Source organism: Pseudoalteromonas sp. SCSIO 43101 (assembly GCF_023650775.1).
In the GTDB taxonomy this organism is placed as follows: domain Bacteria; phylum Pseudomonadota; class Gammaproteobacteria; order Enterobacterales; family Alteromonadaceae; genus Pseudoalteromonas; species Pseudoalteromonas apostichopi.
Window position 1 is genome coordinate 1 of record NZ_CP072673.1, and the last position, 57,671, is coordinate 57,671.

Annotated in this window: 56 protein-coding genes, 2 tRNA genes and 3 rRNA genes (1 of these 61 running past the window's edge); 40 read left to right on the forward strand and 21 right to left on the reverse strand. The window is 42.3% G+C overall.

Annotated features, from left to right (window positions below):
- The first annotated feature begins 151 nt into the window (after positions 1–151).
- From dnaA to J8Z25_RS00035, 7 genes are all read left to right on the forward strand, one after another.
- Positions 152–1,549 carry a chromosomal replication initiator protein DnaA gene (gene dnaA, locus J8Z25_RS00005; RefSeq protein WP_130050125.1) on the forward strand — a complete coding sequence of 466 codons (1,398 nt, stop codon included), beginning with the start codon at positions 152–154 and terminating at the stop codon, positions 1,547–1,549.
- A gap of 13 nt (positions 1,550–1,562) precedes the next feature.
- Positions 1,563–2,666 (forward strand): DNA polymerase III subunit beta, encoded by a 1,104-nt coding sequence (gene dnaN, locus J8Z25_RS00010; protein ID WP_054563760.1) that lies wholly within the window; start codon positions 1,563–1,565, stop codon positions 2,664–2,666.
- 6 nt (positions 2,667–2,672) lie between these two features.
- On the forward strand, positions 2,673–3,767 hold the full coding sequence (recF, locus tag J8Z25_RS00015) for a DNA replication/repair protein RecF (RefSeq protein ID WP_054563761.1): 1,095 nt from the start codon (positions 2,673–2,675) through the stop codon (positions 3,765–3,767).
- Positions 3,768–3,779: 12 nt separating this feature from the next.
- On the forward strand, positions 3,780–6,206 hold the full coding sequence (gene gyrB / locus J8Z25_RS00020) for a DNA topoisomerase (ATP-hydrolyzing) subunit B (protein ID WP_130050124.1): 2,427 nt from the start codon (positions 3,780–3,782) through the stop codon (positions 6,204–6,206).
- A 142-nt stretch (positions 6,207–6,348) separates the two neighbouring features.
- Positions 6,349–7,248, forward strand: coding sequence for a glycine--tRNA ligase subunit alpha (gene glyQ, locus J8Z25_RS00025; RefSeq protein WP_054554789.1), 900 nt, complete (start codon positions 6,349–6,351; stop codon positions 7,246–7,248).
- 8 nt (positions 7,249–7,256) lie between these two features.
- On the forward strand, positions 7,257–9,326 hold the full coding sequence (gene glyS, locus J8Z25_RS00030) for a glycine--tRNA ligase subunit beta (RefSeq protein WP_167659033.1): 2,070 nt from the start codon (positions 7,257–7,259) through the stop codon (positions 9,324–9,326).
- Positions 9,327–9,387: 61 nt separating this feature from the next.
- Complete coding sequence (locus J8Z25_RS00035; RefSeq protein ID WP_167659034.1) at positions 9,388–9,837, forward strand: early set domain-containing protein; 450 nt, start codon at positions 9,388–9,390, stop codon at positions 9,835–9,837.
- 97 nt (positions 9,838–9,934) lie between these two features.
- Here J8Z25_RS00035 and tusA read toward each other — a convergent pair whose 3' ends face one another.
- From tusA to fadB, 3 genes are all read right to left on the reverse strand, one after another.
- A complete protein-coding gene (tusA, locus tag J8Z25_RS00040; protein ID WP_054554785.1) occupies positions 9,935–10,174 on the reverse strand; it encodes a sulfurtransferase TusA in 240 nt (79 codons plus the stop codon).
- A gap of 153 nt (positions 10,175–10,327) precedes the next feature.
- Complete coding sequence (gene fadA, locus J8Z25_RS00045; RefSeq protein ID WP_130050121.1) at positions 10,328–11,494, reverse strand: acetyl-CoA C-acyltransferase FadA; 1,167 nt, start codon at positions 11,492–11,494, stop codon at positions 10,328–10,330.
- Between the two features lie 5 nt (positions 11,495–11,499).
- On the reverse strand, positions 11,500–13,659 hold the full coding sequence (fadB, locus tag J8Z25_RS00050) for a fatty acid oxidation complex subunit alpha FadB (RefSeq protein WP_130050120.1): 2,160 nt from the start codon (positions 13,657–13,659) through the stop codon (positions 11,500–11,502).
- A gap of 195 nt (positions 13,660–13,854) precedes the next feature.
- Between fadB and J8Z25_RS00055 the strand changes: the two genes are divergently transcribed.
- The 9 genes from J8Z25_RS00055 to J8Z25_RS00095 all read left to right on the forward strand — a co-directional run bounded on the left by J8Z25_RS00055 (position 13,855) and on the right by J8Z25_RS00095 (position 21,701).
- Positions 13,855–15,741, forward strand: coding sequence for a transglycosylase SLT domain-containing protein (locus tag J8Z25_RS00055; protein ID WP_130050119.1), 1,887 nt, complete (start codon positions 13,855–13,857; stop codon positions 15,739–15,741).
- A gap of 93 nt (positions 15,742–15,834) precedes the next feature.
- On the forward strand, positions 15,835–17,157 hold the full coding sequence (pepQ, locus tag J8Z25_RS00060) for a Xaa-Pro dipeptidase (protein ID WP_130050118.1): 1,323 nt from the start codon (positions 15,835–15,837) through the stop codon (positions 17,155–17,157).
- 57 nt (positions 17,158–17,214) lie between these two features.
- On the forward strand, positions 17,215–17,832 hold the full coding sequence (locus J8Z25_RS00065) for a YigZ family protein (RefSeq protein ID WP_130050117.1): 618 nt from the start codon (positions 17,215–17,217) through the stop codon (positions 17,830–17,832).
- Between the two features lie 95 nt (positions 17,833–17,927).
- The gene (locus J8Z25_RS00070; RefSeq protein WP_130050116.1) at positions 17,928–19,379 is read left to right on the forward strand and encodes a TrkH family potassium uptake protein; all 1,452 of its coding nucleotides are present in this window, start codon (positions 17,928–17,930) and stop codon (positions 19,377–19,379) included.
- Positions 19,380–19,417: 38 nt separating this feature from the next.
- Positions 19,418–20,074 carry a flagellar brake domain-containing protein gene (locus J8Z25_RS00075; protein WP_130050115.1) on the forward strand — a complete coding sequence of 219 codons (657 nt, stop codon included), beginning with the start codon at positions 19,418–19,420 and terminating at the stop codon, positions 20,072–20,074.
- Between the two features lie 475 nt (positions 20,075–20,549).
- Positions 20,550–20,759 (forward strand): EF-hand domain-containing protein, encoded by a 210-nt coding sequence (locus tag J8Z25_RS00080; protein ID WP_054563772.1) that lies wholly within the window; start codon positions 20,550–20,552, stop codon positions 20,757–20,759.
- 68 nt (positions 20,760–20,827) lie between these two features.
- Positions 20,828–21,040 carry an EF-hand domain-containing protein gene (locus J8Z25_RS00085; protein ID WP_054554776.1) on the forward strand — a complete coding sequence of 71 codons (213 nt, stop codon included), beginning with the start codon at positions 20,828–20,830 and terminating at the stop codon, positions 21,038–21,040.
- A 140-nt stretch (positions 21,041–21,180) separates the two neighbouring features.
- Positions 21,181–21,396, forward strand: coding sequence for an EF-hand domain-containing protein (locus J8Z25_RS00090; RefSeq protein ID WP_130050114.1), 216 nt, complete (start codon positions 21,181–21,183; stop codon positions 21,394–21,396).
- 86 nt (positions 21,397–21,482) lie between these two features.
- Positions 21,483–21,701 (forward strand): EF-hand domain-containing protein, encoded by a 219-nt coding sequence (locus J8Z25_RS00095; RefSeq protein ID WP_167659037.1) that lies wholly within the window; start codon positions 21,483–21,485, stop codon positions 21,699–21,701.
- 84 nt (positions 21,702–21,785) lie between these two features.
- Here J8Z25_RS00095 and trkA read toward each other — a convergent pair whose 3' ends face one another.
- The 4 genes from trkA to def are packed head-to-tail and all read right to left on the reverse strand — an operon-like array spanning position 21,786 to position 25,937.
- Positions 21,786–23,162 (reverse strand): Trk system potassium transporter TrkA, encoded by a 1,377-nt coding sequence (gene trkA / locus J8Z25_RS00100; RefSeq protein WP_054563775.1) that lies wholly within the window; start codon positions 23,160–23,162, stop codon positions 21,786–21,788.
- 12 nt (positions 23,163–23,174) lie between these two features.
- Positions 23,175–24,461 carry a 16S rRNA (cytosine(967)-C(5))-methyltransferase RsmB gene (gene rsmB, locus J8Z25_RS00105; protein ID WP_250661491.1) on the reverse strand — a complete coding sequence of 429 codons (1,287 nt, stop codon included), beginning with the start codon at positions 24,459–24,461 and terminating at the stop codon, positions 23,175–23,177.
- The gene (gene fmt / locus J8Z25_RS00110; protein WP_130050111.1) at positions 24,454–25,407 is read right to left on the reverse strand and encodes a methionyl-tRNA formyltransferase; all 954 of its coding nucleotides are present in this window, start codon (positions 25,405–25,407) and stop codon (positions 24,454–24,456) included. The genes rsmB and fmt overlap by 8 nt, the downstream gene beginning before the upstream one ends.
- A gap of 20 nt (positions 25,408–25,427) precedes the next feature.
- Positions 25,428–25,937: a peptide deformylase gene (gene def, locus J8Z25_RS00115; RefSeq protein ID WP_054554770.1), complete on the reverse strand. Its 510-nt coding sequence runs from the start codon at positions 25,935–25,937 to the stop codon at positions 25,428–25,430.
- A 118-nt stretch (positions 25,938–26,055) separates the two neighbouring features.
- Here def and J8Z25_RS00120 point away from each other — a divergent pair, with 118 nt between their 5' ends.
- The 6 genes from J8Z25_RS00120 (at position 26,056) to hemF (ending at position 30,962) form a co-directional block, all read left to right on the forward strand.
- Positions 26,056–27,174 (forward strand): LysM peptidoglycan-binding domain-containing protein, encoded by a 1,119-nt coding sequence (locus J8Z25_RS00120; RefSeq protein ID WP_167659039.1) that lies wholly within the window; start codon positions 26,056–26,058, stop codon positions 27,172–27,174.
- Between the two features lie 30 nt (positions 27,175–27,204).
- Positions 27,205–28,302 (forward strand): DNA-processing protein DprA, encoded by a 1,098-nt coding sequence (gene dprA, locus J8Z25_RS00125; protein WP_239977895.1) that lies wholly within the window; start codon positions 27,205–27,207, stop codon positions 28,300–28,302.
- The gene (locus J8Z25_RS00130; RefSeq protein ID WP_130050108.1) at positions 28,295–28,768 is read left to right on the forward strand and encodes a DUF494 family protein; all 474 of its coding nucleotides are present in this window, start codon (positions 28,295–28,297) and stop codon (positions 28,766–28,768) included. The genes dprA and J8Z25_RS00130 overlap by 8 nt, the downstream gene beginning before the upstream one ends.
- A 71-nt stretch (positions 28,769–28,839) precedes the next feature.
- Positions 28,840–29,409: a DNA topoisomerase family protein gene (locus J8Z25_RS00135; RefSeq protein ID WP_130050107.1), complete on the forward strand. Its 570-nt coding sequence runs from the start codon at positions 28,840–28,842 to the stop codon at positions 29,407–29,409.
- Between the two features lie 33 nt (positions 29,410–29,442).
- Positions 29,443–30,009 (forward strand): L-threonylcarbamoyladenylate synthase type 1 TsaC, encoded by a 567-nt coding sequence (gene tsaC, locus J8Z25_RS00140; protein WP_130050106.1) that lies wholly within the window; start codon positions 29,443–29,445, stop codon positions 30,007–30,009.
- A gap of 2 nt (positions 30,010–30,011) precedes the next feature.
- Positions 30,012–30,962 (forward strand): oxygen-dependent coproporphyrinogen oxidase, encoded by a 951-nt coding sequence (gene hemF, locus J8Z25_RS00145; RefSeq protein WP_250661492.1) that lies wholly within the window; start codon positions 30,012–30,014, stop codon positions 30,960–30,962.
- Here the strand turns inward: hemF and J8Z25_RS00150 are convergent.
- The 3 genes from J8Z25_RS00150 to J8Z25_RS00160 form a co-directional block, all read right to left on the reverse strand.
- Positions 30,959–31,411 carry a hypothetical protein gene (locus J8Z25_RS00150; protein ID WP_130050104.1) on the reverse strand — a complete coding sequence of 151 codons (453 nt, stop codon included), beginning with the start codon at positions 31,409–31,411 and terminating at the stop codon, positions 30,959–30,961. The two genes, hemF and J8Z25_RS00150, sit on opposite strands and share 4 nt — an antisense overlap.
- A gap of 66 nt (positions 31,412–31,477) precedes the next feature.
- Positions 31,478–33,073, reverse strand: a complete 1,596-nt coding sequence (locus tag J8Z25_RS00155) for a methyl-accepting chemotaxis protein (protein WP_130050103.1) — start codon at positions 33,071–33,073, stop codon at positions 31,478–31,480.
- Positions 33,074–33,154: 81 nt separating this feature from the next.
- Positions 33,155–33,586: a group II truncated hemoglobin gene (locus tag J8Z25_RS00160; RefSeq protein WP_130050102.1), complete on the reverse strand. Its 432-nt coding sequence runs from the start codon at positions 33,584–33,586 to the stop codon at positions 33,155–33,157.
- A 41-nt stretch (positions 33,587–33,627) separates the two neighbouring features.
- On the opposite strand from J8Z25_RS00160, the gene aroE reads away from it, so the two are divergent.
- Complete coding sequence (gene aroE, locus J8Z25_RS00165) at positions 33,628–34,452, forward strand: shikimate dehydrogenase (protein WP_167659045.1); 825 nt, start codon at positions 33,628–33,630, stop codon at positions 34,450–34,452.
- Entirely contained in the window at positions 34,449–34,703 is a 255-nt protein-coding gene (locus J8Z25_RS00170) for a DUF1488 family protein (RefSeq protein WP_167659046.1), read from the forward strand. The genes aroE and J8Z25_RS00170 overlap by 4 nt, the downstream gene beginning before the upstream one ends.
- Here J8Z25_RS00170 and J8Z25_RS00175 read toward each other — a convergent pair.
- A complete protein-coding gene (locus J8Z25_RS00175; RefSeq protein WP_130050099.1) occupies positions 34,700–35,233 on the reverse strand; it encodes a gamma carbonic anhydrase family protein in 534 nt (177 codons plus the stop codon). The two genes, J8Z25_RS00170 and J8Z25_RS00175, sit on opposite strands and share 4 nt — an antisense overlap.
- A gap of 575 nt (positions 35,234–35,808) precedes the next feature.
- Between J8Z25_RS00175 and J8Z25_RS00180 the strand changes: the two genes are divergently transcribed.
- The 13 genes from J8Z25_RS00180 to J8Z25_RS00240 all read left to right on the forward strand — a co-directional run bounded on the left by J8Z25_RS00180 (position 35,809) and on the right by J8Z25_RS00240 (position 47,515).
- A 16S ribosomal RNA gene (locus tag J8Z25_RS00180) occupies positions 35,809–37,349 on the forward strand.
- 76 nt (positions 37,350–37,425) lie between these two features.
- Positions 37,426–37,502: transfer RNA gene (locus J8Z25_RS00185), tRNA-Ile, on the forward strand.
- A 42-nt stretch (positions 37,503–37,544) separates the two neighbouring features.
- Positions 37,545–37,620 (forward strand) — tRNA-Ala (locus J8Z25_RS00190).
- 284 nt (positions 37,621–37,904) lie between these two features.
- Positions 37,905–40,787 (forward strand): 23S ribosomal RNA (locus tag J8Z25_RS00195).
- 124 nt (positions 40,788–40,911) lie between these two features.
- Positions 40,912–41,026 (forward strand): 5S ribosomal RNA (gene rrf / locus J8Z25_RS00200).
- The 16S, 23S and 5S rRNA genes sit together here with 2 tRNA genes alongside, the layout of an rRNA operon.
- 415 nt (positions 41,027–41,441) lie before the next feature.
- Entirely contained in the window at positions 41,442–42,374 is a 933-nt protein-coding gene (locus tag J8Z25_RS00205; protein WP_130050098.1) for a CHAD domain-containing protein, read from the forward strand.
- Between the two features lie 30 nt (positions 42,375–42,404).
- Positions 42,405–43,304, forward strand: coding sequence for a DUF350 domain-containing protein (locus J8Z25_RS00210; protein ID WP_130050097.1), 900 nt, complete (start codon positions 42,405–42,407; stop codon positions 43,302–43,304).
- Positions 43,305–43,377: 73 nt separating this feature from the next.
- Complete coding sequence (locus tag J8Z25_RS00215) at positions 43,378–45,030, forward strand: polyamine aminopropyltransferase (protein WP_502934597.1); 1,653 nt, start codon at positions 43,378–43,380, stop codon at positions 45,028–45,030.
- A 79-nt stretch (positions 45,031–45,109) separates the two neighbouring features.
- Positions 45,110–45,523: a YjfI family protein gene (locus J8Z25_RS00220; RefSeq protein ID WP_054563728.1), complete on the forward strand. Its 414-nt coding sequence runs from the start codon at positions 45,110–45,112 to the stop codon at positions 45,521–45,523.
- A 24-nt stretch (positions 45,524–45,547) separates the two neighbouring features.
- Positions 45,548–46,240: a PspA/IM30 family protein gene (locus J8Z25_RS00225; protein ID WP_130050095.1), complete on the forward strand. Its 693-nt coding sequence runs from the start codon at positions 45,548–45,550 to the stop codon at positions 46,238–46,240.
- Between the two features lie 71 nt (positions 46,241–46,311).
- On the forward strand, positions 46,312–46,950 hold the full coding sequence (locus J8Z25_RS00230; RefSeq protein WP_130050094.1) for a hypothetical protein: 639 nt from the start codon (positions 46,312–46,314) through the stop codon (positions 46,948–46,950).
- Complete coding sequence (locus tag J8Z25_RS00235; protein WP_054554605.1) at positions 46,947–47,264, forward strand: hypothetical protein; 318 nt, start codon at positions 46,947–46,949, stop codon at positions 47,262–47,264. The genes J8Z25_RS00230 and J8Z25_RS00235 overlap by 4 nt, the downstream gene beginning before the upstream one ends.
- A 65-nt stretch (positions 47,265–47,329) precedes the next feature.
- Positions 47,330–47,515 carry a hypothetical protein gene (locus J8Z25_RS00240; protein WP_130052220.1) on the forward strand — a complete coding sequence of 62 codons (186 nt, stop codon included), beginning with the start codon at positions 47,330–47,332 and terminating at the stop codon, positions 47,513–47,515.
- On the opposite strand, the gene J8Z25_RS00245 is transcribed toward J8Z25_RS00240, so the two are convergent.
- The 5 genes from J8Z25_RS00245 to J8Z25_RS00265 all read right to left on the reverse strand — a co-directional run bounded on the left by J8Z25_RS00245 (position 47,508) and on the right by J8Z25_RS00265 (position 50,583).
- Positions 47,508–47,909 carry a hypothetical protein gene (locus J8Z25_RS00245; protein ID WP_130050093.1) on the reverse strand — a complete coding sequence of 134 codons (402 nt, stop codon included), beginning with the start codon at positions 47,907–47,909 and terminating at the stop codon, positions 47,508–47,510. The genes J8Z25_RS00240 and J8Z25_RS00245 overlap by 8 nt on opposite strands.
- A gap of 13 nt (positions 47,910–47,922) precedes the next feature.
- Positions 47,923–48,408: a hypothetical protein gene (locus J8Z25_RS00250; protein WP_167658782.1), complete on the reverse strand. Its 486-nt coding sequence runs from the start codon at positions 48,406–48,408 to the stop codon at positions 47,923–47,925.
- A 123-nt stretch (positions 48,409–48,531) separates the two neighbouring features.
- Entirely contained in the window at positions 48,532–49,908 is a 1,377-nt protein-coding gene (locus J8Z25_RS00255) for a class II fumarate hydratase (protein WP_130050091.1), read from the reverse strand.
- An 8-nt stretch (positions 49,909–49,916) separates the two neighbouring features.
- On the reverse strand, positions 49,917–50,282 hold the full coding sequence (locus tag J8Z25_RS00260; protein WP_167658784.1) for a hypothetical protein: 366 nt from the start codon (positions 50,280–50,282) through the stop codon (positions 49,917–49,919).
- A 106-nt stretch (positions 50,283–50,388) separates the two neighbouring features.
- Complete coding sequence (locus tag J8Z25_RS00265; RefSeq protein ID WP_130050090.1) at positions 50,389–50,583, reverse strand: hypothetical protein; 195 nt, start codon at positions 50,581–50,583, stop codon at positions 50,389–50,391.
- 183 nt (positions 50,584–50,766) lie between these two features.
- Between J8Z25_RS00265 and J8Z25_RS00270 the strand changes: the two genes are divergently transcribed.
- Complete coding sequence (locus tag J8Z25_RS00270) at positions 50,767–51,357, forward strand: DUF938 domain-containing protein (protein ID WP_130050089.1); 591 nt, start codon at positions 50,767–50,769, stop codon at positions 51,355–51,357.
- On the opposite strand, the gene J8Z25_RS00275 is transcribed toward J8Z25_RS00270, so the two are convergent.
- The 3 genes from J8Z25_RS00275 to J8Z25_RS00285 all read right to left on the reverse strand — a co-directional run bounded on the left by J8Z25_RS00275 (position 51,334) and on the right by J8Z25_RS00285 (position 54,367).
- Positions 51,334–52,473 carry a GNAT family N-acetyltransferase gene (locus J8Z25_RS00275; protein ID WP_250661494.1) on the reverse strand — a complete coding sequence of 380 codons (1,140 nt, stop codon included), beginning with the start codon at positions 52,471–52,473 and terminating at the stop codon, positions 51,334–51,336. The genes J8Z25_RS00270 and J8Z25_RS00275 overlap by 24 nt on opposite strands.
- Positions 52,470–53,837 carry an alpha/beta hydrolase gene (locus J8Z25_RS00280; protein ID WP_239976722.1) on the reverse strand — a complete coding sequence of 456 codons (1,368 nt, stop codon included), beginning with the start codon at positions 53,835–53,837 and terminating at the stop codon, positions 52,470–52,472. Before J8Z25_RS00280 ends, J8Z25_RS00275 begins: the two co-directional genes overlap by 4 nt.
- Positions 53,838–53,905: 68 nt before the next feature.
- On the reverse strand, positions 53,906–54,367 hold the full coding sequence (locus J8Z25_RS00285; protein WP_130050086.1) for an Lrp/AsnC family transcriptional regulator: 462 nt from the start codon (positions 54,365–54,367) through the stop codon (positions 53,906–53,908).
- A 113-nt stretch (positions 54,368–54,480) separates the two neighbouring features.
- Here J8Z25_RS00285 and J8Z25_RS00290 point away from each other — a divergent pair, with 113 nt between their 5' ends.
- Positions 54,481–55,650 (forward strand): PrnB family protein, encoded by a 1,170-nt coding sequence (locus J8Z25_RS00290; protein ID WP_239976721.1) that lies wholly within the window; start codon positions 54,481–54,483, stop codon positions 55,648–55,650.
- Entirely contained in the window at positions 55,650–56,768 is a 1,119-nt protein-coding gene (locus tag J8Z25_RS00295) for an aminotransferase class V-fold PLP-dependent enzyme (protein ID WP_250661495.1), read from the forward strand. Before J8Z25_RS00290 ends, J8Z25_RS00295 begins: the two co-directional genes overlap by 1 nt.
- Here J8Z25_RS00295 and J8Z25_RS00300 read toward each other — a convergent pair.
- Positions 56,740–57,504 (reverse strand): MBL fold metallo-hydrolase, encoded by a 765-nt coding sequence (locus J8Z25_RS00300; protein ID WP_250661496.1) that lies wholly within the window; start codon positions 57,502–57,504, stop codon positions 56,740–56,742. The two genes, J8Z25_RS00295 and J8Z25_RS00300, sit on opposite strands and share 29 nt — an antisense overlap.
- Positions 57,505–57,572: 68 nt before the next feature.
- Positions 57,573–57,671 carry the final stretch of a DUF4124 domain-containing protein gene (locus J8Z25_RS00305; RefSeq protein WP_167658791.1) on the reverse strand. It continues 402 nt past the right edge of the window, so the window shows 99 of its 501 coding nt (coding positions 403–501); its start codon lies off the right edge, out of view — the gene reads right to left on this strand; it ends in the stop codon at positions 57,573–57,575.

Genomic DNA, 57,671 nt, shown 5'->3' on the forward strand with positions numbered 1-57,671 from the left:
TTCATAAAAATCAATCTTGTACTTGTGGATAAAGTACCTTCATAATAGTCGGTCTGGGCCAAGAAAGTTGGTCAAAGATTAGCAATAAATGTTTGATTTTCCATCATTAAAGATGAACGGGAATAAAAATTAAATCTCTGGGAGTTTAACTGTGTATCTGTCGGTTTGGCAAAGTTGTTTATATGTATTGCAAGATGAATTGCCTTCACAGCAATTCAGTATGTGGGTAAGACCACTTCAAGCAGAAAGTACCGAAGATACGTTGACTATATATGCACCTAACCGTTTCGTTTTGGATTGGGTGAGAGAAAAGTATTTAAACCGTATTAATGAACTACTCGTTGAAATTTGTGGTGATGAAGCACCTGAGCTACGTTTTGATGTTGGTAGTAAACCAATTTTAAATGCCCAAGTGGCATCAGCACCGGCTGCTTCAGAAGCTAGCGCATCTGTTCCACAACAAGCTGCCGAAAAGCAACAGCCAAAGCCTGAAAAAGCAGCGGTAGAACCTGCACCAAAATCAGGTTATAAATCAAACATTAAAGAAAATTATACTTTTGATAGCTTTGTTGAAGGTAAATCAAACCAATTAGCAAAAGCTGCAGCGACTCAAGTTGCAGATAACCCAGGTTCAGCATTTAACCCTGTATTTATATATGGTGGTACGGGCTTAGGTAAAACTCACTTATTACATGCTGTTGGTAACGGTATTATGGCAAATAAGCCAGACGCTAAAATTGTCTATATGCACTCAGAGCGATTTGTGCAAGATATGGTTAAAGCGCTGCAAAATAATGCCATTGAAGAATTTAAACGTTATTACCGAAGTGTTGATGCATTGATGATCGATGATATTCAATTTTTCGCTAATAAAGAGCGCTCACAAGAAGAGTTTTTCCATACCTTCAACGCTTTACTTGAAGGAAATCAACAGATTATATTAACTTCAGACCGCTATCCCAAAGAGATAGAAGGGGTTGAAGATCGCCTTAAATCACGTTTTGGTTGGGGTTTAACAATTGCTATTGAGCCGCCAGAACTTGAAACGCGCGTTGCCATTTTGATGAAAAAAGCACAGCAAAGTAAAATTAATTTACCCCATGAAGTGGCCTTTTTTATCGCTAAAAAATTGCGTTCAAATGTGCGTGAATTAGAAGGGGCGTTAAACCGCGTTATTGCTAATGCAAACTTTACTGGTCGTCCGATTTCGATCGACTTTGTAAAAGAAGCCCTGCGAGACTTACTTGCTCTGCAAGATAAACTGGTAACGATAGATAATATCCAACGTACAGTTGCTGAGTATTACCGCATTCGTGTGTCAGACTTATTATCTAAACGTCGAAGCCGTTCAGTAGCAAGACCACGTCAAGTGGCCATGGCATTATCAAAAGAACTTACAAATCACAGTTTACCTGAGATTGGCGACGCTTTTGGTGGTCGCGATCACACAACTGTATTACACGCTTGTCGTAAAGTTAAATCACTACGTGATGAAAGCCACGAAGTGAAAGAAGATTATCAAAACTTAATAAGAACCTTGTCATCTTAAGGCCGACTTTATTATGCAAATAACAATATCAAGAGAGCAATTTTTAAAACCTTTAGTTCAAGTGTCTGGTGCGATTGAGCGTAAGCACACCTTACCTATTTTATCGAACGTACTTTTAGTTGTTGAAAACGGACAACTTTCGATGACGGGTACCGATCTTGAAATTGAGTTAGTGGCGAGTGTGTTTGTAGGTGAAGATACCACTGATACGCAACTCACTTTACCAGCTAAAAAGTTACTCGATATTTGTAAAAGTTTACCTGATGGCTCAGACCTTACGTTAAGTAGCCAAGATCATCAGTTACTACTAACCAGTGGTAAAAGCCGTTTTTCTTTAACAACGCTTGCCGCTGAAGATTTTCCGAATCTTGAGCAGTGGGATGGTGAAGTTGAATTTCAACTAACGCGTTTAGAGTTACGCAAGCTTTTAGAAAGCACGCATTTTTCTATGGCGAATCAAGACGTACGTTATTATTTAAACGGTATGTCTTTTGAAGTTGATAACGCAGATATTAAAACAGTGGCTACAGATGGTCACCGTTTGGCGATTGCACAAAAGCAATTACCGCAATCATTAAATACGCAACGTCAGTTAATTATTCCACGTAAAGGTGTACAAGAAATTATGCGCCTAATGGTGGCTGATGATGAGCTAGTTACCATTCAATTCGGTGCTAATCATATTCGTATTATTGATACTGAATTTACGTTTACCAGTAAACTAGTTGATGGTCGTTTCCCTGATTATCGTCGAGTATTGCCGCGTGGTGGTGACAAGGTGATTACTGCTAACCGTGAATGGCTACGTAGTGCTTTTCAGCGAGTGTCTATTTTATCGAATGAAAAGTTCCGTGGCGTACGTTTAAACCTGTCTGAAGGTTTATTAAAAATTACAGCAAACAACCCTGAGCAAGAACAAGCTGAAGAGGTCGTTGAAGTAATGTACCAAGGCGGCGAACTTGAAATTGGCTTTAACGTTTCTTATGTCCTTGATGTACTTAATACATTAAAAACAGAAGATGTTACGTTTACGCTTGCAGATTCTAATAGCAGTGCGCTAATTGAAGGTGCGGGTGACGAAGAAGCTATGTACGTTGTTATGCCGATGCGCCTATAAGCTTATATGAGTTTAAGTCATTTAAGCCTCAATAATTTTCGGAATATTGAGGCGCTGACACTTGAGCCGGTTAATGGCATAAACATTATCTACGGCGAAAATGGCAGCGGAAAAACTAGTCTCCTTGAGGCGATTTATTTCCTTTCTCACGGTAAATCATTTCGTACCGCCAAACATAAAAATATCATTCAGCATCAACAAGACAAGTTTGTGATACATGGTCGAAAAGCACTACACGACTTGTCTATCCCAATTGGTATTAGTAAAAACCAAGCGGGTGAAACATCTTTAAAGATTCAGGGAAAAACGAGCCGTAAAATTTCTGAATTAGCGCAGCTAGTACCGGTGCAAGTTATTACACCTGAAAGCTATTCATTGTTTTTTGGTGGCCCAAAAGAGCGTAGAAAATTTCTCGATTTAGGATTGTTCCACGTGGAACATGACTTTTTTTATTTATGGCAGTCCTTTAATAAAGTACTGAAACAACGTAATGCTTTATTAAAAAGTAAACCTCGAGATTATTTCGAACAGATCAAGTTTTGGGATAAAGAATTTGTTAGACTAGCTGAACAAATAAATAATTTAAGAATCGCGTATATAAGTAGGTTTAAGCAGCAGTTTTTTGATAAAATGTGTGCAGAATTAACGCTTGTAAGCGATTTAGAAATTAACTTTCATGCGGGCTGGAAAGAGAGTGAAACGCTCTCAGAGGCGCTTGAGCAAAGCTTTGAACGTGATGCCAAACAAGGTTTCACAAGTAAGGGACCGCATAAAGCTGATTTTAGTTTTAGTGTTTCTGGCAACAGTGTAGAAAATACATTTTCTCGTGGTCAATTGAAGCTCTTGCTTTATGCGTTAAAAGTAACGCAAAATAGCTTAATTGAGTCAGAAACAGATAAGCAATCTATATTGCTAATAGATGACTTACCTTCAGAACTGGGTGAAGATACAAAAGAAAAAGTGGGTCAGCTTTTGACTCATTGCGATTCGCAACTTTTTATCTCATCAATTTTATCTGAAAGTATTTCTGCTGTGGTGGAACCCATGCAACGAGAACTAAAAATGTTCCACGTGAAACATGGCAACCTAATAACAAGATAAGTGGGATTAACCATGTCTGAGAATTACGATTCGTCGAGTATTAAAGTACTTAAAGGATTAGACGCAGTAAGAAAGCGTCCAGGAATGTATATAGGGGACACCGATGACGGTACAGGCCTACACCACATGGTGTTTGAGGTTGTTGATAACTCTATCGATGAAGCCTTAGCTGGTCATTGTGATGATATTTTTGTAACGATTCACTTAGACGGTTCAGTCTCTGTAAGAGATAACGGTCGTGGTATTCCTACATCTATTCACGAAGAAGAAGGTGTTTCTGCGGCTGAAGTTATCATGACGGTACTTCACGCTGGTGGTAAGTTCGATGATAACTCATATAAAGTATCGGGTGGCTTACACGGTGTAGGTGTTTCGGTTGTAAATGCGCTATCTGAAAAACTACAACTGACAATTCGTCGTGAAGGCAAAATTCACCAACAAACTTATACTATGGGTGTACCAGATGCACCATTAGCTGTAATTGGTGATGCAACTGACACCGGAACTGAATTACGTTTTTGGCCAAGCGGTGAAACATTCACTGACTTAAACTTCCACTACGATATTTTAGCAAAGCGTTTACGTGAGCTTTCGTTCTTAAACTCTGGTGTAAGTATCATTCTTACCGATGAGCGTGAAGAAGCTAAAAATGACCACTTTAAATATGAAGGTGGTATTCAGGCATTCGTAGAATATCTAAACCGTAACAAAACACCTGTACATAAAAGTGTTTTCCACTTTACTCATGAGCGTGAAGAAGACGGTATTAGTGTAGAAGTATCAATGCAGTGGAACGATGGTTTCCAAGAAAGCATTTATTGTTTTACAAACAACATTCCACAACGTGATGGTGGTACGCACTTAGCTGGCTTTAGAGCCGCATTAACGCGTACGCTAAATAACTACATGGAAAAAGAAGGCTTTAACAAAAAAGCGAAAACAACAAGCAATGCAACGGGTGATGACGCTCGTGAAGGCTTAACTGCAGTTGTAAGTGTTAAAGTACCTGATCCTAAGTTCTCATCACAAACTAAAGATAAACTAGTATCAAGTGAAGTGAAATCTGCTGTAGAGCAAGCAATGGCAGAAAAACTAACAGAGTTCTTATTAGAAAATCCTGTTGATGCTAAAACTGTTGTTGGCAAAATCATTGATGCAGCACGTGCACGTGAAGCAGCTCGTAAAGCGCGTGAAATGACACGTCGTAAAGGCGCAATGGATTTAGCCGGTTTACCAGGTAAATTGGCTGATTGCCAAGAAAAAGATCCAGCACTTTCAGAACTATACATAGTGGAGGGTGACTCTGCAGGTGGTTCAGCTAAGCAGGGTCGTAACCGCAAAAATCAAGCTATCTTGCCACTTAAAGGTAAGATTCTTAACGTTGAAAAAGCACGCTTTGATAAGATGCTTTCTTCGCAAGAAGTAGCGACATTAATCACAGCATTAGGTTGTGGTATTGGTCGTGATGAATATGACCCAGAAAAGCTTCGTTATCATCGTATCATCATTATGACCGATGCGGACGTGGATGGTTCTCACATTCGTACCTTGCTACTGACTTTCTTCTACCGTCAAATGCCAGAGATTGTAGAAAAAGGCTTTATCTATATTGCGCAACCACCACTTTATAAAGTGAAAAAAGGTAAGCAAGAACGCTACATTAAAGATGACCCAGCGCTTGTTGATTACCTAACGTCATTAGCATTGAACAATGCTGCACTGTATACGAGTGAAGGTGCAACTGCACTTGAAGGTGAAGAATTAGAAAGAATTGTTCACGATTATCAAAATACAGTAAAAGTAATTGAACGTTTAAAACGTAAATATCCAAATTCGGTTATGGAACGTTTAATCTATCAAAGCGAAATTACAGAAGCTGATTTAGCAAATGAAGCAAAAGTAAAAGAGTGGACTAACACGCTTGTTGAAGACTTAATTGCACGCGATGAAGATGCAACTATTTTCCACGCGAGCACTGAGCACGATACAGAACGCAACATGTATTATCCTGTTGTGAATATTCGCCAACATGGTGTGGACAAAGCGCATGTATTGAACTTCGACTTCATTACATCTCGTGACTACAAACGCATTGCAGCGACAGGTGTTAACATTGCTAACTTACTTGAAGAAGGCGCATATATTCAACGTGGTGAGAAAACTCATGCTGTTGATAACTTTGTTGATGCATTAGAGTGGTTAATTAGTGAATCGAAACGTGGCCTTTATATCCAACGCTATAAAGGACTAGGTGAGATGAACCCAGATCAACTTTGGGAAACCACCATGGACCCAGGCGCACGTCGTATGTTGAAAGTAACAATTGAAGATGCGGTTGCAGCTGACCAATTGTTCGCGACATTAATGGGTGACCAAGTTGAACCTCGTCGTGACTTCATTGAAACGAATGCACTACGTGTAGTTAACTTAGACGTGTAAAGTTAGAATTGAGATTTAAAAAGGAGCCAACTGGCTCCTTTTTTTATTGCTGAAAAAGCACAAACTGCTTAAAACCTTACTGCACACAAGGTATACTGAGAGCAATTTTCAGACTAAACGCACCAGATACTATAAGCCAAATATGCAAAAATATGACGTTAAAACCTTCCAAGGTTTGATCCTGGCTTTACAGGACTATTGGGCACAGCAAGGCTGTGTGATTGCTCAACCACTCGATATGGAAGTGGGAGCAGGGACATTTCATCCGTTAACTTTCTTAAAGTCGATTGGTCCAGAGCCAATGTCGAGCGCGTATGTTCAACCATGCCGTCGTCCAACTGATGGTCGTTATGGTGAAAACCCAAACCGCTTACAACATTACTACCAATTCCAAGTAGTATTAAAACCATCACCAGAGAACATCCAAGAGCTCTATTTAGGCTCTTTAGCTGCGGTAGGTATCGATACGCTAACTGACGAAGTTCGCTTCGTAGAAGACAACTGGGAGTCGCCTACATTAGGTGCTTGGGGTCTAGGTTGGGAAATCTGGTTGAACGGCATGGAAGTGACGCAGTTCACTTACTTCCAACAAGTAGGTGGCCTAGAGTGCTCACCAGTAACAGGTGAGATCACGTATGGTCTTGAGCGTTTAGCAATGTACATTCAGGGCGTAGATAGCATCTATGATCTTGTATGGGCAGATGGTCCTATGGGTCGTGTCACATACGGTGATGTATTCCATCAAAATGAAGTAGAGCAATCGGCTTATAACTTCGAACAAGCGGATGTTGAGTTCTTATTTGCACAGTTTGATCACTGTGAAAAAGAAAGCGAAAAGCTAATTGAAGCAGGCTTACCATTACCAGCTTATGAGCAAGTAATGAAAGCATCACATGCGTTTAACTTATTAGACGCTCGTCACGCTATCTCAGTAACAGAACGTCAACGTTATATCTTACGTGTTCGTGCTTTATCTAAAGCATGTGCGCAAAGTTACTATGATGCCCGTGAAGCTCTTGGTTTCCCGCTTTGTAAGGATTAAGAATTAGCATGTCAGCAGAAAATTTATTAGTAGAAATTGGCACTGAAGAGTTGCCACCGAAAGCACTTCGTAAACTTGCTGAGTCGTTTGCTGAGAACTTAGCAGCTGAGCTTGCAAGCTTAGAATTAGCTCATCAAGGCGTTAATTGGTACGCATCACCACGTCGTTTAGGTTTACGTGTTACTGCACTTGAAGCTAAACAAAGTGATAAGGTTGTAGAAAAACGCGGCCCTGCAGTAGCAGCGGCTTTTGACGCAGATGGCAACCCAACTAAAGCCGCAATGGGTTGGGCTCGTGGTTGTGGCATCGATGTAAGCGACGCACAAACGCTAGAAACAGATAAAGGTGCTTGGTTATTACACAAAGCACAGGTTGAAGGTCAAGCAACTACCTCGCTTATGAGCGATGCTGTAAACAAAGCGCTTGCTAAATTACCTATCCCTAAACCAATGCGTTGGGGTGCAAATAAAACACAATTTATCCGCCCAGTGCACACTGCGACTATTTTATTTGGTAGCACGCTAATCGAAGGTGAAATCCTTGGTAAGCAAGTTGGCAACCAATTACAAGGTCACCGTTTCCATCATCCAGAAAAAGTAACAATTAACCACGCAGATGACGTGTTTGATGTTCTTAAATCTGCTTATGTTGTCGCTGACTTCGAAACACGTAAAGCACAAATTCGTGAACAGATTGAAGCTGCAGCAACAGCTGTAAATGCAAAAGTAGCGATGGATGAAGACTTACTGGAAGAAGTAACATCTCTTGTTGAGTGGCCAGTAACATTAACAGCAACATTTGAAGAAGCCTTCTTAGATGTCCCTTCAGAAGCGCTTATCTATACTATGAAGGACGACCAAAAATACTTCCCGTTATTAGACCAAGACGGCAACTTACTTAACAAGTTCCTATTTGTTTCTAATATCGAAAGTAAAGATCCAAGCGTGGTAATTGCTGGTAACGAAAAGGTGGTTCGTCCACGTTTAGCTGATGCGCAATTCTTCTATGAAACTGATAAGAAGAAAACGCTAGAGAGCCGTTTAGAATCGCTTGATACTGTTTTATTCCAAAAGCAATTGGGTACGTTAAAAGACAAATCTGAGCGTATCAGTGAACTTGCAGGTTACATTGCGGAGCAATTAGGTGCCGATGCCGAGCTGGCTAAGCGTGCAGGTTTATTAAGTAAAACAGACTTAATGACCGAAATGGTGATGGAGTTTACCGACGTACAAGGTGTAATGGGTATGCATTATGCTCGTCACGACGGTGAAGCCGAAGAAGTTGCACTAGCGCAAAATGAACAATATATGCCTCGCTTCGCGGGTGATAATTTACCAACCAATGTGATCAGCTGTGCAGTAGCAATTGCTGATAAGTTTGATACGCTGGTGGGTATTTTTGGTATTGGTCAAGCGCCAAAAGGCGACAAAGACCCATTTGCACTTCGCCGTGCAGCGATTGGTGCATTACGCATTATGGTTGAAAAATCATTACCGCTAGATATCTTAGATCTAGTTGCTAAGTCACAAACGCTATTCGGCGAGAAGCTAACAAACCTAAACGTATCAACAGATGTGTTTGAGTTTATGCTAGGTCGTTTCCGCGCATGGTACCAAGATGAAGGTATCGAAGTTGATGTGATCCAAGCTGTGCTAGCTCGTCGTCCAACTAAACCAGTTGATTTTGACCGTCGTGTTAAAGCGGTAAGTCACTTCCGTACATTAGAGGCTGCAGAAGCGCTTGCAGCAGCAAATAAACGCGTAAGCAATATTCTGGCTAAGAATGACATCACAACACAAGGTGATGTAAATGAGAGCCTATTAAGCGATGATGCAGAAAAAGTATTAGCGTCGCATGTTGCGAAGTTTGCAACTGAGCTTGCACCTCTATATGCAAATGGTGATTACCAAGAAGCATTGTCACAACTTGCGGGTATCCGTGAGAGTGTTGATAATTTCTTCGATAATGTCATGGTAATGGCCGATGACGAAGCAGTTAAACAAAACCGTTTAGCATTGTTAAGCCAACTAAGCCGCCTGTTTTTAGATATTGCTGATATCTCTGTACTTCAGAAGTAAGCAGTAGCCAATTAATAAAAGCCAGCTCAGTGCTGGCTTTTTTGTAGCATAAGGAATAGTAATGAAACGTGTAATTACTTTAGCATTAGCAGGCTTATTAACAGCCTGTTCTAGCCAAATGCAAATGCCAAGCATCGATGATATTCTGCCAAGCAAAGACCTTGACCGTACTATGTATTTACGTGGTGACTTTACCTTGTGGGATGCCGAACCTCAGTATCAATTAGAGCAAGTTGCACCAGGTATATTCCAAACCGAAGTTAAGTTTTCAACACCTGGTAAGGTTTATGAATTCAAAATAGCGGATGCTGATTTTAGCGAAGGCTATAACTGCGGTTACAGTGATATGGACCCTGCAGGGCAATCATTGGTTTTAGGCCAAGCTGCCAATGCCGACTGTAATACTATCTACAATTATTTCAGCTTTAAACCCGCTGCAAAAGGTATGTATGTAGTGAGTTTTGATTATCGTAACAGTAATCAACCAAAAGTGACGGTAACCCGAAAGTAAAGCTCTAAGCTTTCAGCTGTCAGTTTGAAGCCGATTGAGTGAGCATATGATATTGATTTAATGCTCACTCTTAATTTTAATAGTTTAACGTAACTCGTTATAGCCCTTTCTTCACCAAGTATCGATACGGTGCTTGCTCTACATCTTTAGCCACTAGAGTATGATCCATAAAAGTACAAAAGCTTGGAATATCACGGGTAGTTGATGGGTCATCGGCGATGATAAGCAATGTTTCACCATCTTTCATTTTACGCACTGCGCCACGCACCATCATGACAGGTTCTGGACAACGAAGGCCAAGTGCATCTAATTGGTGATCGGGATTATCAAAACTCATGGCTGACCTTTTGAATGAAAGAGACAATTAATAAGCGGCTATTTTAACTTTCTATTGCCGCCTGTTTCAATAACCTAAAGCAAAGCAAATAAAAAAGGCGCACTGAGCAAATCAGTGCGCCTTTTTATCACCAAGATGTTTGGTGTGAGCTCGTTACTCTACGCGCTCAAATACAGTTGCAATACCTTGACCTAAACCAATACACATAGTTGCTAGACCGTATTTAGCGTTCTTGTCTTCCATTAGGTGAACAAGCGTTGTGCTAATACGTGAACCAGAACAACCTAGTGGGTGACCAAGTGCAATTGCACCACCATTTAGGTTAACTTTTTCATCTACCACATCCATCAGACCTAGGTCTTTTAATACTGGTAGAGATTGTGCTGCGAATGCTTCGTTCAGCTCTGCAACATCGATATCGTCAATTGTGATACCTGCTTGTTGAAGTGCTTTTTGCGATGCCGGAACAGGACCATAACCCATAATTGATGGATCGCAACCTGCAACAGCCATTGATTTAATACGCGCACGAATTGGTAAACCAAGTTCTTTTGCTTTCTCTTCGCTCATTACAAGCATTGCTGACGCGCCGTCAGAAAGTGCAGATGAAGTACCTGCAGTTACGCTACCTGATGCTGGATTGAATACAGGGCGTAGTTGCGATAAGCCTTCAACAGTCGTCTCAGGACGAATTACTTCATCGTCTTCAACTAAGATTAAAGAACCATCTGCATCGTGACCTTCCATTGCTAGGATTTCACGGCGGAAACGACCTTCAACTGTTGCAGCGTGTGCACGTTGGTGTGAACGGTAAGCAAATTCGTCTTGCTGCTGACGGCTAATGCCGTGAAGCGTTGCAAGGTATTCAGCAGTTAAACCCATTACGCCAGCAGCTTGTGCTACAGACGTTGATAAACCTGGGTGAAAATCATTACCATGAGTCATAGGTACGTGACCCATGTGTTCAACACCACCAATGATGTAGGTATCGCCAGCGCCAGTCATAATAGCGCGTGCTGCATCATGTAATGCTTGCATTGATGAACCACATAAACGGTTAACCGTTACCGCTGGTACAGAGTGAGGGATACCGGCTAGTAATGCCGCATTTCGGGCAATGTTGAAACCTTGCTCTAACGTTTGTTGAACACAGCCCCAGTAAATATCATCAATTGATGCTGGATCAACGGCTGGGTTACGGTCTAACAAACCTTTCATTAAGTGAGCACTTAAATCTTCCGCACGCTTGTTTTTGAATACGCCGTTCTTTGAACGACCCATTGGTGTGCGGATACAATCTACGATTACTGGATTATTCATGTTTATTATCCTTCCACCTTATAGAATACACGGCCTTCTTCGGCCCACTTGCGAGTTTCATCTGATACTTGGTAAATCGCACCTAAGTGAGCGTACTTGTCTGCTGTTGCAACAAAGTTCGCTAAACCAGTTTGATCTAAGTAACGGAATGCACCGCCTCTAAATGGAGGGAAACCAATGCCGTAAATTAGCGCCATGTCAGCTTCTTGTGGTGACGCTACGATACCTTCTTGTAAACAAAGTAGTACTTCGTTGATCATAGGAATCATACAACGGTCAATGATTTCTTGTTTGTCGAAATCTTTAGGAGCATCAGTGATAGCACTTAGTAGCTCAGTTGCTGTTGCATCTTTTGCTTTTTTCAGGCGACCACGACGGTCCGGCGCGTATTGGTAGAAACCAGCACCATTTTTCTGACCAAAGCGTTTTTCGTTTGCAAATACAGTAACAGGATCTTTATCTTGGCGAGCCATACGCTCAGGGAAGCCGTCAGCCATTACACCAGTACAGTGGTAAGCTGTATCGATACCTACAACATCAAGTAGATATGCAGGACCCATTGGCCAACCAAATACATTTTCCATTACTTTATCAACTTTAGTAAAGTCAGCACCTTCAACAACAAGTTTGCTGAAACCTGCAAAGTAAGGGAATAGTACGCGGTTAACAAAGAAACCAGGGCAGTCGTTTACAACGATAGGTGATTTACCAAGTTTTAATGCGTAATCAACAACTGCATTAATTGTTGCTTCTGAAGTTTTTTCACCACGGATGATTTCTACTAATGGCATTTTCGGCACAGGGTTAAAGAAGTGCATACCACAGAAGTTTTCTGGTTTTTCAAGTGCAGATGCTAACTCGTCAATACGAATAGTTGACGTATTTGAAGTTAGGATAGTGCCTGCTGGTAAGTCTTTTTCAAGACCCGCAAGAACAGCTTGCTTCACTTTAGGGTTTTCAACCACGGCTTCAACAACGATATCAGCACTTTGTAGGTCTGCATCATTTAACGTTGGTTTGATCTTGCCTAAGGTGGCAACCATCTTATCCATCGCCATATGGCCACGTTGTACTTTCTTACCTAGTAGCTTAGATGCTTCGCCCATACCTAAATCAAGTGCATCTTGGTTGATGTCTTTCATGATAATAGGTGTGCCTTTATAAGCAGACTGGTAAGCAATACCGCCACCCATAATACCTGCACCTAATACAGCTGCTTGTTTGATCTCAAGCCCACTGTGTTTAGCTTGCTTCTTCGCTTTACCTTTAATGTATTGGTCAGCTAAGAAAATACCGGTTTGCGCGGCAGCTTCGCTTGTTGCTGCAAGTTTAGCAAAGTTAGCGTTTTCAATAGCCATTGCTTCAGCGCGTTCACAGTTTGCAGCAGCTTTGATTGTTTTTACAGCCATAACAGGTGCTGGGTAATGACCTTTTGTCTGACCCATTACCATACCTTCTGCCATAGCAAAGCTCATACCTTGCTCAACACGGTTCATTTTCAGTGGCTGTAATTTTACTTGTCGTTTTGCTTGCCAATCTAGCTTGCCAGCAATTGCTTGCTCAAGTGTTGCAATACTTGACTCTAAAAGTTTGTCAGCACTAACTACCGCGTCAAACGCACCTACTTTTAGGGCATCCGCAGCACGGTTTTCTTTACCTGTAGTGATCCATGTCATCGCATTATCAGCGCCAATAAGGCGTGGCAGGCGAACTGTGCCACCAAAACCAGGCATAATGCCTAATTTAACTTCTGGTAGGCCAATTTTAGCGTTAGAGCTAGCAACGCGATAATCGGTAGCAAGTGCCCACTCACATCCACCACCAAGCGCCATGCCGTTTACCGCACTTAGGGTTGGGAAAGGTAAATCTTCAATTGCGTCAAAAACATCAGTTGCATTTTTGATCCATGCAACTAGTTCTTCTTGAGGTTTAGTGAAAGTAGGTAAAAATTCGAAAATATCGGCACCGATAATGAAATGATCTTTATCGCTGGTGAACACCATGCCTTTGATATCTGAGTTTGTTGCCAATTCTTTTAATGCTAAAGCGCAATCTTGCAAGGTTTGCTGCGAAAGTTTATTTACTGAGCCGTCTGCACAGAACTTAAACTCGGCGATGTTGTCCTTGATGAAAGCAACTTCAAATGAATCGCTTTTATATAACATTATTATTCTCCCTAGTTTATTAACTAAGACTGGTACGATGAGTTTGCATTTCAATCAGTGTGCTTGCTTTAAAATGAAAATGCAACGAAAAATTTACTGCGCTTTATCGCGATTGGTTAAAATATAGCTGGTTTGGTGCTAAGGTGTAGCAGAAGTTTTTTGTTATTAATTCTTTAATTTTTGTTAAAGGTCATCATGAAAAAACAACTCCTTGGTTGGACAGCTGCCGCATTACTTTTTCCTTTTTTTGCAGCTGAAGCCAACGATAAACATGACGCTTTTTTAAAAGCAGAAAAAAAGGCGCGTTACGGTGATTATCAAGACATGAAAGAGGCAGCAAATGGACTTGATCATCCGTTGAAACCTTATGTCGAAAAGGCATATTGGCAACGCAACCCAAGCCTTAAACACCAAACGGAAATAGAGAACTATCTTAATATTTATCAAAACACGCCACTAGAATGGCCTGTACGAAAGGCATGGCTTAATTACTTAAAAAAGTACAACAAGAAAGCTGCATATATTCGAAATTATCGCGAAACGAGCAATAACGAATTAACGTGCCCTTACTTAAGCTTTCAATTGGACTTGGGGGCACCTGAAAAAGCCATAATGAACCAAGTTACTGATTTATGGGTTGTTGGGGAGTCACAGCCAAAAGAGTGTGATGGATTATTCTCGTTGTGGAAGAAAAAGGGTTACCAAACCCAAGAGCGAGTTTGGCAGCGTATTAGTCTGGCTGCTGAAGGGGGCTCATCAAGCTTAATTCCTTACTTAAAAACATTATTGCCTCGGGCTGATCAATATTTAGCTGATTTATATTTAAAGGTACGAAGAGACCCAAGTGCTGCTGCGGGTCTTTATCGCTACAAGAAAAAGTCGACTAAAGAAGGACAAATTGCACTCTATGGGGTTAAGCGCTTAGTATGGCGAGATAAAGATTTGGCATTACGAGCTTGGGAAAAGCTCGAAGCTATGTTCGATTACACCGACGAGCAAAAAGCCGATGTTTACTACAGCTTTGCGCTTTCGCTTGCCTCGAGCGGTCATCAACAAGCACGCTTTTGGTTAAACAAAGTACCTAAAGAGCGCCAAACTCGTAAACTAATGCAATGGCAGCTAGGGAACATGCTAGAGAGACAAGATTGGTCTGGCATTGTGGCGTTTTTCACGGGTAAAGAAAACCTGAGTTTGGGTCAACAATATTGGTTGGCATATAGCTTAAATCAACGTGGTGACGTCGAGCGAGCTCGTGAAATTTGGCAAACGGTGGCTAAAGAGCGTGATTATTACGGCTTTTTAGCATCTGCACGCTTGGGTATTCCGGTTAGTTTAAATAACAAAGATATCAATATTAGTAATAAGCTTAAGCTTGAAGTGGCAAATGCCCCTGGTTTTAAGCGAGCTCGCGCCTTGTATGAGCTTGAGCGTTATACATCTGCGCGTCGTGAATGGAATTATTTAACGGATACATCTACTAAAGAAGAAAAGCTTGCTGCGTCTTTACTTGCTGCTGAGCTAGATTGGTACGACAGCACTATTTATACCTTGGCGCAAATAAAAGAGTGGGATTATGTCGATTTACGTTTCCCATTTGCGTTTAAAGATGTGTTTGCCACTTATAGCAACCGCAGCCATATCGATGTTGCTTGGAGTATTGCTATCTCGCGTCGAGAAAGCTCTTTTGCGCCAGATGCTCGCTCTCATGCCAATGCTCATGGTTTGATGCAGTTGTTACCAAGTACTGCTAAGTATATGAATAAGAGTACAGTGTCACGCAGACAGTTATATCAGCCTCGTACTAATATACGTCTAGGTAGTGAATATTTGCAGTATTTGAAAAAGAAAAATCATGGCAATGAAATTCTTGCTACGGCTTCTTACAATGCAGGTTATCATCGCATTAAACGCTGGATCCCAGAGCAAGCAATGCCAGCTGAACTGTGGATAGAGTTAATTCCTTATACCGAAACACGAAACTACGTTAAGAATGTGTTTGCCTACAGACAGGTTTATCACACTCGATTAGGTCGTGACGGCAATGTATTGGCACCGATCCTAGATATGTCGATGGGTGGTTAAACAAGATGTGTCACACTATCCTCCCTCAGTTGGGGGATAGTGCTGGCTATGTTAGACTGCTAACAAGTTAAATTTACTAAAGATGGGTTTACTATGGATAAATTAGCGGTGTTATACGCCGAACATATTGCAACCTTGCAACAACGCACTCGTACAATCACAGAGCGTGAAGGTTTAGAAGGGTTAGTAATTCACTCAGGTCAGGCTAAACGTCAGTTTTTAGATGACATGTATTATCCGTTTAAGGTGAATCCGCAATTTAAAGCTTGGTTACCAGTAATCGACAACCCACATTGCTGGATTGTGGTTGATGGTGCATCTAAGCCAAAACTGATTTTTTATCGTCCTGTGGACTTTTGGCATAAAGTGCCTGACGAACCGCGTGATTTTTGGGCTGAGTATTTTGATATTGAATTATTAGTACAGCCAGATCAGGTCGAAAAGCTGCTTCCTTATGATAAAGAAAAATTTGCCTATATCGGTGAATACCTAGAAGTAGCACAAGCGCTGGGCTTTAGCATTATGAACCCAGAGCCAGTAATGAATTACCTACACTTTCATCGCGCTTATAAAACCCAGTACGAGCTTGAGTGTTTACGTCAAGCTAACCGAATCGCGGTAGATGGCCACAAAGCTGCACGTGATACTTTTTTTGCTGGTGGTTCAGAGTTTGATATTCAGCAAGCTTACCTCATGGCAACGCGTCAGAGTGAAAACGAAATGCCTTACGGTAATATCGTTGCGCTAAATGAAAACTGTGCAATTTTACACTACACGCATTTTGAGCCTAAAGCGCCGCATTCACATCATTCTTTTCTTATTGATGCTGGTGCGAACTTTAATGGCTATGCGGCTGATATCACGCGTACTTATGACTTTAAAAAGTCGGGTGAATTTAGCGATTTAATTAAAGTAATGACAGAGCATCAAATCGCTTTAGGTAAAGCATTAAAGCCTGGCTTGTTATATGGTGAATTGCATTTAGATTGCCACCAGCGTGTAGCGCAAGTGCTAAGCGACTTTAATATTGTGAAATTACCAGCAGCTGAAATTGTTGAACGTGGTATTACTTCTACTTTCTTCCCGCATGGTCTTGGTCATCACCTTGGCTTACAAGTACACGATATGGGTGGCTTTATGGCTGATGATACTGGTGCACACCAAGCTCCGCCAGAAGGTCATCCATTCCTTCGTTGTACTCGATTAATTGAAAAGAACCAAGTATTTACTATTGAACCTGGTTTATACTTTATCGACTCATTATTAGGTGACCTTGCGCAAACAGACAACAAGCAGTTCATTAACTGGGAAAAAGTTGAAGCGCTTAAGCCATTCGGCGGTATCCGTATTGAAGATAACATCATCGTTCATGAAGATAGCCTAGAAAACATGACCCGTGATCTACACTTAGATTAACGATTAAGGTTAGTGAATATCGGGGCCATTAGGCCCCATTTTTTTAGATAAGCAATTATGTCTGAATACCAATATCCGGCTGAGCCGGTTTTTTACCAAGAAGAAATCAAAAAAAGCACCTTTATTGTGCATATTGCCCACACCCCAGATCTTGCGGCAGCAAAAGCCTTTATCAAAGAGATTCAAGATAAATACAGCGATGCTCGTCATAATTGCTGGGCGCATGTTGCAGGTAACCCCGGTGGTAGCCATGTATATGGCTTTTCGGATGATGGGGAGCCTAATGGCACTGCCGGCAAGCCAATGCTAAATGTACTAACTGGATCTGGTATTGGTGAAATTACAGCGGTTGTAACCCGTTATTTCGGTGGCATTAAGCTCGGTACTGGTGGGCTTGTGCGCGCCTACGGTGGTAGTTTAAATAATGCGATGCGTGAGCTTAAAACTATTACCAAAGTACCTAGTGTTGAGCTGATAGGCCAAAGTGATTACAGCGTACAAGGGGCTATAGAGCAGCTATTAAAAAATCAGTACCAGGTGCTTCATATCGAAAAACAGTTTGCAGAAAACATCACTTGGCAAATCGAAATCGATAGTCGTCAGGCGGAGCAAGCGGTTGATGATATTCATGAACTGACTCACGGTGCAGTTAGCCTAAAAGTCAGAAAAGTTTGAAATCTAAAAATAATACATTGCGTTTACTTACAATTAAGGCTGTAAGACAATAAACTGTATTAGCTAAACAATTAATAAGAAAGCGATACGCCTAGATGCAATTTCGTACCATAATAAAAATTCTCGGCCAGCTGGTGGCGTTATTTAGTATCACTATGGTGCCACCGGCACTCGTGTCTTTGATCTACAAAGACGGTGGTGGTGTGCCATTTGTTCTCGCTTTCATTTTTAGTGTAGTGATTGGTTTAGCGGCTTATTATCCAAACCGCCATGAGCATGGTGATTTAAAAGCTCGTGAAGGCTTCCTGATTGTCGTATTGTTCTGGTTGGTACTAGGCACCTTCGCAGCGGTACCTTTAGTGTTCTTACAAGAACCTAATCTTTCGCTAGCGGACTCTGTATTTGAAGCTTTCTCAGGGCTAACAACCACAGGGGCCACCGTACTTACAGGCATTGAATACCTACCTAAATCAGTCCTATTTTACCGCCAACAATTACAATGGTTAGGTGGTATGGGGATCATCGTACTCGCGGTGGCGGTCCTGCCTATGCTAGGCGTCGGTGGCATGCAGCTATACCGTGCAGAAACACCGGGTCCGGTTAAAGACTCGAAAATGACGCCGCGTATTGCTGATACCGCAAAGCATCTTTGGTATATCTATGTGTCGCTTACCATTGCTTGTACGCTGGCATATTGGGCTGCAGGAATGGATTGGTTTGATGCAATTTGTCATGCCTTCTCTACTATCGCGATTGGTGGATTTTCTACTTATGACGCATCAATGGGGCAGTTCGATAGCCCTGTAATTAATTTTATTTGTGTGGTGTTTTTGCTTATTGCGGCAATTAACTTCTCGCTTCACTATGCGGCGGTATCGTCACGCAGCATTCGGGCCTATTTACGAGACCCTGAATTTAAAGTGTTTTTATTGATTCAATTAGCATTGGTAATTGTCTGCTTTACTGTGTTGTCATCAAATAATATTTATGCGGATGGTGATGAGACTCTTGATCAAGCCATGTTTCAAGCTGTGTCAATGAGTACAACAGCAGGCTTTGCGACCGATAACTTTTCGGCATGGCCACTGTTCTTACCAATTTTACTTATCTTTTCAAGCTTTATTGGCGGCTGTGCAGGTTCTACCGGTGGCGGTATGAAAGTAGTTCGCGTGTTCTTGTTATACTTGCAAGGCATTCGAGAACTTAACCGCCTTGTGCATCCTCGTGCTATCTACTCAATTAAATTAGGCCGAAAGGCACTGCCAGATAAAGTTGTCGAAGCGGTTTGGGGGTTCTTCTCTGCGTATGCTTTGGTGTTTGTCATTATCATGTTGGCGCTGATGGGCACTGGTATGGATAACATCAGTGCATTCTCTGCTACAGCTGCTTGCTTAAATAACTTAGGCCCAGGTTTAGGTGAAGTCGCTGCTCATTACGGGGCGATTTCAGATACGGCAAAATGGCTACTTACTATTGCAATGGTATTTGGTCGTTTAGAAATATTCACCCTACTAGTACTGTTTACGCCTACCTTCTGGCGAGGCTAACCAAAGCAAGGTGATTATCAAGAAGTGGAGGCATTACTGTGCCAAAAACTCAAAAACAACGCAATCTTGAGAAACTAACCTGTATCCCTGCAGGTAGCTTGGTGGATGTTGAAATTACCACACCAACCGACAGTAAACGGGTAAAAACAGAATTTATTGGTTTGATGAATGATCAGTACATCATTCTTAACTATCCATCAGCAAAGCGTTTAGCGAATAGTAGTGATGTCATTAAAGACGGTGTAATGGTCGTTATACGCGCCGTACTTGAAGCGGGAGGTGGGCAAGTGATTGCTTTTCGTCAGCAAATAAACGCCTTGGCATCGCATCCACATCGCTTAATTTTTCTCGACTTTCCTCAGCAAGTACAGCTTTATAGCTTGCGTAGTGAAGCGCGTATTCCTACGTTATTCCCTGCAAACTTAGTGATTGCAGAGCAAACACTGGCGGGACTTATTAAAGATATTTCACTTACGGGCGTGCAGTTTGATATTAATAGCAGTAACGACTTAACCGCTTTTAAAGGACAAAGCTGTCAAATCACACTCAGTAAACGAGAGTTTAGTGGCACAGTATGTAGCGTTCGCAAAAGAGCGGGTGGTTTTATGCTGGGTGTGCAGCTTGATACAAGTGAAGATGAGATGAAAGCGTTTATGAAAGAGCACTTAATTGACCTTTCGGTATTAGACAGCTAATTCCGGCTACCAATTCGCCATTTTGCAACAAAATGGCTATTTTCCCCGATTTAACCCTATAAATATCAAAATTAATTTATAAATAAATTCAAACAATCAATAAAATCAATGTGTTATGAGTTAAATTAATTTCGATTTTTTTCTTTAAATTTCGTTGTTCAGATAGAGTTTATTTTCGAACACCTCATTTTTTTGTTTTCTAATCCGAGTTAATCGTTATTGTCTCCATTTTAATCTTTATAACTTATTGATTTTAAAGGGAGCGTAAAACCAATCACTGAGCCTGTTGCAAAACAGCAACAAATAAATCGCTCTATTCATCATAAATTCTCGAAATTTCAATTCAAGACACTGATTTTATTATTCTTTTTAACTTTGGCATCGAAGTTGAAATAGTCTAAGCGAACACAGAGAAAAACTGATTCAGGAAAATTTCCTCTATCACAGTTGAGACAACATTGAAGGAATAGTGATTATGAAAACGTTACACAAAACTTTAGCACTTGTAGCTCTTGCAACCTCATCAGCAGCGTTTGCCGCTGATTTTGACACACTCGATGTGAATGGCGATGGCGCTATCAGCAAAAGCGAAGCATCAGTAAGCGAAACGTTAATGAGCCAATTTAAAGAGCTTGATACAGACGGCAATGGTGAGCTGTCTAAACAAGAGTACTCTAAAGCTTAATTTCATTGTAAGGACACATTGAAAAGGACTTCCTAACTCAAGACTACACACTTTGAAGGAATGACATTATGAACACAGTAAATAAAACATTAGCACTTATGGCACTTGTATCTTCATCAGCAGCATTTGCAATGAGTGATTTCGATACCCTAGATGTTGACGGCAACGGTGTTATCAGCCAAAGCGAAGCGTCTGTTGATGCAGAGCTAATGAGCAAATTCAGTGAATTAGACACTGACGGTAACGGTGAGTTATCGAAACAAGAATTTTCTAAAGCTTAATGTGATTAAGCAAAACCAGTTTATCTAGCTGATTAGTTCTGAGCTGCCAAAGACAGCCTAAGTGGATAAGGGAATCCATGAAAGAGGACAACACTGGAAGTGCGATCAGCTAACACTCTTAATATTGAAGGAATATCATTATGAAAACAGTAAACAAAACATTAGCTTTAATCGCACTTGCATCTTCTTCAGCGGCTTTTGCAGCAACTGACTTTGACACCTTAGACGTAGACGGTAACGGCGTGATCAGTAAAAGTGAAGCGGCCGTTGATGCAAAAATTATGTCGCAGTTTAAAACCTTAGACGTGAATGGTGACGGTGTTCTTACTGAAGCAGAATTTTCAGAAGCAGAGTAACGTAATTAACTCGTAATAAACCAGTTTCCACTAAACAAGGATCTCAGAAACGGATTTCACTCTTTTCAAATTTTAAGGTAATTATTATGAAACAGTTAAGCACAACAATCGCAATTTTAGCACTAGCAACATCATCGGCAGCTTTTGCACAAGGTGTAAGCTTTGCAACTTTTGACACCGACGGTGATGGCGTGATCAGTAAAGAAGAAGCGTCTGCAAATATGCAGCTTGAAAAGTTATTTCCAAAGCTAGATAGCGATGGTAATGGCGAGCTTTCGAAAGAAGAGTTCGCACAGATTCAATAGAATCTTTTTGAAAAGTTAGGTACTTTCACTTCAAGAGTCGTAAAGCAGCCGTTATGGCTGCTTTTTTCGTTTATAAGCTCTCGTTTACAAGAAGATCGCACTTACCTGAAACAGCTTTTCAACAACCGTAATATGCTTTTTATCAATCAAAAACATGATTACGTGGTCACCAGACTGAATAACGGTATCGTCATGGGCAATCAGTACATCATCGTTACGCACAATAGCACCAATAGTTGTTCCTGCTGGTAGCTTGATATCAGCAATTGCTCGGCCAACAACTTTAGAAGTATGCTCATCACCATGAGCGACAGCTTCAATTGCTTCTGCTGCACCTTTACGTAACGAATAAACATTAACAATGTCACCACGGCGAACATGTGTTAATAGCGCCGAGATTGTTGCTTGTTGGGGCGATATAGCAATATCAATCTCACCACCTTGAACTAAATCAACATAAGCGCCACGCTGAATAAGCACCATGGTCTTTTGTGCGCCCATACGCTTTGCCAGCATCGCAGACATAATGTTTGCTTCATCGTCGTTAGTGACTGCTATGAATACATCAACTTGTTCAATATGTTCTTCAGATAACAGCTCTTGATCAGAGGCATCGCCACAAAACACCACGGTGTTATCAAGCATTTCAGATAGCTGCGCAGCACGCTCTTTATTGCGTTCAAGCAGTTTAACGCTGTGGTTCTTCTCAAGTGAACGAGCAAGACCCGCACCGATATTACCACCACCGGCAATCATGATCTTTTTGTATGAACGTTCGAGTTTTTGAAGTTCATTCATTACTGCTCGAATGTGCTTGGTTGCTGCGATAAAGAATACTTCATCGTCAGCTTCAATAACGGTTGTGCCAAGCGGCTTTATAGCTTTACCTTGACGATAAATAGCCGCTACACGGGTTTCGACATTCGGAATATGTTCTTTCAAGGCCGAAAGTGCATAACCAACCAGCAAGCCACCGTAATACGCTTTCACCGCAACCAGCGATAACATGCCATCAGCGAATTGTAATACTTGTAAAGCACCCGGATAATCGATTAAGCGACGAATATATTTAGTCACCAACGCTTCAGGAGCAATGTAGTGATCAACAGGTAAGTCATCGTTATGGAATAGCTTCTCACGATACTTTAAGTATTGCTCTGAGCGAATACGGGCAATTTTGGTTGGTGTATTAAAAATACTATAGGCCACTTGGCAAGCAACCATGTTCACTTCGTCAGAACTGGTTACGGCAATAATCATATCGGCGTCTTCGGCACCTGCACGACGCAATACATCGGGATGAGCACTGTGGCCAGTAACACCTTGTAAGTCATACTTATCTTGTAACTCTCGCAAACGGTTACCGTCGATATCGACAACGGTGATCTCATTTTGCTCACCGACGAGGTTTTCTGCCAATGTGCCACCAACTTGTCCGGCACCGAGTATGATTATTTTCATAGCTTGTTCTTATTAGTGTTTTTTAACTAGCTTTGCGTAGTAGAAACCGTCACTTTCACCAGGCAGTAATTGTAGGCCAGGTATCGTTGGGGTGTCGTTTTCATGCAAAGGTATGTGTTCAGCACTTTGATTATTGGCAAGGAACTTAGCAACTTGTTGTTGGTTCTCTTGCGGTAATACAGAGCAGGTTGCATAAACTAACGTACCACCAGGCTTAAGTAGAGGCCAGATACTATTTAGGATATCGCCTTGTAAATTAGCGAGGTCTTCAATATCAGATGCACGACGTAGCCATTTTATATCAGGATGGCGACGGATTACGCCTGTTGCTGAGCAGGGCACATCAAGCAAAATACGGTCGAATTGCTGTTCATCCCACCAAATATGTGGCTGTGATGCATCTGCACATTGTAGATCAGCAGTTAAGCCAATACGCACTAAGTTTTGTTTAACGCGTTCTAGGCGTTCGCTGTCGCTATCAAGTGCTAATACGTCGGCATCAGCAAGCTCTAGAATATGGCACGTTTTACCACCTGGCGCTGCACATGCATCTAAAATGACATCATCATTTTCTGGTGCTAGGAAACGCGCAGCTAATTGTGCCGCGGCATCTTGTACTGAGCAGGCGCCAGTATCAAACTCTGGTAATGCGTATACATCACAAGGTTTTGCTAGCTTAATACCATCAGGAAAATTAGCATTGAGGGTATACTCAATATCATTCGCTTTAAGCATCTCACTGTATTCTTGGGTGCTGTATTGCGCTTGATTTACTCGTAACCACATAGGAGCTTGAAGCTGATTCGCCTCAAGGATTTCTTGCCAATTATCAGGGTAGGCAGCGGTTACTTGTTTGATAAACCAACCTGGGTGGTTAAATTTGCAAACAGGAATTTGCTGTGCTTTTTCTTCAAGCTCAGCTTGTTCACGTTGGAAACTGCGTAAAATAGCGTTAATCAGGCCTTTTAAACCAAGAGCGCGCATTTGCTGAAGCGCATTAACCGTTTCGCTGATTGCCGCATGAGGCGGTACACGCATGTGTTGAAGTTGGTAAATACCCACATACAACAAGAATTGGAAAATACGGCGCTTGCCTTTTAGCGGTTGATCTAAAAGTTGCTGGCAATAATTTTCTAGGCTAGGTAAATAGCGCAGCACACCGTAACAAATCTGTTGCAGCAGGGCTTTATCTTTAGGTGATAATCCTTGGCTTGCAAAAGGTAGTTCTTGATTAAGTGATGCACCTTTATCGACTACGTTGTAGAGGGTTTCAGCAGCAAGTGCTCTTACATTACTCATTGCTTTGACCTAATACTGAGCCAGGTTCAACCCAATCACTGCGACCATTTAGAAAGTCACTAACAGCCATTGGTTTTTTACCTTGTGGTTGGAGAAGGGTGATTTTAAGTGCACCTTGCCCACAGGCGACTAAAATACCTTGCTTATCAGCAGCAATGATTTCACCTGCTTGCGCACTTTGCGATACAACTTCTGCCTGCCAAATTTTTACTGTTTGTCCTGCCATTTCGGTAAAGCAAACAGGCCATGGGTTAAAGGCTCGGATATTACGCTCAATTTGCTCAGCATCCATTGACCAATCAATATTGGCTTCATCTTTAGATAACTTTTTCGCGTAATTTGCTTGCGTGTCATCTTGCTTTTCTGGCGTGATTTCACCTGCAGCAAGGCGATTAATAGTACTAATCAGTGCATCAGGACCTAGCGCAGCTAGTTTATTGTATAAAGAGCTACTGGTTTCTGTGCTATCAATCGGACAGCGGCTGATATGCAGCATGTCGCCTGTATCTAAGCCTTCATCCATTTGCATTATTGTTACACCTGTTTCACGGTCGCCAGCCCAAATAGCACGCTGAATAGGCGCTGCACCACGCCAGCGAGGTAAAATAGAACCATGCACATTTAAGCACCCTAAGCGCGGAGCATCTAAAATAGCTTTTGGTAATAATAAGCCGTATGCCACCACAATCATGATATCTGCGTTTAGGCTTGTAAGTTCTGCAAGCGCTTCATCAGATTTTAGTGATTGCGGTTGAAATACAGGTAAGTCATGGGCAAGTGCTAGCTCTTTAACTTCACTGGCTTTTAGCTTTTTACCTCGGCCCGCAGGGCGATCTGGTTGGCTATAAACACCAACAACGTCGTGCTCTGAGTCAATCAGTGCTTGTAAATGGCGCGCAGCGAAGTCCGGCGTACCAGCAAAAATAATGCGTAATGGTTGTGTCACAGATATTCCTATTGATGAACTTATGATTTAGCAGCCAGCTTAGCTTCTTTTTCAAGCTTTTTACGGATACGTTGGCGCTTTAAAGGCGATAGATAATCAATAAAAAGAGTGCCTTTAAGGTGATCAAGCTCATGCTGAATACAAATCGCTAATAGCTCGTCAGCGTCTAAGCTGAATTCTTCACCATTTTCATTAAGCGCTTTAACAGTAACAGTTTCTGCGCGGTCAACTTTTGCGTATGAATAAGGGACTGATAAACAGCCTTCTTCACTGACTGTTGAGCCATCTTTCTTAGTGATTTCTGGGTTGATTAATACTAACGGTTGGTCGCGCTCTTCAGATACGTCGATCACCACAATTCGCTGGTGGATATCTACTTGCGTTGCTGCTAAGCCGATACCGTTTTCGTCATACATAGTTTCAAGCATGTCTTTGACGATTTGACGAACTTCATCGTTTACTTCTGGTACTTCTTTCGCGATTGTACGCAAACGCTCATCCGGAAATCTCAAAACTTCTAACCTAGCCATAGTTACCTTTTACACTTGTGATTCATTTAGGGTATTGTATGCTCTTATTTTAGCCATTCGTGTTCACCTTTAACAGGTTTTGGTCGATAATAATCTAAAAACAACTCAAGGAAGCCAAATGAGATACCCACTAGTTGCGGCTTTGTTAGCCTTTAGCTGTGCTTTTTCGGTAGCTGCTGATGTCTTAACAATTAAAAAAGATGCGCCAAAACAATACGTTGTAAAAAAAGGTGACACGCTTTGGGATATCTCTGGTGTGTATCTTGACCAGCCTTGGCAATGGCCTGATTTGTGGCAGATGAACCCGCAAATCGCGAATCCGCATTTAATATACCCGGGTGATGCGCTCAGTTTAATTTACGATAAAGACGGAAATCCACGTTTAGTTAAAAATCCGCGTTATAAAAAGCTCTCTCCTGAAGGGCGAATTACACCAAAGGGTAAGCAAGCTGTGCCAACGTTGCCTTTGGAGTTGTTACGCCCATATTTGACTTATGAGCAAGCAATTAGCGCCGATATTATTGCACAAAAGCCGTATATTTTAGGTGCCAGCGTTAATACCAAAATGAACACTATTGGTCACACTCTTTACGTTAAAGGTGATTTAACACTAAACGAGGCTTATGGTGTATACCGTAAAGGTAATGACCTTGTCGATCCAAATACAAATGAAGTACTGGCGAACAAAGCGGAGCTTGTGGCGATTGTTCGAGCATTTAGAAGCGGTGATGCGGAAAACGGTGTACCTGCCTCTGTCAAGGTTGAGTTGGTAAAACAAGAGATCAAGCCTAATGACTTCTTAATGCCAGCAATGGAAGGTCAAATGATGCCTGCCTATTTCACTATGAAGCGCCCAGAAGTTGCTTTAGATGGCACTATTATCGCCGCAGCTAATGAAATGCGTGAATTTAGTACCATGGATATTGTTGTACTAAACTTAGGTGCTGACCAAGTGAAGCCAGGTTTTGTACTTGATATTCAACGTCAATCACCAGAAGTGTATGACGGTCGCAATGGTCCGCGTTACCGCGAAGATTCTAACAGCCTAGAGAAGTTCATGACTGATGCAAATGAGCTTTTCGGTATTGAAAGTGATGAAGACAGTAATGTATGGCATATGCCAAAGGAAAAAGTCGGTGAGCTAATGGTGTTTAAGGTATATGACAACGTTAGCTATGCACTGATAGTGAAAAATCAGCATCCGATCCGAGTTGGAGATTATGCAGTTATAAACTAACTCACAAATTGGGCGCTCTAAGGAGGGAGCATGGCACAGGTTTCAGGCAAGCTATCCCATTGGCTTGCCTTTTATTTATGTAAAGGGCTTGGGATCAAAAGTCTTCTTGCATTAAGTCAAAAACAGCCGCTGGGAGAGTTATTTACATTAACTACCTCAGAGCTGCAGCAGCTCGGCTTATCAAAGAGCCAAGCCGATAACTTAGTTAATACTGACTGGCAGTTAGTTGCACACTATCAAGCGCAGATAGCTAAGCTGCAAATCAAGGTCATTAGTTATTTTGATGACAGCTATCCGCCGTTACTCAAGCAAATAGCCAGCGCTCCTATATTATTGTTTTGTTTAGGTAACACGGAACTATTACTGTCACCGCAAATAGCTATTGTTGGTAGCCGTAATGCAACACCTACAGGAATTGAAGTAGCCGCCGAGTTTGCCCATCAACTTTGTTCTGTTGGAATGACAGTTACATCAGGTATGGCTATGGGGATTGATGGCGCTGCTCATAAAGGCGCATTAGCGGGCTCAGGCAATACCATAGCTGTACTTGGCACGGGTATCGATATTGCTTATCCAAGACGCCATAGCTTACTTATCAAACAAGTTGCAGAGCGGGGCTTGTTGGTTTCTGAATTCCTACCTGGCACGGCTGCTAATGCAGCGAACTTTCCGCGCCGAAATCGTATTATCTCTGGGTTGTCATTAGGAGTACTGATTGTTGAGGCGCAAATTAAAAGTGGCTCACTGGTAACGGTACGCTATGCGCTTGAGCAGAATAAAGAGGTGTTTGCAGTGCCAGGCTCGATAAAAAGTCCACTTTCAGAAGCAAGTCATTTTTTAATTAAGCAAGGCGCTAAATTGACAGAAAATATTAGTGATATTCTTGATGAAGTGAGCTTTTTCTGTGAAAACAGTCTATATAGTATAGAACAGCCTATTGCAGATGAACCCGACTGCCCAGTGTTCAAAAGTATAGGGTATGAGGTTACAAGTGTTGATCAAATAACACAGCGAAGCCAATTACCAGTAAACGAAGTACAAGCTCGGTTACTCGACTTAGAGCTCGCAGATAAAATCGAACGAGTACTCGATGGTTATATAAGACTAGGAGGACATAAACATGTTTGACATCCTCATGTATCTTTTTGAAAACTATATCCATAGTGAAGCTGAAATCTTTACTGAAGAGAATGAGCTTACCGATGAGTTAGTTCGTGCTGGCTTCAATAAACCTGAAATCTACAAAGCCCTTGATTGGTTAGAGCAACTGGCTGATTTGCAACAAAGCGACATCTATCCATACCTTAATGCCCAGCCACAACATGCCATGCGTATTTACACCGATAGTGAATGCCAAATGCTGAGTGTTGAGTGTCGTGGTTTTTTAATGTTTATCGAGCAAATTGGTGTAATTAACACCGTAACTCGTGAAATGGTTATAGACAGACTGTGTGCTTTGGATAAACCATATATTTCTTTGGAAGATCTAAAGTGGGTGGTCCTTATGGTGTTATTTAATGTGCCGGGCTCAGAGCAAGCTTACGCGCAAATGGAAGACTTAATATTTGACGAACCAGCGGATGTATTACATTAGTTCGACTTTGCTTGTATCTTTGTTGAGTTTGGGTATATTAGGCGAAAATTAGCCAACCCCACAGGAATCTTATGAGTAAAATCGACCATTCTCTTTTTTCTGCAGATAAACATGCACTCGAAAAAGAGTATGAGGTTTGCCCTAAATGCGGTTCTGAATTGGTTATGCGCAACTCAAAGTCAGGCCCTTTTTTAGGCTGTGCCAGTTACCCCAAGTGTGACTACATCCGTCCTTTAGCACATCATGATAGCCAACAAATAAAAGTTCTCGAAGACAGTGCCTGTCCTGAGTGTGGCAAACCATTGGTAATTAAAAATGGCCGTTATGGCATGTTTATCGGTTGTACTGGTTACCCAGAATGCCATTATATTGCTCATGATGAAGAGCCTGACGATGCCCCTAAATTACCTACTTGCCCTAAATGCAAAAAAGGTCAGCTGGTTGCGCGTAGTAATAAGTTTGGCAAAACCTTTTATTCTTGTGATAGCTATCCGCGTTGTAAATATACACTTAATCATAAACCCGTGGCGACCGAGTGTCCGGCCTGTCATTGGCCAATTATGACCGAAAAGAAAACAGCTTCAGGTGTTGTGTTACAATGCCCTCAGAAGTCGTGTATGCATAAGTTAGTCGAGTCTTAATGTACTTGTAATTCGTTTTTTAGGAGAGTTTCTTTGTCTGATCCTGTTGCACAACCAACCAATGCAATTGATGCTTTGCAGCAAGGTGGCGTGATTGTTTATCCAACCGAAGCTGTTTTTGGTCTTGGTTGCGATCCTGATAACCAAGCCGCGGTTGAAAAGCTTTTAGCCATCAAACAACGCCCTGTAGAAAAAGGCTTAATTTTAATTGCTGACAATTATGGCCAGTTATTAAAGTATGTAGATGATGCCAAAATCCCAATGGATAAACGTGCTGATATCTTTTCACAATGGCCAGGAGCTATCACTTGGGTGATGCCGGCTGCAAAAGAAACGCCAAAGTGGTTAACAGGTCAGTTTGATACTATTGCTGTGCGTGTTACTGATCATCCGACGGTAAAAGCTTTGTGTCAGCAATTTGGTAAGCCTTTGGTTTCAACAAGTGCAAACTTAACTGGTCAAGAAACGGTAATGACTATCGCACAAGCGAAAAGCGAATTTGCTGATACGGTAGATTTTTATGTTGATGAGCCGTTAGGTGGCAACAGCCAACCAAGTGTGATCAAAGACGCAGCGACCGGAAAAGTATTTAGAGGATAAACATGCAAAGCGAGCTACTCGAACAAGTTAAAACCTATTTAATGGCCTTGCAAGATACAATTTGTCAGGGCCTTGAAAGTGCCGACGGCAAAGCAAAGTTTGTTGAAGATAATTGGCAACGTGCAGAAGGCGGCGGTGGCCGTACTCGTGTTATCCAAGGTGGCAATGTCATTGAACAGGGTGGGGTGAATTACTCGCATGTGTTTGGTGCTTCAATGCCAGCATCAGCAACAGCGCATCGTCCAGAGCTCGCTGGTCGTAGCTTTCATGCATGCGGTGTGTCATTAGTGATCCATCCTAATAACCCACATATTCCAACTAGCCATGCCAACGTGCGTTTCTTTATTGCCGAAAAAGAAGGCGAAGAGCCAATTTGGTGGTTTGGTGGCGGTTTTGATTTAACGCCTTTTTACGCTGTATTTGAAGATGTACAACATTGGCATCAGGTGGCAAGCGATTTATGCCAGCCATTTGGTGCAGAGGTTTACGACAAATATAAAAACTGGTGTGATGATTATTTTTATTTAAAACACCGCGACGAAACACGTGGTGTTGGTGGCTTATTTTTTGATGATTTAAATGAGCTTGGCTTTGAACAAAGCTTTGCTTTCATGCAGGCGGTAGGAAATGGTTATTTAGATGCTTACCTACCTATTATTGAGCGCCGTAAAGACACGCCAATAACTGAGCAACAACGCGACTTCCAATTGTATCGTCGTGGTCGTTATGTTGAGTTTAATCTTGTTTGGGACCGCGGAACATTATTTGGCTTACAAACAGGTGGACGCACTGAGTCTATCTTAATGTCGATGCCACCACTAGCACGTTGGGAATATAACTATGTACCAGCTGCAGACAGCCCAGAGGCTAAGCTGTATCAGTACTATTTACGCCCTCAAGACTGGTTAAATAGCAAAGAATCTGATCTAGTTGCACGCCAGTGGCAGCTTTAATCAAGTATTGAAACCACTCTAATCAACATTATGTTGTCACCCTCAACTAGGGTGGCAACACTGTCACTGTTAGGCAGCTCTGCCAATACACTAAATAGCACTTCTGCTTTTAATATCTCTAGCTGATCAGATGTTGTATCAATAGGTGCGCTAACCTGTGTTAAGCACTGACTGATATCACAGGCATAGAAATCAAGTTTCACTTCAAAATATTCAGGGTGCTGAATAAGCTTATCAAAACCATCAACAATACTTTGTTCAAGCTTATCGCTTTGTGACGTTTTACCTTGGCTGAGAAGTGATTGAGCAATTTGCTGAATATCGTCATGATAAATATATTCATTAATAGTGCTTATTTGATTAGCGGAATCATTCACGCTGTACTGATAGGTCAATAGTAGCGCCGCACTAATACCAATGCAGACTAAAAGAGTTGTTATAAATTTCATTTAAACATCCTTATTTACTATGAAATACTCATAACAACTCTAGCAGTTGCATAAAAAACGTGCAATTTAGCTTAATTTAAAGCGCCTTACTTGCTCATCCAGTGAACGTGCTAACGACAACAGCTCTTCACTGACTTTTTGGTTTTCATGCGCATCGACTAATGAGTGCTCGGCATTATCACTAATTGCTATAACGCTTTGGTTAATTTCTTCAGCCGCCAAATTTTGCTGTTCAGTGGCATCAGCAATTTGCACGTTAAGCTGATTTATCTCACTCATTTGTGAAGAAATATCACGTAATGCTTTAGCTACTTGCTTAACTTGGACTGCACGCTCGTCTGCTTCTTCACAAGAGTTATTCATAGTATTAACGGTGTGTGCCGCTTCACTTTGTAATTTGTCTATAGTGCGGCGAATTTCGTCGGTTGAGTCATGGGTGCGGGTTGCCAAAGTGCGCACTTCATCGGCCACAACGGCAAATCCTCGACCAGCTTCTCCAGCACGGGCGGCTTCAATAGCCGCATTGAGCGCAAGTAAGTTAGTTTGTTCAGCAATACTACTGATCACCTCAAGTACTTTACCAACGTCTAACGTTTGGGTTTGTAATTGAGTTACTTGCTCGGCGGCCGCTCTAACATCAGCCGCAAGTTGATTGATACTTTGCTCAGTGTGTTCTGCAACATGCAAGCTTTGCTGTGCAAGTTGGTTACTGTGTTCTGATTTCTCAGAAGCAAAATGCGTGGTGTTTTTAACTTCGCTTGATGAACTTTCGAGTTCATTGATGGCGGCAGCGACAGAGTCTGTTCCTTGCTTTTGCTTTAAGATAGCCTGTTCCGTGGCATCTGCTGAGGCATAAATGCTTTCGGCTGAATGGATCAATACCTTAGAAGAGTGGGAAACCTGCGCAATATTATCCTTAAAGGCGCCAATCATGTGATTAAAGCTGGTGGCAAGTGAGCTCAGTTCGTCATTATTGCTGTCGTCTACAGTGAGGCTTAAATCTTTATTGGTGGTTGCTAAGTGCATAGTATGACTAATGACTTTCAAGCGTTTAATAAATACTTTTCTAAACATCACTGCCAGCAGTGAAAATGCAGAAATGAAAATAGCAGTTAATAGCAGTGTATTCATTAAGGTGTTTTGTGATACTTCTTGCTCAATATCAGCCAACGAATAACTAATTTTTACTACTCCTAATACATCACCTTCCTGCGCTTGATGGCAGCCTAAGCAATTAGTGCCTTTATAATCACTGCGAGCAAACATAGGCTTCAGATAGGTCATCGTGCTATTTTGATTATCAATAAATAATGCTTCAGTACCTGTCAGTGCTTTTCGCTCAGTATCGTTAGTCGCAACCTGGTTGGCATTTCCTGACCCATAAATTTTATTAACGATTGGACTACGTATGATATGGGCATCTTCAATATTAGGGTGGCTTCTTAATTTAGTACTCAGAATTTCACGATTAGCCATAGTGCCAGTTAGCATCATGGTGTTAATAGAATCAAAGTAATTATCGGCAAGCAGTTTTATGTTACTTTCAACGGTATCTTGCGCTAATTCATGTTGTTGCTTGGCGCTGCTGAATATACTGGCAAATAATACCAATACGCCTGTCAGTGCCAACAGGGCATAAATTTTAAATTGGATTGATTTCATGCGACGACGCTTTTTCTAAATTAAGGAAAATTTATTATCTTTATTTAAAAAAAGCGTACATTGATATAGCGCAAAGCTTAGTTAGTTTTGATTGATCATATGGCTGGCGAGTTGCGATAAAGATTGTCTTAACCCTTCGCGAAGTAGTGGGTTATCAATTTCGATATCGAGCGTTTTATTCATACAATGCATCCATTGGTCACGTAAGTCTTGATCAATAGGGAAAGGCATGTGACGCTTTCTTAGCATCGGGTGACCATATTTTTCAACAAATAGGTCGGGGCCGCCCAGCCAGCCAGATAAAAACTCAAAGAATACTTGGCGAATTCTATCTAAAGGCTGAGGATGCATATCATATAATGGTTTGGCGTATTCATCAGTGGCCATTATGTCGTAAAATCGATTTGCAATTGCTCGAGCTCCTGCTTCACCACCAATAATTTCATAAGGTGTTTTTTCTGGGGTAGGCGTTTCAGGCATTGGTTTCGATTTAGAAAAAAGTCGTTTAATCATAATATTAATAAAGCTCTACAGGGCGAAGAGGTTGCTTCACTATGGACAAATACGCGGTTTTTGGAAATCCAATCAAACATTCGAAATCACCCGCAATACACGCACAATTTGCTGCATCATTAAACGAGCAAATCGAATACAGCGCCATTTTAGCACCAACAGATGCATTTGAAAAAACTGTCACTGGGTTTTTCGCTGCTGGTGGTAAAGGGGCTAATGTCACTTTGCCATTTAAAGAGCAGGCTTTTGCCATGGTAGATGAACTAACAGAACAAGCAAAAATAGCCGAGGCCGTTAATACCATTAAACAACTCGAAGATGGCCGCTTACTCGGTGATAACACCGATGGTGTAGGGCTGGTTAAAGACCTTTTAGCCAATAATGTCACTTTAAAAGGTCAGCGAGTACTTCTTATTGGAGCGGGTGGTGCGGCGAGAGGTGTCATTCAACCATTATTGAATGAACAAATCGAAAGCTTAACAATAGCCAACCGTACCGTTGAAAAAGCGCAAGCACTTGCAAGTCATTTTAAGGGGGAGATAGATGTGCAAGGTTGTGGTTTAAATGATATCCCAGCAAGTAACTATAATGTGGTTATCAATTCTACATCAAGTAGTGTAACTGGAGACTTGCCAGGTATAGCACAGCAGCACGTTGCAAAGTGCCAGTGCGCATACGATATGTTTTACGCGAATGATGATACGGCATTCATTAGTTGGGTTAAGTCGATTAACCCAACATGTTTAACACTCGATGGTTGTGGCATGCTGGTTGGTCAAGCTGCACAAGCTTATTTTGTATGGCGCAATAAAATGCCAGAAATTCTTCCCATTGTGAACGCGCTTAAAGCAGGAGAAATTGCGTGAATCAAGCTATCCAATTTATCGACCGACTTGAATTTAAGCCCGATGAAAAGCAGTTGGTGTTCTTTGCTCAAGTAAGTGGCTTGATGGTGGAGTGTATTATTGATACCAGCAAGTATGATTTTGCCGCCCAAAGCAGCGCAGTTAATTACTTTGAATCTTATCGTTTCGATTACGAAGAGCTCGCCGAGAAACTGATCGAAGATGAACAGTATAACTCGGCAGGACAAATTGAATTAACCGAGGTGTTTTAGCCCTCAGCTAAGTATTCATCTTTAAGCTGAACATAATTGTCAGCAGAAATTTTTAAAAAGGCGCGCTCTTGTTCTGTTAAAGGGCGGGCCTGTTTAACCGGACTACCTACATATAAGTAACCTGACTCTAAACGCTTATTAGGTGGGACCAATGAACCACCACCAATGATCACATCATCTTCAACAATTGCATTGTCCATCACTATTGCACCCATCCCCACAAGAATACGATTACCAAGTTGGCAGCCGTGTAGCATGACTTTATGGCCAACAGTGACATCATCTCCAATTATAAGAGGGTAACCATCTGGATTTGACTTAGAGGCACGAGTTAAATGTAAAACACTGCCGTCTTGAATGTTCGTACGCTCACCAATACGGATATAGTTAACATCACCACGCGCAGCAACAAGAGGCCAAACACTTGAATCCTTGCCAAGCGAAATATCACCTACTAAAACTGATGACTCATCAATATAAACACTATTATCGAATGTCGGAGTGATCCCTTTATAAGAACGGATAGTCATAAATTCACCTTAAATTTTAAAAATGCGCTCAGTCTAGTGTAACAGCGAAGCAAAGAAATACATCAAAAGGCCCCTAATTTGATTGTAAAACACCCAGTTTCAGGGTGTTTAGTTCAAAAGCTGAGCGAACAGTACATTTTTTTAAATTTTATTGAAAAAAGTGCTTGCGTAAAAAATCCATCTCCCTATAATGCGACCCCACTGACACGGCGGGCAGCAACGAAAGACGCTGAACAACGTAGCAGAGAGTTAAGTGAAACTTCGGTTTCAAATTATCGAAAGAAAGTTTGAAATTAAGTGTTGACTCGAAAAATTAAGGATGTATTATACGCATCCCTAGCGACAACGTCGCAACGTTCTTTAACAATATAAAGCAATCATCTGTGTGGGCACTCGTACAGATTGAGTTCTAACAGCCGATTCTAGTTCGCTAGATGACGCAAACAAATTTAGAGTCTCAATTGAACTGAGTGACCAACGGAAACAAGTTTACTTGTTTCAGCACAGTCAATTCGATTCGAAAGAATCAAAATTCAGAATTCATTGAGCATGTCCTTCGGGGCAGAAAAAACTTTTAATTGAAGAGTTTGATCATGGCTCAGATTGAACGCTGGCGGCAGGCCTAACACATGCAAGTCGAGCGGAAACGAAGAGGTGCTTGCACCTCTGGCGTCGAGCGGCGGACGGGTGAGTAATGCTTGGGAATATGCCTTATGGTGGGGGACAACAGTTGGAAACGACTGCTAATACCGCATGATGTCTACGGACCAAAGTGGGGGACCTTCGGGCCTCACGCCATAAGATTAGCCCAAGTGGGATTAGCTAGTTGGTGAGGTAATGGCTCACCAAGGCGACGATCCCTAGCTGGTTTGAGAGGATGATCAGCCACACTGGGACTGAGACACGGCCCAGACTCCTACGGGAGGCAGCAGTGGGGAATATTGCACAATGGGCGCAAGCCTGATGCAGCCATGCCGCGTGTGTGAAGAAGGCCTTCGGGTTGTAAAGCACTTTCAGTAAGGAGGAAAGGTTAAGTGTTAATAGCACTTAGCTGTGACGTTACTTACAGAAGAAGCACCGGCTAACTCCGTGCCAGCAGCCGCGGTAATACGGAGGGTGCGAGCGTTAATCGGAATTACTGGGCGTAAAGCGTACGCAGGCGGTTTGTTAAGCGAGATGTGAAAGCCCCGGGCTCAACCTGGGAACTGCATTTCGAACTGGCAAACTAGAGTGTGATAGAGGGTGGTAGAATTTCAGGTGTAGCGGTGAAATGCGTAGAGATCTGAAGGAATACCGATGGCGAAGGCAGCCACCTGGGTCAACACTGACGCTCATGTACGAAAGCGTGGGGAGCAAACAGGATTAGATACCCTGGTAGTCCACGCCGTAAACGATGTCTACTAGAAGCTCGGGTCTTCGGACTTGTTTTTCAAAGCTAACGCATTAAGTAGACCGCCTGGGGAGTACGGCCGCAAGGTTAAAACTCAAATGAATTGACGGGGGCCCGCACAAGCGGTGGAGCATGTGGTTTAATTCGATGCAACGCGAAGAACCTTACCTACACTTGACATACAGAGAACTTACCAGAGATGGTTTGGTGCCTTCGGGAACTCTGATACAGGTGCTGCATGGCTGTCGTCAGCTCGTGTTGTGAGATGTTGGGTTAAGTCCCGCAACGAGCGCAACCCCTATCCTTAGTTGCCAGCGATTCGGTCGGGAACTCTAAGGAGACTGCCGGTGATAAACCGGAGGAAGGTGGGGACGACGTCAAGTCATCATGGCCCTTACGTGTAGGGCTACACACGTGCTACAATGGCGCATACAGAGTGCTGCGAACCTGCGAGGGTAAGCGAATCACTTAAAGTGCGTCGTAGTCCGGATTGGAGTCTGCAACTCGACTCCATGAAGTCGGAATCGCTAGTAATCGCATATCAGAATGATGCGGTGAATACGTTCCCGGGCCTTGTACACACCGCCCGTCACACCATGGGAGTGGGTTGCTCCAGAAGTGGATAGTCTAACCTTCGGGAGGACGTTCACCACGGAGTGATTCATGACTGGGGTGAAGTCGTAACAAGGTAGCCCTAGGGGAACCTGGGGCTGGATCACCTCCTTATACGATTTAGAACTTATTTGTTCGTAGTGTCCACACAGATGATTGTTGATTGTAAAGAGAACAACACTTATTGTTTGGGTCTGTAGCTCAGTTGGTTAGAGCGCACCCCTGATAAGGGTGAGGTCGGTAGTTCAAATCTACTCAGACCCACCACTTCTTTGAAGTGGAAACTAAACAGTAAGTACCAGCATATGTGGGGCTATAGCTCAGCTGGGAGAGCGCCTGCCTTGCACGCAGGAGGTCAGCAGTTCGATCCTGCTTAGCTCCACCACTTTTACTCCTTAAAAATAAACATTCTTAATCAGGTAATAAACTGCTTGAGAATAGAGTGTGTTTAATTTTGAGAAGTTTATTCTCTTGCTCTTTAAAAATTTGGAAAGCTGATATTAAAATTCTTATAGATACTTGTATCTATAAAGAGTTTTCAAAAGTAAAAAATATGCCATTAATCGAAAGATTAATTGGTATCTACTTTAGTATTCTCATCATTATTTGATGAATTAACTTCTGGCGAAGTTAACAGCTGTCACTAACAAAGACCCGTTTGGGTTGTATGGTTAAGTGACTAAGCGTACACGGTGGATGCCTTGGCAGTTGGAGGCGATGAAGGACGTATTAACTTGCGATAAGCCTAGTCAAGCTAGTAAAAAGCGCTTGAGACTAGGATTTCCGAATGGGGAAACCCACCTGCTTGCAGGTATCGTTAACTGAATACATAGGTTAACGAGGCGAACGCGGAGAACTGAAACATCTAAGTACCCGTAGGAACAGAAATCAACCGAGATTCCGGAAGTAGCGGCGAGCGAAACCGGACCAGCCCTTAAGCTTATTATGTGTTAGTGAAACATTCTGGAAAGTTTGACGATACAGGGTGATAGTCCCGTACACGAAAATGCATCTTAAGTGAAATCGAGTAGGTCGGAGCACGTGAAACTTTGACTGAATATAGGTGGACCATCATCTAAGGCTAAATACTCCCAACTGACCGATAGTGAACCAGTACCGTGAGGGAAAGGCGAAAAGAACCCCTGTGAGGGGAGTGAAATAGAACCTGAAACCGTGTACGTACAAGCAGTAGGAGCCCTTCGAGGGTGACTGCGTACCTTTTGTATAATGGGTCAGCGACTTATATTTTGTAGCGAGGTTAACCGATTAGGGTAGCCGTAGTGAAAGCGAGCGTTAACTGCGCGTTTAGTTGCAAGGTATAGACCCGAAACCCGGTGATCTAGCCATGGGCAGGTTGAAGGTTGAGTAACATCAACTGGAGGACCGAACCCACTAACGTTGAAAAGTTAGGGGATGACCTGTGGCTAGGAGTGAAAGGCTAATCAAACCGGGAGATAGCTGGTTCTCCCCGAAATCTATTTAGGTAGAGCCTCGGACGAATACTTACGGGGGTAGAGCACTGTTAAGGCTAGGGGGTCATCCCGACTTACCAACCCTTTGCAAACTCCGAATACCGTAAAGTACTATCCGGGAGACACACGGCGGGTGCTAACGTCCGTCGTGAAGAGGGAAACAACCCAGACCGCCAGCTAAGGTCCCAAAGTCATAGTTAAGTGGGAAACGATGTGGAAAGGCCCAGACAGCCAGGAGGTTGGCTTAGAAGCAGCCATCCTTTAAAGAAAGCGTAATAGCTCACTGGTCGAGTCGGTCTGCGCGGAAGATGTAACGGGGCTAAACTATGCACCGAAGCTGCGGATTCAAACTTTGTTTGAGTGGTAGGGGAGCGTTCTGTAAGCCGTTGAAGGTGTACCGGGAGGTATGCTGGAGGTATCAGAAGTGCGAATGCTGACATGAGTAACGATAATGCGGGTGAAAAACCCGCACGCCGGAAGACCAAGGGTTCCTATCCCATGTTAATCAGGGTAGGGTAAGTCGACCCCTAAGGCGAGGCCGAAAGGCGTAGTCGATGGGAAACGGGTTAATATTCCCGTACTTGGTATAATTGCGATGGGGGGACGGAGCAGGCTAAACAAGCATGGCGTTGGTTGTCCATGTGAAAGTGAGTAGGTTGAGAGTTTAGGAAAATCCGGACTCTTAAGACTGAGACACGAGACGAGCACCTAAGGGTGTGAAGTTGTTGATGCCATACTTCCAGGAAAAGCCTCTAAGCTTCAGATTATACCGAATCGTACCCCAAACCGACACAGGTGGTCAGGTAGAGAATACTAAGGCGCTTGAGAGAACTCGGGTGAAGGAACTAGGCAAAATCGTACCGTAACTTCGGGAGAAGGTACGCTCCTATCTGTGATGAGACTTGCTCTCTAAGCGGACGGGAGCCGCAGTGACCAGGTGGCTGGGACTGTTTATTAAAAACACAGCACTGTGCAAAATCGCAAGATGACGTATACGGTGTGACACCTGCCCGGTGCCGGAAGGTTAATTGATGGGGTTAGTTTTCGGACGAAGCTCTTGATCGAAGCCCCGGTAAACGGCGGCCGTAACTATAACGGTCCTAAGGTAGCGAAATTCCTTGTCGGGTAAGTTCCGACCTGCACGAATGGTGTAACCATGGCCACGCTGTCTCCACCCGAGACTCAGTGAAATTGAAATCGCAGTGAAGATGCTGTGTACCCGCGGCTAGACGGAAAGACCCCGTGAACCTTTACTACAGCTTGGCACTGAACATTGAACCTACATGTGTAGGATAGGTGGGAGGCTTTGAAGCAGAGACGCTAGTCTTTGTGGAGCCGTCCTTGAAATACCACCCTTGTAGTTTTGATGTTCTAACGTTGGTCCCTAATCGGGATTACGGACAGTGCCTGGTGGGTAGTTTGACTGGGGCGGTCTCCTCCCAAAGAGTAACGGAGGAGCACGAAGGTTGGCTAAGTACGGTCGGACATCGTACGGTTAGTGTAATGGTAGAAGCCAGCTTAACTGCGAGACAGACACGTCGAGCAGGTACGAAAGTAGGTCATAGTGATCCGGTGGTTCTGAATGGAAGGGCCATCGCTCAACGGATAAAAGGTACTCCGGGGATAACAGGCTGATACCGCCCAAGAGTTCATATCGACGGCGGTGTTTGGCACCTCGATGTCGGCTCATCACATCCTGGGGCTGAAGTCGGTCCCAAGGGTATGGCTGTTCGCCATTTAAAGTGGTACGCGAGCTGGGTTTAGAACGTCGTGAGACAGTTCGGTCCCTATCTGCCGTGGGCGTTTGAGAATTGAGAGGGGTTGCTCCTAGTACGAGAGGACCGGAGTGAACGAACCGCTGGTGTTCGGGTTGTCATGCCAATGGCACTGCCCGGTAGCTACGTTCGGAACTGATAAGCGCTGAAAGCATCTAAGCGCGAAGCAGGCCTCGAGATGAGTTCTCACTAGACTTTTAAAGTCTCTGAAGGGCCGTTGAAGACTACAACGTTGATAGGCAGGATGTGGAAGTGGTGCGAGCCATTAAGCTAACCTGTACTAATTACCCGTGAGGCTTAACCATACAACGCCAAACGCGTTTTGTGACAGCGTAACAGACAGAAGTTAAGAAACTAAAGTAGACATTTACTTGATATCAGAATTCCGAATTTTAGTTGATTGCTAAGGCGATTAACGACCCAAATTTGCTTGGTGACAATAGCGTTTTGGACCCACCTGATCCCATGCCGAACTCAGTAGTGAAACGAAACAGCGCCGATGATAGTGTGGCATTTGCCATGTGAAAGTAGGACATTGCCAGGCTCCAAATTAAAGAAAGCCCGATTCGAAAGAGTCGGGCTTTTTTGCGTCTGGAGCTTTCAGCCGTCAGCCGTTAGCTGAAATATGGGGTTGTATAGTGCTGAGACTCCCTCAGCAACAAAACCTTGTAGGAGGCACGTCAGTGCCGAATTCAGATCATAACCAACACATTCATGGCTAAAGTCATTGCTACAACTACACTCTTCCTAGAGCCTAGAGCCTAGAGCCTCTGGCAGAGGGAGACTCAGCACCAAACACCTCCACAAAGCGGCTGAAAGCTGATAGCTCTGTGTTGGGTTTCGCTGCGATCTACCCAACGTACCAACCAAATTTACCCTTTGTTGCAATTTTAATCTTGGTTTAGTACCTGAGCTATGTAAAACTATTTGCGTTTTTAAACCACAATCAGGTGACATGAATGTCTCAAATAAAAGCTTGGAAACTTATTAGCCTGTTTTGTTTGGTAAGCTTGCTTATGGGCTGTGAGTCGAAAGAAGAGCAGCTGAAACAAACAATACAACAATCCATAGAAAAAGCTGAGGTTGAATTAAATCAGCTTGGTACAGCGCTTGATAATGGCTCTTTGCGCAATGCGACGATACTTAAACAATACGGACAGGTGCTTGCTGAGCAGCAGCCGCAACTTTCTGAGATCGCACGAGTAATTAGTCTTGATGCGACCCGTGACGGGGCTATTTATACAGGTCTTACACAACGCTTAGCAGATGTTAAGTCTACTTATCTAATACCACCTTATGAAGATACCCTTCATCAACTTGATCTCATTCGTGATGCTGCTAAGCCATCTTTATTTCAAGATGCGCTTACTGATCCTATCAATATGCTTGCAGACATGTCGCAAGGGTCACTAGCAAGGGTTGGCGCTATTAGTGAAGCAGCTGAAGGTGAAAGCGTTGGTAACCAATTGGTCGGTAACCCTAACTATGGGCAGTGGCAAACTAATAGCAACGGTACAAGCTTTTGGGTTTGGTATGGGATGTATCGTATGTTGGGCGATGTATTCGACCGAGTTGAATATGGTCGCTGGAGCAGAAACAGAAAGTACAGCTATTACAATGACTATGGCCGTTATCGTTATTCGAGCCCAAAACAGATTAAAGCACAACAAACGGTAGAGACGCGTACTCGTCAGTCTTATCAACGCCAGGGTAAACAATTCACTAGTCCGTATGCCACTAAACGCAGTGGTGCATCTGGATTAAGCCGAAGCAGCTATACACCACCACGCACCCGTAGTAGCTATGCTTCTAGCAGTAGTTACAGTAAAAGCTCTGGGTCATTACGAAACAGCTCGAGCAGAACATCACGTGGCATTAGCCGCGGTAAGTAGTGAAAAGAATAACCACCGGAGTTACAACATATGTATGAATTTAATGGAATAACAACTTGGTCGTTGCAAGCTTTAGCAATCGACTTTGCAATCATTATCGCTTTATTTGTCAGCCTAAAATTTATCAAAGGCTGGGTATCTAATTTACATGCTAATGATGAAATAACTGAGCGCGATAATTTTGCTTTTGGTATTAGTTTTGCGGCCGGACTTGTGGCACTTGCCATTGTTCTTAGTGGTGTAAGCAGCGGCGCATTTGCACCTACCCTACAACAAGAAGCATTACAAATGCTAGGTTATGGTGTGATGGCAATTGTGCTTATTAAGCTTGGTCATTTCTTCCAAGACAAGGTAGCGCTTCGTAAAGTGAGTCTGCATGACGAAATCGTAAAAGGCAACGCAACTGCTGCATTGATTGATTTTGGTCATGTAGTGAGTGTAGCTATTGTTATTCGCTCAGCTTTATTTTGGGTGGCGACCGAAGGCTGGCATGGTATTCCAATCGTGATCGCGGCCTTTGCAATTGGCAGCATTGCGATGCTATTGATCAGCCAATATCGAGTGCAGTTATTCAAGCGTACTAATCGCAGTGGTGACTGCTTGCAACAAGCGGTTATCGACGGCAACTTAGCCGTGGGTATTCGTTACGCTGGCTTTTTAGTGGGTAGTGCATTGGCATTAACTGCTGCATCAGGTATCGCTCCTTATGCGGCTGACAACATTGCTGCTAGTTTAGGTTACTGGGCATTAAGTGCAGCGGTAAGTTTAGTTGCCTTCATTTTATTACACTTAGTGACTATCAAAATCATCTTATCAGGCTGTGATATTTCAGATGAAGTAAACCGCCAGAAAAACGTAGGTGTAGCAGCTATCTCTGCAGCGGTTTCATTTGCGATAGGTTCGACTATGGCAACCTTGTTAGGTGCCTAATTAAGTGTCTACTACAACAAGCGCCCCAAGTAGGGCCAATCTACTTGGGCATGACTTCCTATTAATAACTGTTATGGCCGTACTCGCTGGGTGCGGCCTTATTTATGAATATCTGCTATCTCATTATGCAGGTCGGGTTCTAGGCTCGGTCGAGAGCGCCATTTATGCCATGATTGGTACCATGATTGTCGCTATGGGTATCGGTGCTTTTTTAGCGCGTTGGTTTAAAGATGCATTTACTGCTTTTGCTTGGCTTGAGAGTATTATTGCTTTGGTCGGCATGGGCTGTATTTTAGCGATTGCTAGCGTTATCGCTGTGAGTTATTCATTGCCGCATATCTTCTCTGAAATTTTTAACCTGCCTGCGGATACTGTCCTTAACGGCTATGTATTTGAAAAGCTACAGGAGTGGTCACGTTTCTTACCCTATGTGTTTGGCCTATTACTCGGGCTATTAATTGGTATGGAGATCCCTTTGATCGCGCGTATTCGCCAGCAGGTTTATGGTCGCTTTTTAGAAAATAATGCGGGTACTATTTACGGGGCTGATTATATTGGCGCCGGTGTCGGTGCTGCGATTTGGGTAAGCATTATGCTTGCAATGCCAATTATGCAAGCGGCAGCTTGGACGGCGTTGTTTAATATTATTGCTGGTCTGGTGTTTTTATGGCGCTATCATCAACATGTTCGCTTCGCTAAGTTATTGTTGGTTTGCCATGTACTGTTGTTGATGTTTTTTGCATTTGTGCTCGTGCTTGGCACCAGCTGGATGAAAAACCTCAGCAATGTTTTATACAAAGATAAAGTCATATACTCGCAAGCAACCAAGTATCAGCACTTAGTGTTAACCGAGCGTTTAAGTCGCAATCAGCCGAATGCAATTACTGATCTTTACCTCAATGGCCGTCTACAGTTCTCAAGTGTGGATGAGCAAATTTATCATTCAATGCTTGTGTATCCTGCTATGTTGGCTTCAAATCGTCATGACCGAGTGTTGATCATCGGGGGTGGTGACGGGCTTGCATTGCGCGATGTTTTGAAGTGGCCAGTAAAGCATGTCACCTTGGTTGATTTAGATGGTCAGTTGTTAAACTTATTTGGCAATGAGGTCGGTGAATATGACGCGCCAGAGGAAATAAGAACACGGTTAACAGCGCTAAATAAGCATTCTATGAGTGATCCTCGCGCTGATATTCGCATTGCAGATGCCTTTTTAGAAGTTGAAGCTATGTTGGCAAAAGGCATGCGCTTTGACACTATTTTGATTGACCTACCAGACCCTAACCATCCTGACCTTAATAAGATGTACAGTGACTATTTTTATAATCATGTGCGTCAGTTGTTGGCGCCTGATGGGGCTGTGGCTGTGCAATCAACATCGCCTTATCATGCGAAAAAAGCGTTTTTAAGTATTGCTAAAACAATGAAAGCAGCTGGCTTTGGTTATGTTGAGCAATACCAACAAAATATTCCTTCGTTTGGTCAATGGGGTTGGACAATCGCGACCACGGCTAGCAAATCAGCAAGTCAGCGAATTCGTGAAACTAACGAATTACCAGTGCCATCTCGTTGGGTAAGTAAAGAATATTTATTGGCTTCTTTTGTGTTCCCGAATCATTTTTTTGAACAAGTAAACACGATAGAAGTCAATAGATTAGGTTCTGGAACCTTATATGATTATTACCGCCAAGCGTGGCAAGTTGAAACCGAATTGTACAAAAATTGATATTTTATAGTTGACATAATATGTCGGCTATGCAAATCTTAACTCAGACATAATATGTCAAAACGTAAAAAGGTGAGACATGGAATTAAATGAACTATCAATCAAACTGGCTTCTTTTGAAACAGAAGGTGTGAGCTTTGAGTCTTTCTTGATTGCCAACGAAGGTGAACAAGATGTGTTACAAGTTATCGTCGATGGGAATGATGAGTTACCTATCTTTGTTACTCAAACAGAAGAGCAATTACTGTGTATTAGCTACCTGTTTGCTGAAAACGAAGTACAAGCAGATATGCGTAATGAGTTAAACGAAACGTTACTACGTTTAAATGTGCCAATTCCATTAAGCGCATTTGCAAAAATTGATGATAAATACGCTATTTTTGGCGCGCTATCGGTTAATTCATCGTTTGATGATATTACCCATGAGTTGGTAACACTGGCGGACAATGCGATTGATGCACTTGAAGCCGTGACCATTTATTTAAACGATTAATTAGCAATTTCTGGAGTTAAGATTATGAGTATTTTAAAGAAACTATTTACAGCTGTACGTGGTGGCGCTCGTGAAGCAGGACAAGCAGTTGTTGATGCAAACGGTATCCGTATCTTTGAACAAGAAATTGCTGATGCACAAAATGCCTTACAACGCGCTAAGAAAAGCCTTACCGAAGTAATGGCAAAAGAGATGCAAACTAAGCGTAAAATTAGCGCACTAGATGCATCAATTGCAGAACATGAAGCGTATGCAGGTCAAGCACTTGAAAAAGGTAACGAAGCGTTAGCATTAGAAATCGCAGAAAAAATCGGTGATTTCGAAGCTGAAAAAGCAGAGCACGAAGAAGTGTTAGCTGGCTTTAGTAACCACATTGTGCAACTAAAGCAGCAAGTTAAAGAAGCTGAAAAGTCGATTAAAGAAAACCAACGTCAATTAACGATGGTTAAAACGACTGAAAGTGTGCAGCAAGCAACAATGGCTGTTAACAGCACGCTAAATACTAATAGTTCATCAATGACATCAGCACGCGAGTCTCTAGAGCGTATTAAGCAGCGTCAGCAAGACCGCCAAGACCAGTTAGGTGCGGCTAAGCAATTAGAAGCTGATACTAACGGCGATGATTTAAAAGCGAAAATGGCTGAAGCGGGTATCGGCGATACCAACCCAAAAAGCGCAGATATTTTGGCGCGTATTAAAGCAAAACAAAATAGCTAATCAGTTAACGGAAAGACAAAAGGTAACCCACGCACTGGGTTACCTTTTTTGCTTCAACAAGGAGTCAGCCAATGTTTAACTTTTTTAAATCTAAAAAAGCCCCAGAGCGTCAGCTTACTGATCCAAGCCAATTACTCGTTGGTGATATGCTAACTGTGATTGATTCGTTCGCTTATCCAAGCTGGTTAAAAGGACAGACACTGCGTGTTATTGATGTGCAAACGTATCAGTATCAACGTAGTGCAGAGTATGAGCTGGTACTCGAGAGTGAATCTGGCCAAGTGGTGTTTTTGCAAATTGAATCAGATGACGGTGAACAATGGGCAAACTTTGCGATCAAAATTCAGCGTGATGATGTTGATGAGATTTTTACCCTTGATGAGTTCGCTCGTATTTTTGATGAAGATGAGCTAACGGCAATTAATGTGCAGAATAGCCCTGAACGCTTTAGCCACTTTTTAGCATCAAGCTATAAACAAACAGAAGCCCCTTATGTGTGTTATTTCCATAATAAGGATTACCGTAATCAGCCTTTACCTCGTTACGAAGACGAAGGCGGTGAACCGTGTGAAATGATTTGTTTAAGCTCTGATGATGAATCACATAGTTTAAATATTGAGATCTGGGAAGGCGGTGAAACAGAAGTATCACTCACGTTAACTAGACCAATTAGCGATATTGTTGATTTATTTCCTGGGGATGCCAAGTGAGTGATGCAAAAGCCAAGTGGCAGCGTCAGGAGCAGGCCGTAAGAGCCACGCAAATGGCGTTTGATTTAAGCAGTGAAGTGCAAAAATCAATAAAAAAACAAGCAATTGACCAAGAGCTTACCCCATCAGATATGATCCGTAAGATTTTGGAGCTCGACGTTAAATCGAAAAAAACCAGGCAGCGTTTATCGTTTAACTTAAATGATGAAGAGATTGCCTTATTGGCTGAGCGTTTTGGTGTTGCAGCCGATGATAAGCGTGCTGTAAAGCAGCGGGTTGCTGAATTACTCATTGAACATAGTAAAAAAAGCTAAGGTTTTGCCTTTACTTCTTTAAGCCCTTACACTGAGACTAGATGTTTGAAAGAAGTGGCATGACTGTGGATATTATTTTACTTGCGTATTTAGTTATTTTTGCATTATTTGGCACTGCAGCAAGTTACTTTGTTCGCTACATTTATGCTTACTGGGTGCATAATACAATGCATGTAAAATACATTTATAAGGCCGGGATTTGTATCATCAGCGTGGTGATAGTATCCGGCCTTATTGCATTACTTACTTAATCTCGATGGCTTGGCATTGCTGTGAGATACACAGCGATTGTACCGGTAAGACAGGTGAACAGTCGTTAACGGTTAATGCTTGACCAGATGACCTCTCAACAGCTGTAATTTGCTCAGCAAGTTGCTCTGCTTTTTCTTGTGCCGTGTTCAATGTTGAATAGACCACATAGCGGCTTGGGCCACCACATGCTCTTTCACCGACTTCTAACACCTTACATTGAAAACTAGCTGTACAACTATTATTACTAACGATATCGTTCAGCTGATCATTTAAATCACTCAAATCAACGCGCACAGAACTACCCGACGTTGTTGTTTCACAACCCGTTAAAGCAATACTTGCTAACATAGTTGTAGTGATGAAAAGTTTCTTTAAAGTCGATGAACGAACCATTATTGCTTATTCCTTAGTATACACTTGCCGCTGAGCCTTCGATTTTAACACAAGTATTAGCAGAACACTGCGCACCTGGTGCGGTTAGATGCTGACAAATACTCATCATGTCGTTCGCTGCGTTAAATTGTTTTTCAAGGGCAGTGATATCTTTTGCAAGTTTTTCAACTTCAGCCGTGTCAGCTGTTTTGGTTGAATAAACAATGAAGCTACTTGGGCCGCCACAGGCACGGCTACCAACAGGTAATACTTTACATTGGCTGCTGTTATCACAGCTTGGATCATCGATTAATTGTTTAAGCTGCTCATGGGCTGAGCTGATAGTGGCTTTATCTGGAGCTGCTTTAGTCACTTCTTCAGTATTTTCTATTTTTACGGCTTTTGGTGCCTCGACAAGTTTATCGCTTGTTGCCGTTGATTCGGCTTGTCCATCCGTTGCAGCGTCAGAGCACGCAGTTAATAACACAGGAAATAAAATTGCCAATAGAGGATAGCGCATAACATACCTAAAAATCGTTGAATAAGTACTCACTATCATACACATTGCTCAAAGTGGAGCAATAAAAACGTTAGTTTTCAGAAAGTAGCTCTGTTATCACAGAGCTACAGGAGTACTAAAGGATTACAAACCGCCTTGGGTTAGTTTGGCTGGGTTGAGTAACTCACTCAATTCTTCACGTGAGATATCAGTATGTTCTGCAGCAACATCAATAATTGGACGGCCTTCTTGATAAGCTAATTTGGCAATTTTAGCTGCTTTGCTATAGCCGATCACCGGATTAAGTGCCGTAACCAGAATTGGGTTTTTGGCGAGTGCTTTATCAACATTGCTCTGGTTTACTTTAAAGCTGGTAATCGCTTTATCTGCAAGTGCCTCACTGCTATTAGCCAGCAGTTCGATACTTTGCAGAATGTTTAAGGCAATCACAGGTAGCATCACATTAAGTTCAAAATTACCAGCTTGACCAGCCACAGTAATAGTGGCGTCATTGCCAATAACTTGTGCGCTGACCATAGCTGCAGCTTCAGGGATTACTGGGTTTACTTTACCTGGCATAATTGATGAGCCTGGCTGTAAGGCTTGAAGCTCGATTTCACCAAGGCCTGCAAGGGGGCCTGAGTTCATCCAGCGCAGGTCATTGGCTATTTTCATCTGTGCTACGGCTAATACCTTAAGCTGACCCGAAAGCGCTACAATAGCATCTTGTGAACCTATGTTATAAAAGAAGTTTTTGCTCGGGCTAAAGCGAATACCTAAATTCTCACTTAAGTGCTGACAAAACTGACCGGCAAACGCTGGATCGGCATTGATACCAGTACCAACGGCTGTACCACCTTGTGCAAGTTCACAAACCCGCTCTAGTGCTTGGCGAATACCTGTCATGGCGTGATCGACTTGTAACTGCCATGCAGCTAATGTTTGCGCAAAACTTACTGGCATGGCATCCATTAAATGAGTGCGACCAGTTTTAACAATATGGCCGACTTCGGCTTGCTTGTTTTGCAAGCTTTGACTGAGTTTATCTAGTTTAGGAAATAGTTCATAAATGATGTTAATAGCGCTACTTACAGCAATTGCTGTGGGGATCACATCATTTGAGCTTTGTCCCATATTCACGTCATCATTGGGGTGAATAGTTTCGTTTGCCAGTTGGCTTGCCAGTGTCGCTATTACCTCATTGGCATTCATATTAGAGCTAGTGCCAGAGCCGGTTTGAAATACATCAACAGGAAACTCTGAAAAGTGTTTACCATCGATGATTTCTTGGCATGCTTGCTCAATTGCTTTCGCTTTGCCTTGGTTCAAGTGACCTAATGCGGCGTTACTTTGTGCGGCGGCTTGCTTAATATAGGCGAGGGCTGTGATAAATTGCTTAGGCATGGCTAAGCCACTAATTTTAAAATTGTTGATAGCACGTTGCGTTTGAGCTTGATACAAAGCGTCTGCTGGGACTTGTAGTTCGCCCATGCTATCTGATTCGGTTCTAAATTGGCTCATAAACACTCCTAAATCGGGTTAAATTCTTGGCTGAGAAGACATGCTTCTCGCTCCAAACTGAAATACTTTTCAATACAGTTATGAGTTTTGTAATAACGCTTTAGCGCAAGTTGCGGTTTATAAAGCTGAGCCAAACATTGTTTACGAATTGCATTATGTACTAATGAATCACACATCTTTTCAAGCAATTCATGAAAGGTGCGTCTTAGATACAGCTCTTGCAAAATAAAGTTGTGATGCTTTTCGTAATAGCGTGCAATGTTTAAACCCGCTTCAACATAGTTAGCAACAAGTGCAGGGGCATGTAGCCCTGGTCTTTGGCAAACACATTTCATTTGCCGCTGATATTGCAGCATAGCATTGTGAGAGTGCATAGAAAAACCGATTAGCTGTAATGATAATTGTTATCATTACAGCTAATCGGTTTTAGTGCAAGTCTTATCTAGTGAAGCTAAGACTGGATAGGTTAACTGTGAGTGATTAATTGTAGCCGAGAATAAAAATCTGGTCTGTTTCATGTTTTTTCGGCGCCTGTACATTTTCTTTATTACATTGAGAAAGTAGTTCGATCACAGTTGCTCTAGCATCACAACTTGTTAAGGCGGCTTTTTCGCTTTCAGCGCGTTCGCTGGCAGCAAGTGCTGCATCTACAGCAGTGTAGGGTGAGATATACATAATATTACTCCTATTGATTAATTCACTTAAGAAATTGCATAAGCTGTACCAATATTAATTAATAATCGTAACCTGCTGAAAATAGTGGTTTTATATTTTTAAATAATAAATACATCGCGACTTTGCTATTTATTTTTGCTTTACTGTTGTGCACGAATTACCAAACATGGTGCATTAATTTATATGGATAAACCCTTCTCTCAAGCCTGTGAAAACAACAAATTACCTATTTTAAACGTATTAGAAGAGTTCTTTTCTGATGTGACGAATGTATTAGAGGTAGGCTCTGGTACGGGGCAACATAGTGTGCATTTTGCAACGCATTTAGCACATTTGCAGTGGCATTGTAGTGATCGCGAGGTTAATCACCCTGGAATTTTAGAGTGGCATCAAGAAGCTGAACTATCTAACTTACATGCGCCATTAACACTCGACCTCAATGATCCTTGGCCTGTTGAAACAGTGAATGCTATTTTTACTGCGAATACGATGCACATTATTAGCTGGCCGCTTGTGGAGAGCTTTTTCCAAGGTGTAGCAAAGCATTTAGCGGCTAAAGGTAAATTGTGTATTTATGGGCCATTTAAGTATCAAGGTAAGTATACCAGTGCCAGCAATGCTGAATTTGATGCTTTTTTAAAACAGCAAGATGAAAATAGTGCCATTCGTGATTTTGAAGCGATTTGCCAACTCGCTGAGCAAGCTGGCTTAACCTTTGTTGAAGATGTGCAAATGCCTGCAAACAACCAATTATTGCTGTTTAAAAGGCAGTAAGCTTTCGCATTGGGCTTTATAGAGCGCCATATGTTGGCGTTCTCTAATTATAAAATCACTGATGGCAGCTGCAAAATCACCGTGCTGAATATGATGCAGTGAATAGGTATATACAGGTTTAAAACCTCGACTTATTTTATGCTCACCTTGCGCGCCAGAGTGGAACTGTTTTAGTTTGTTGGCAATGCAGTATTCAATGCCTTGGTAATAGCAAAGCTCAAAGTGCAAACTATCGAGCTCATAGTTCGTTCCCCAGTAACGACCATATAAACAGTTCTGATCTTTAAAGCTGAGTGTGGCGGCAATCACCTCTCCTTGATATTTAGCGAACATTAGCACCAGTTTGTCGGCCATGCTTTGCTGTAATAACTCGAAAAAAGCGGTATTCAAATAACCATTGTGGCCTGAGCGCTTCAAATAGGTTTGGCGGTAAAAATGACTAAATTGCTGCATGTGCTGTTTGCTGATGTTAGCACCTTCGATCCATTCTACGGCTATCTGCTGTTCAGTTATTTTAGCGCGTTCTTTTTTGAGCGATTTACGCTTTCTTGCGGTGAGTGAAGCTAAAAAATCCTCGAAGCATTTATAGCCTTCATTAAACCACTGAAACTGCACGCCATGACGTTGCATTACGGTGTCGCTAGTTAATGCAGTCGCTTGCTGCTGGTGGCAAAAATTTATATGCCAACCTGACCAGTCTAACTGCGCTGCTGTTGCCGTGAGTATGTGCTGAATGTAAGCATAGACTTCAGTAGGATCAGCATAGTTAATACTAACTCTTTGCCCAGCAATAGGCGTGAATGGCACGCCGCAAAGCCATTTAGGGTAATACCCTAAGCCATGCTGTTGGTAGGCTTCAGCCCAAGCCCAGTCAAATACATATTCACCATAAGAATGATGTTTTAGATACCCGGGTAGTAAGGCTATGACCTGTTCTTGCTGGTAAATTGCTAAGTGCATGGGTTGCCAGCCCGACTCTTCACTCACACAGCCACTTTGTTCTAGAGCCGCTAAAAAAGCGTGATCAGTAAAGGGTGTATCATCAAAAAATGACTGCCAAAGAGCAGCATCAATCTCGCTTATTTGATTAAACCAGCGGTGGCTAAACTCACTCATTGTGCTGCCGATTCAATATCTTTAATGAAACTGCTGATATGCATAGCGAGCTTATCGAAATAAGGGTTAAACGTGAGTCGTGCAAAGGGTTTGTGTGCTTGTAAATTTTCGGCTGTGCGCTCACCCATCACGATGTCTTCTTGGTATTTGCAGGCTGTATAAAGCGTATCGTCATCTAAATAGCTGCCGCAATTTCGGTACAAAGCTTTACGGCCATAGTAAGGGTTGCTGGGTTTATTAACGATACCAATATGTGACATCCCTTTGATTTTTTTACAATCATCTGTATCGCAGTCATCACGGATTATGTGGTAATCAGCAGGAAAGCTGGCTGGGATGTTATTGTCGTCACCATAGTATACAAGGCGATCAAGCTGATTATTTTTGCGCGTTTTTGGGTCGTGCAGTTTAGCTAGTAATTTAAAGGTTGCTTGGTTATCTATCGTGGTGTCAACATCACTAAAGGTGCTAAATATTGCTACATTAGGCTGTTGACGATAACGAAGCTCATCAAGGCTGATACGGCTCATTGCTTCGTGGCTAGCTGAGGCTGCACTAAATGGAAACGACTCATACTTGGCAAAATCAAGATCCGCGTCTTTATCAATCCAATTCACAAATGGAATTGCATCGACCCATTTGGCCAGCCAACCGTTTTTATTGTGTGGCTCGCTTGCCGGTGAAAACAACATAGCAGCTGTAATTTTATTATCGACAGGGCCTTGAGTTAAGTAATCAATAACCAGTGCAGCACCGGTTGAATAACCCCCTAAAATCACCTGATCAAAGTCTTTTAATGTGCGTTCAATGGCATACACACTGGCCTTTTGCCAATCATCGGCATTTATGTCTCTGAGTGCTGCGGGAGCGGTACCATGCCCTGGTAGTAAAATTGTGCGTACCGTATACCCTTGTTGATAATACACTTGTGCAAGGTCGTGATAGGTAAAGGGTGAGTCGGTCAAACCATGGATTAAGAGTACGGCTTTACGGCTATCGGCCTGTTTTAGTTCGAATGGGCTTATTAAATCGGCAACAGTCGCGTTAGCTGGTCGAGCGCCTTGTGCAACAAGCTGCTGATAGGTGTCGGTATAAACAGGGCATGGCAAACTAGCACGCGGATTTTCGCTGCTAATTTGCAGGTACGCAGCGGTTAAATAGTCACTAAATGCTTGCTCGATATTATAGCTAAAGGTGCTATGGGTGCGTGGTAATGGCTCTCTAAACAGCCCTTCGCGTTTACTTTTCATCATTAGTGCTTGGTCTTCAAGCTGAGTAAGGCAGGTTTGTTGCTGTGCCATTAATGGGCTGCTAAATAGCCCACTGATGGCCCAAGAGATAGCAACTAAGTTGATGAATTTCATATTTTAAGCATCCTTTTAAAGCCTGTTTTTAGCTTATCGAGTTATCTTTGATTTGCAAGCAAGCTGCGTCAAGCTAGCGGTAAATGACGCTTAGTGAAAGCTTGTTTTAAGACCACCGTCGACTCGATGTTAGCAATACAATCAATACTACCTAGCTTATGTTTCACAAAGCTTTCATAACTTTCTAAATCAGCGGCAATAATCTTTAGAAGATAATCATAACTACCTGAGATAACAGAACACTCAAGTACATGATCAAGTTTCTCAACTTGTTGTTCAAATTGCTCAGCAGCGGCAACTGAGTTTTGGTTTAGGCGTACAAAGGCATACACAGACACATTTAAATCAACCGCTTTAGGATTGATGGCAGCATGGTAGCCACTGATCACATTCGCTGATTCGAGTTTTTTAATACGGCGCAGGCAAGGAGTATCTGACAGGCTGACAGAATGGGCTAGCTCCGAGACAGAAGTTCTTGCATTATCTTGTAAAGCATTAAGTAATTGTTGGTCTTTTTTATCTAATTTCATTTTTATTTGAGTGATTTTCACTAATCTAGATGGATTCTAGTCTATATTTTGGCGATTAGCACTCATTGAACTCTGTTAACATTATCGCAATATAATTATTTTGGAGTGAGCCTGTGACTGAGAACACAAAGGCATTTGATAGCTGGCTTCGCACCCGTTTTGTTGAGATCAATAGCGCGCTAGAAAAACTATATTGGCAACAAGACGATAAAGCGAATGTAGAAGGTGTAGGTGAAGACCTTAAACGTCAATTAGAGCAAGAAGGTAATGAGCATATTCGTGCCTTACTTGCAGAAGGTAATACCGATGAAGGCTTTGACAACGCATTCGATTTATTAGGTAATGTTGGTTTGTATATGGCGGCATGCCGTCGTCATGAGATTACAGAGCCTTCTCGTGAAACAACCTCCCCCCTTGTCGAAGCCTCAGCACTGGCAATGCATATTGGTGCATCTATTGGTGTAACTCCTCGTTTCGCAACTGCGCATTTAACCACGCACAATAAAGCTGTTGATGGCTTGTATAAGCGCTTTACTGACCTTGAAGATGAGAAAATCTTTGTTGATTACAATACCAAGGGTATTTTAGCGTATAAGCGTGCGGCGGATGCTTTATTAAAAATTCAACCATTGGGCATATCGCACCCTATAGCAGCAGATTTACTAGCAGTGGCAAAGCAAGCACTGCTAGATGTTATTGAGTCGAACAATGCGTTATACAACAAGCTTGATACAGACCGCTTTTTCTATTGTGTACGCCCGTATTACAAGCCGTATCGAGTAGGTAAAGAGGTATATCGTGGCGCGAATGCTGGTGATTTTGCGGGCATTAATGTTATCGATTTACTGCTTGGTCTTTGTTTTGCTAATGAACCTAGCTACTCGCAAATGCTGGTGGATAAATTCTTGTATATGATGCCTGAAGATCAGCAAATTTTGCGTGAAAGCATGCGTATGACAAGTATTATGGATGATTTTTTAGCTGCAGAAGCTGAGCGCGATAGCGAATGGCTACAAACTAATTTAAAGCTGTTTATTCAAGTGTGCAAACTGCATGGTGATACTGCGATTGGGCATCATAATCAATTGGTTAGTAAATACATTGCACAACCTTCACAGAAAATGCAGCAACAGCATATGGATAAAGTCACAGCCAGTGGGCCTCCTTTACACATGTTACTTAACTCACTAGAGCAGTTACGAGATCGTCGTGCGGCAGCAAAACGTGATGATATTCGCACCCGTTTTGATGATTTAACTAAATTAAAACAGTGGATTAAGTAATGAACAAAAACGATTTTGTAATTCCACAAGGCAGCTATTTGCTTAACCATTCTGTGGGGCGACCATTAAAATCAGCTGAGCAGCACTTCCATCAGCAGTTTTTTGCAGCTTGGCAAAATGAAAATAAAGAACCATGGCAACAGTGGCTGCAAGGTGTCGAGGCATTTACAAGCAGTCTCGCTAAGTTATTTAACTCGCAAAAGGAGTTGTTTTGCCCGCAAGTTAATTTATCGAGTGGCTTAACCAAGCTTTTGATGTCGCACCCGCGACTTCAGCAAGAAAACAGCAAAGTGTTGATGGCAGAAAGTGATTTTCCAAGTATGGGCTTTGCAATGCAAAAAGCTTTACCTGAAAGTGCAGAAATCGTGTTTATTGGAAAACATGAAGATTTAACCGATGCTCACGTTTGGCAGTCATATTTAGCGAATAATGAAATTGATTTAGTCTTCATTAGCCATGTTTATTCAAACACAGGCCAGCAAGCACCTATCCGTGAAATTATAAATATAGCAAAGCAACACAACACATTGACTTTGCTTGATGTTGCACAGTCTGCGGGGATTCTAGAGGTTGACTTAACTAAGCTTGATGCCGATTTTATGCTGGGCTCAAGCGTGAAATGGTTATGTGGTGGACCTGGTGCTGCTTATTTATGGGTTAACAGCAACCAACTTTCATTTTGTCGGCCACAAGATGTTGGCTGGTTTTCTCATCAAAACCCATTTGAATTTGATATTAAGCACTTTGCTTATCATCAAACCGCGTTGCGCTTTTGGGGGGGAACACCTTCAGTTGCACCTTATATTTTGGCTTCGCATAGTATTAATTACTTTGCAGAGCTGGGTATTGCGAAAGTACGAGCGCATAACTTAGCAATGCTCGCACAGTTTCATGAGCAATTAGCTGATTATATGCGCTCACCAAAGCAAGCTGATAAATGCTCTGGAACTGCCATTATGCATTTTGGTGAGCAACAAGCGGCTGTTAAAGCAGCGCTTGAGGCTGCGAATATTGCTGTTGATGAGCGTCACTTAGGTTTAAGAGTCTCTGCTCATATTTATAATGATCAGCAGGATATAAACACTTTTATTACGACTGTGAAAAGCGTTTTAGATTAAGTGCTTGCCGGGCTTTTGCTTTTACTGAACGCCAATGGGTCATTGGCTTTTCGGGGACCAGCGCCAAAATTTGCTCAAAGTCGATGTCATCAATACAGACTTCATTACTGTGGGCAAACATAATTCGTTTTGGTTGCAGCGCTTTTAGCATCAGCAAAGAGTTCAAATACAGCTTAGGATAAAAAACAGGAAAGGGCGGCACTAGCTGTCCTTTTACTTTTACTAGTAAATCAGCAATGTAAATTCGCTCACTGGGGATATGGTATAGACTAATATCTCGGTCGGTATGACCTGGGCTATGTAGCGCCTGCCAATCCTCAAAGCCGGGTAGGGTTTCATCTGTTGTAAGGTAGTAATCAGCATCGAGGTGACGACTATACCAAAGGTTATGACGCTTTTTATTTAATCTTCCAGCGACCCACCAAGCCAAAGCGATATCGGTTAAGTGCATTAAGAAACCATCAATGCCTCGATACCATTGTCCAGGGGCATTTGATGTAGCAATTTTGGCGCCGCTTAACTTTCTTAATGCATGAGCCCCACCTGCATGATCTGGATGCATATGGGTTACTACAATCAGTTTTAAGTTTGTGATAGGGCGCTTTAGTTGCTCGGTGATATAGTCAAACACGGTATTAACATCCGCGCGGCAACAACCATCAAGTAGCATCAATTTATCTGAATATTCAATCAAATAGATATTTTGAATATAGCCTTCGAGCGTGTGAATTTGCAAAACAATTGATTCCTAAACTTAGTCAGCAAACCTGTTATATCATGTCTGACCAGTTTTAGTAAGTTAAGCTAATTGGACTGTGTGCTCTGTTCTTTGAGTAATTTTTTGTGTTCTTCTAGTTGTGCTACTTGCTTTTCGAGGATAGCTATTTGGCTTTTATAGTAGGT

Bases quoted from the DNA above. Each gene is read 5' to 3' on its own strand.
- dnaN (WP_054563760.1), top strand. From the start codon at position 1,563: ATGCAAATAACAATATCAAGAGAGCAATTTTTAAAACCTTTAGTTCAA.
- recF (WP_054563761.1), top strand. From the start codon at position 2,673: ATGAGTTTAAGTCATTTAAGCCTCAATAATTTTCGGAATATTGAGGCG.
- gyrB (WP_130050124.1), top strand. From the start codon at position 3,780: ATGTCTGAGAATTACGATTCGTCGAGTATTAAAGTACTTAAAGGATTA.
- glyQ (WP_054554789.1), top strand. From the start codon at position 6,349: ATGCAAAAATATGACGTTAAAACCTTCCAAGGTTTGATCCTGGCTTTA.
- glyS (WP_167659033.1), top strand. From the start codon at position 7,257: ATGTCAGCAGAAAATTTATTAGTAGAAATTGGCACTGAAGAGTTGCCA.
- J8Z25_RS00035 (WP_167659034.1), top strand. From the start codon at position 9,388: ATGAAACGTGTAATTACTTTAGCATTAGCAGGCTTATTAACAGCCTGT.
- tusA (WP_054554785.1), bottom strand. From the start codon at position 10,174: ATGAGTTTTGATAATCCCGATCACCAATTAGATGCACTTGGCCTTCGT.
- fadA (WP_130050121.1), bottom strand. From the start codon at position 11,494: ATGAATAATCCAGTAATCGTAGATTGTATCCGCACACCAATGGGTCGT.
- fadB (WP_130050120.1), bottom strand. From the start codon at position 13,659: ATGTTATATAAAAGCGATTCATTTGAAGTTGCTTTCATCAAGGACAAC.
- J8Z25_RS00055 (WP_130050119.1), top strand. From the start codon at position 13,855: ATGAAAAAACAACTCCTTGGTTGGACAGCTGCCGCATTACTTTTTCCT.
- pepQ (WP_130050118.1), top strand. From the start codon at position 15,835: ATGGATAAATTAGCGGTGTTATACGCCGAACATATTGCAACCTTGCAA.
- J8Z25_RS00065 (WP_130050117.1), top strand. From the start codon at position 17,215: ATGTCTGAATACCAATATCCGGCTGAGCCGGTTTTTTACCAAGAAGAA.
- J8Z25_RS00070 (WP_130050116.1), top strand. From the start codon at position 17,928: ATGCAATTTCGTACCATAATAAAAATTCTCGGCCAGCTGGTGGCGTTA.
- J8Z25_RS00080 (WP_054563772.1), top strand. From the start codon at position 20,550: ATGAAAACGTTACACAAAACTTTAGCACTTGTAGCTCTTGCAACCTCA.
- J8Z25_RS00085 (WP_054554776.1), top strand. From the start codon at position 20,828: ATGAACACAGTAAATAAAACATTAGCACTTATGGCACTTGTATCTTCA.
- J8Z25_RS00090 (WP_130050114.1), top strand. From the start codon at position 21,181: ATGAAAACAGTAAACAAAACATTAGCTTTAATCGCACTTGCATCTTCT.
- J8Z25_RS00095 (WP_167659037.1), top strand. From the start codon at position 21,483: ATGAAACAGTTAAGCACAACAATCGCAATTTTAGCACTAGCAACATCA.
- trkA (WP_054563775.1), bottom strand. From the start codon at position 23,162: ATGAAAATAATCATACTCGGTGCCGGACAAGTTGGTGGCACATTGGCA.
- rsmB (WP_250661491.1), bottom strand. From the start codon at position 24,461: ATGAGTAATGTAAGAGCACTTGCTGCTGAAACCCTCTACAACGTAGTC.
- def (WP_054554770.1), bottom strand. From the start codon at position 25,937: ATGGCTAGGTTAGAAGTTTTGAGATTTCCGGATGAGCGTTTGCGTACA.
- J8Z25_RS00120 (WP_167659039.1), top strand. From the start codon at position 26,056: ATGAGATACCCACTAGTTGCGGCTTTGTTAGCCTTTAGCTGTGCTTTT.
- dprA (WP_239977895.1), top strand. From the start codon at position 27,205: ATGGCACAGGTTTCAGGCAAGCTATCCCATTGGCTTGCCTTTTATTTA.
- J8Z25_RS00130 (WP_130050108.1), top strand. From the start codon at position 28,295: ATGTTTGACATCCTCATGTATCTTTTTGAAAACTATATCCATAGTGAA.
- J8Z25_RS00135 (WP_130050107.1), top strand. From the start codon at position 28,840: ATGAGTAAAATCGACCATTCTCTTTTTTCTGCAGATAAACATGCACTC.
- hemF (WP_250661492.1), top strand. From the start codon at position 30,012: ATGCAAAGCGAGCTACTCGAACAAGTTAAAACCTATTTAATGGCCTTG.
- J8Z25_RS00150 (WP_130050104.1), bottom strand. From the start codon at position 31,411: ATGAAATTTATAACAACTCTTTTAGTCTGCATTGGTATTAGTGCGGCG.
- J8Z25_RS00155 (WP_130050103.1), bottom strand. From the start codon at position 33,073: ATGAAATCAATCCAATTTAAAATTTATGCCCTGTTGGCACTGACAGGC.
- J8Z25_RS00160 (WP_130050102.1), bottom strand. From the start codon at position 33,586: ATGATTAAACGACTTTTTTCTAAATCGAAACCAATGCCTGAAACGCCT.
- aroE (WP_167659045.1), top strand. From the start codon at position 33,628: ATGGACAAATACGCGGTTTTTGGAAATCCAATCAAACATTCGAAATCA.
- J8Z25_RS00175 (WP_130050099.1), bottom strand. From the start codon at position 35,233: ATGACTATCCGTTCTTATAAAGGGATCACTCCGACATTCGATAATAGT.
- J8Z25_RS00205 (WP_130050098.1), top strand. From the start codon at position 41,442: ATGTCTCAAATAAAAGCTTGGAAACTTATTAGCCTGTTTTGTTTGGTA.
- J8Z25_RS00210 (WP_130050097.1), top strand. From the start codon at position 42,405: ATGTATGAATTTAATGGAATAACAACTTGGTCGTTGCAAGCTTTAGCA.
- J8Z25_RS00215 (WP_502934597.1), top strand. From the start codon at position 43,378: ATGGCCGTACTCGCTGGGTGCGGCCTTATTTATGAATATCTGCTATCT.
- J8Z25_RS00220 (WP_054563728.1), top strand. From the start codon at position 45,110: ATGGAATTAAATGAACTATCAATCAAACTGGCTTCTTTTGAAACAGAA.
- J8Z25_RS00225 (WP_130050095.1), top strand. From the start codon at position 45,548: ATGAGTATTTTAAAGAAACTATTTACAGCTGTACGTGGTGGCGCTCGT.
- J8Z25_RS00230 (WP_130050094.1), top strand. From the start codon at position 46,312: ATGTTTAACTTTTTTAAATCTAAAAAAGCCCCAGAGCGTCAGCTTACT.
- J8Z25_RS00245 (WP_130050093.1), bottom strand. From the start codon at position 47,909: ATGGTTCGTTCATCGACTTTAAAGAAACTTTTCATCACTACAACTATG.
- J8Z25_RS00250 (WP_167658782.1), bottom strand. From the start codon at position 48,408: ATGCGCTATCCTCTATTGGCAATTTTATTTCCTGTGTTATTAACTGCG.
- J8Z25_RS00255 (WP_130050091.1), bottom strand. From the start codon at position 49,908: ATGAGCCAATTTAGAACCGAATCAGATAGCATGGGCGAACTACAAGTC.
- J8Z25_RS00260 (WP_167658784.1), bottom strand. From the start codon at position 50,282: ATGCACTCTCACAATGCTATGCTGCAATATCAGCGGCAAATGAAATGT.
- J8Z25_RS00265 (WP_130050090.1), bottom strand. From the start codon at position 50,583: ATGTATATCTCACCCTACACTGCTGTAGATGCAGCACTTGCTGCCAGC.
- J8Z25_RS00270 (WP_130050089.1), top strand. From the start codon at position 50,767: ATGGATAAACCCTTCTCTCAAGCCTGTGAAAACAACAAATTACCTATT.
- J8Z25_RS00275 (WP_250661494.1), bottom strand. From the start codon at position 52,473: ATGAGTGAGTTTAGCCACCGCTGGTTTAATCAAATAAGCGAGATTGAT.
- J8Z25_RS00280 (WP_239976722.1), bottom strand. From the start codon at position 53,837: ATGAAATTCATCAACTTAGTTGCTATCTCTTGGGCCATCAGTGGGCTA.
- J8Z25_RS00285 (WP_130050086.1), bottom strand. From the start codon at position 54,367: ATGAAATTAGATAAAAAAGACCAACAATTACTTAATGCTTTACAAGAT.
- J8Z25_RS00295 (WP_250661495.1), top strand. From the start codon at position 55,650: ATGAACAAAAACGATTTTGTAATTCCACAAGGCAGCTATTTGCTTAAC.